Source organism: Streptomyces sp. NPDC034670 (assembly GCF_055574875.1).
The window spans coordinates 57,672-102,816 of sequence record NZ_JBVITR010000020.1 but is presented as its reverse complement, the minus strand read 5'-3'; the positions used below and the strand labels follow the sequence as shown (position 1 = coordinate 102,816).

Genomic DNA, 45,145 nt, shown 5'->3' with positions numbered 1-45,145 from the left:
GTTTTTGTTTTCTTTTGTGTTGGCGGGGGGAGCTTTTTTCCCCCCCCCCCCCCCCCCCCCTCCCCCCCCCTCCCTCCCCCCCCCCCCCCCCCCCCCCCCTCCGGCCCCCCGACCCGGTGCTGCCGGAGGCGGCGCGCGGCATCGGCATGTCCCCGCTGGCCGTGCTGATCCGGGTGGAGCTGCCGTCGGCGGTGCCGCCCGTCCTCGCCGGGATGCGCACGGCGCTCGTCGTGTGCGTGGGCACGGCGACGCTGGCGGCCTTCGGCGGGGGCGGCGGCCTGGGCGTGCTGATCGTCGCCGGGATCACCGGCCGGCAAACGCCGGTGCTGCTGCTGGGCTCGGTCCTCACCGTCGCGCTCGCCCTGCTGGTGGACTGGCTGGCCTCCCTGGCCGAACTGCTGCTGCGGCCGAGGGGCCCGGGGACGGGCGTACGGGGCGAGGATGCGGAGCCCCGGGGTTTCTCGTTCGGCTCGGGCCGGGCTCGCGGGGTCCGGCCCGAGCCCGACGGGAGGCGCTAGCAGCTCGGGACCTTGCCGGTGCCCTTCTCCAGGGAGACCAGGGCGTCGACCGCGCCCTCGAGCGTGGTGACCGGGACGAGGCGCAGCCCCGCGGGGAGCTCGGCCCGGGCGGCGGCGCACTCGGCCTCGGGGACCAGGAAGACGGTGGCGCCGTCCCGCCTGGCGGCCTGGGTCTTCAGGGGCACGCCGCCCACCGCGCCGACCCGGCCCCGCGCGTCGATCGTGCCGGTGCCGGCGACGATCCGGCCGCCGGTGAGGTCGCCGCCGCTGCCGTCGCCGTCCAGCTTGTCGACGATGCCGAGGGAGAACAGCAGGCCGGCGCTGGGGCCGCCGACGTCCGCGAGCCGCAGGGTGACGTCGATGCCCTCGTCCTCGAGGCCCAGGTGGTTCAGCGCGGCGGCGGTCGCCTCGTCCTGGGACTCCTCCATCTGCCGCCGGTTGTAGCGCTCGATCTCCTCGGTGCTGTCCCCGCTGGGGTAGACCACGTCGCGGGGCATGACCGCCCGGTCGGCGCCGAACCAGCCGTCGACGACGTCGGGCAGGCTCACGCGGGTGTCCGGCGAGGTCGCCTCGATGGTCGTCATCCGCAGCTGCCCGGTGGTCTCCCGGGTCGGCGCACCGGAGATCGTGATCACCTCGGTGCCCTTGTTCTCGCCGAGCACGTCCGCCGTCATCCCCGGCTGCGCCACCGAGAACGGCAGCGGCGCGAACACCGCCGTGGCCAGCAGGGCGACGACGGGGGCGGCGCAGACGGCCAGGGCCTGGGAACGCGTGAGGCGAGAGAGCACGGGATCAATCTAACGCGACGGCGGAGTCCGGCCGGGCGGCGGTGGTCGGGAGGGGGTGCCGGCCCCCTGGGGACCGGGACCGGTGGGCAGAGCGGGGCTCCGGCCCCGCGGGGGCCGAGGGGCGGGACCGGGTCCGGCCCGCGCAGGCCGGGGCGGGTCCGGCCAGCGGGGGCAGGGGCGGGACCGGTCCGGCCGCGCCCGCGACGCCTCAGCGCAGCGCCTCCGCGACCTCCCGGGCCGCGTCCACGACCCGGGGGCCGACCCGTTCCGGGACGACGTCCGCCAGCATGACGACGCCGACGCTGCCCTCGACGCCCGTGATGCCCAGCAGCGGTGCCGCCGCCCCGCAGGCCCCGGTCTCCAGTTCACCGTGGGTGAGGGTGTAGCCGGGGTCGGCCGGCCGCTGCCGGCGGGCCGAGAGGATCGCCTTGCCGGCGGCTCCCCGGTCCAGCGGGTGCCGGAAACCCGCCCGGTACGCCACGTGGTAGTCCGTCCAGGACGGTTCCACCACGGCCACCGCCAGGGCCTCCGCCCCGTCCACCAGGGTCAGGTGCGCCGTCGCGCCGATGTCCTCCGCCAGCGACCGCAGGGCCGGCATCGCCGCCTCCCGCACCAGCGGGTGCACCTGCCGGCCCAGGCGCAGCACGCCGAGCCCGACGCGGGCCCGTCCGCCCAGGTCGCGGCGGACCAGGGCGTGCTGTTCCAGCGTGGCGAGCAACCGGTATATGACGGTCCGGTTCACGCCCAGTCGGTGGGAAAGCTCGGTGACGGTCAGCCCGTGGTCCGTGTCGGCGAGCAGCTTGAGGACCCGCAGTCCCCTGTCGAGCGTCTGAGAGGTCTCCGCGGTCACGACGCCCACTCCTTCAGTGGTGAGGTCGGCGGCCCCTCGCGGAAGACGCGTCACCGAGTCCCGTCGGTCACGCGCTTCAGAGGCCGCCGATCGGCCGGCGGCCCGGCCTGGTCCCGGGCACAGTCGCTTCACGGCTGCGCTCCGCGGCGGCGCTGCCACGGGGCGTGTGCGTAGCCGGACAGTAGCGAGCCGGTCCGCTCAGCGGAAGGCTCCGTCCAGAATCCGGTCACCTCTGCGGGAAAAGTGGTTCCTTTTGCCCGGGTGTGCCCTCTCGCCCCCGGGCGCCGGCGTCCGGTGCGCGGTGTCACCGCATGCGCGTGGCCCACTCCTGCACCTTGGCGATGCGCTGGCGCAGCTGCCCCGCCGTGGCCTCCGCCGCGGGCGGGCCCCCGCACACCCGGCGCAGCTCGGTGTGGATGACGCCGTGCGGCTTGCCGCTCTGGTGGACGTACGCGCCGACCATGGTGTTGAGCTTCCGGCGCAGCTCCATCATCTCCTTGTGGGAGACCACCGGCCGCCGCTCGGCGGGCACTTCGAGCAGGTCGGCCTCGGCGTCCGGCTTCCTGCGGCTGTGGGCGATCTGCCGGGCCTGCCGCTTCTGCAGCAGCAGCTGCACCTGGTCGGGTTCGAGGAGCCCGGGGATGCCGAGGTAGTCCTGCTCCTCCTCGCTGCCGGGGTGCGCCTGCATGCCGAACTCGGCGCCGTTGTACGTGACCCGGTCGAAGACGGCGTCGGACTCCAGCGCCTCGAAGGGCAGCATGTCCTGCTCGCCGGTGTCCTCGTCCTGCTCCCGGTTCGCCTCCTCCATCTCCTTCTCGGACTCGGCGTACGGGTCCTCCTCGCCGTCCTTCTTCGGCCGGTCGAGGACGTGGTCGCGCTCGCGCTCCATCTCGCCCGCGAACCCGAGCAGGTCGGGAACGGTCGGCAGGAACACGGACGCGGTCTCGCCGCGCCGCCGGGACCGCACGAAACGGCCGACGGCCTGGGCGAAGAACAGCGGCGTGGAGATGGTGGTGGCGTACACGCCGACCGCGAGGCGCGGCACGTCGACGCCCTCGGACACCATGCGCACGGCGACCATCCAGCGGTCGTCGCTGCCGCTGAACTCGTCGATCCGCTTCGACGCGCCGGTGTCGTCGGACAGCACCAGGGTGGCCTGGTGGCCGGTGATGTCGCGGATGAGCTTGGCGTAGGCCCGGGCGGAGTCCTGGTCGGAGGCGATGACCAGGGCGCCGGCGTCCGGGATGGCCTTCCTGACCTCGGTCAGGCGCTGGTCGGCGGCGCGCAGCACGGCCGGCATCCACTCGCCGCGCGGATCGAGGGCGGTGCGCCAGGCCTGGCTGATCGCGTCCTTGGTCATGGGTTCGCCGAGGCGGGCCTCGACCTCGTCGCCGGCCTTGGTGCGCCAGCGCATGTTGCCGCTGTAGGACAGGAAGATGACGGGACGCACGACACCGTCGGCGAGCGCGGAGCCGTACCCGTAGGTGTAGTCGGCGGCCGACCGCCGGATCCCGTCGTCGCCCTCCTCGTACCGGACGAAGGGGATGGGGTTGGTGTCGGACCGGAACGGCGTACCGGTCAGCGCGAGCCTGCGGGTGGCCGGCTCGAACGCCTCCAGGCAGGCCTCGCCCCAGGACTTGCTGTCACCGGCGTGGTGGATCTCGTCGAGGATGACGAGCGTCTTGCGCTGCTCGACGCGGTTGCGGTGCAGCATGGGGCGCACGCCCACACCGGCGTAGGTCACGGCGACCCCGTGGTACTCCTTGCCGAGCGGGCCCGCGCTGTACTCGGGGTCCAGCTTGATGCCTATCCGCGCGGCGGCCTCGGCCCACTGCTTCTTCAGGTGCTCGGTGGGCGCGACGACGGTCACCTGCTGCACGACGTGGTGGTGCAGCAGCCAGGAGGCCAGCGTCAGCGCGAAGGTCGTCTTACCGGCGCCGGGGGTGGCGACCGCCAGGAAGTCGCGCGGCTGCTCCTGGATGTACTTCTCCATCGCCCCCTGCTGCCAGGCGCGCAGCTTGCTGGCGGTGCCCCAGGGGGCGCGGCCGGGGAAGGCGGGCGACAGGTGGTGCGAGTGGGAGGCGGCGCTGGAACTGGCGGTGGTAGTCACGGTCTCCGTCGTGGGGGTCTGGCGGCTCGGATGCGTATGACGACCGGGCCACCCTACCCACGGGCCGATGCGGCCGAGACTCTGACCGTGCCGGGTCCCCCGGGGGTGGGACCGACGTCACATCGGCGGTTCGGACAGCTCCCGCAAGGTCTCGGAGATGGCCTTGACCTCGTCCACGGCGCCGGTGGCCACCGCGATCACCAGGCGCTCGGCGGCGTCGATGTCCGGGCGCAGCTGCACGTCGTTCATCGCCAGGAAGACGACGCAGGAGGTCCACGCCGTTCGCTTGTTCCCGTCAACGAAGGGGCGGTTGATCGCGAGGGACTGCAGGAGTGCCGCGGCCTTGTCGAACAGGTCCGGGTACGCCTCCTGGCCGAACATGGCGGCCGCCGGACGGTGGACGGCCGACTCCAGCAGGCCCGCGTCACGGACGACGACGTCCTGGTCGTCGACCGCGAGATCCGCGATGGCCAGGACGTCCTCGGCCGTCAGGTAGACATGGGTCACTTGAGCCTCTCCAGCAGCTCGGCCCACTTGGCGGTCTGTTCCTTGGCCGCCTTGCGCACGAGCGCCTCGTGAGCCGTCCGGGCCAGGTAGTCGTCCACGGCCCTGAGCAGTATCGCGTGCATACTGACCCCCTCCTCCTCGGCGCGCAGCTTCAGGGCTTCCGTCTGGTCGTCACGAAGACGCAGGTTCATGGCCATACCAAAACGGTACCACTGGGTGGGGCCAGACTGGTACCACTCAGGAGACGGCACGCAATCGCGTCGTCACCCACGCCCCCGCCAGCGCCACCGCCGCCATCGGCAGGAACACCGCGGCGAAGGCGGCCGGGTGGGAGCCGGTGCCGGCGGTCTCCACGGCCGCGTGGCCGGCCATGCCGCCACCGAGGGCGGCGAAGGCGGCGCCGCCCATGGCCAGGAGGAGGACGTTGGACAGGCCGTCGGAGATCTGGAGGGCGGCGGAGTTGGTGCCGGCCTCCTCGGGGGCGGAGAGCTGGAGCAGCAGCACGCTGGTGGAGGAGATCACCAGGCCCATCCCGAGGCAGCCGAAGGCCCAGGCGACGGCCGTCGTCCAGGCGGGCACCGCGGGGATCAGCACGCTCGGGGCCGCCGCGATGGCCCCCGCCACCAGCACCATCCCGAGGGTCATCAGCCGCTCCCGGTACGGCTCGAGCCGCGGCCGCGACTGGAGCCAGGAGCCCAGCGCCCAGGTCGCGCCGCCCGCCGCGAGCGAGAACCCGGCGAGCGTGGGGCTGAGCCCCCGCTGAGTGACCAGCATCAGCGGCACGAAGGACTCCGCGGCGATGAAGGACCCGGCGGCGACGCCGCGCAGCAGCACCACCGAGGGCAGTCCGCGGGCGGCCCGCCACGTGCCGTGCGGGAGCAGCCCCAGCACCGCGGGGACGAGCAGCACCACGCCCGCCGCGCCCGGCAGCAGGGAGAGCCAGCTCAGGTCCTGGGCGGCGTACTGGAGCAGGCCGGCGCCGAGGGAGATCGCCAGGGCGAGCCGGATGCGGCGGCGGTCGAAGGAGGCCGGCGCGCCCGCGCCGTCGCCCACCGGGCCGGACGCCAGGCGGCGTATCTGCGGCAGCGCGAGGGCCAGCGGGAACACCACCAGCGCCGGGATGCCGAGGAACACCCACCGCCAGCCGAGCTGCTCGGTCACCGTGCCGGAGGCCAGCGGGCCGACGATCGACGGCACCACCCAGCTCGCCGCGAACGCGGCCATGATCGCCGGTCGCAGCCGCTCCGGGTAGGCCCGCCCGACCACCACGTACAGCGCGACGATGACCAGCCCGCCGCCGAGCCCCTGCACGGCCCGCCCGAGGATGAACGGCCACATCGCGCCCGCCGTCCCGGAGAGCAGCAGACCGACGGCGAAGGAGGCGATGCCCCAGGTCAGCGGCGCGAGCGGACCGCGCCGGTCCGACCACTGACCGGAGAGCACCATGCCGAACAGGCTCGTCGTGAAGTACCCCGAGAACGCGAACGCGTACAGGGACACCCCGTCCAGCTCCCGCGCCGCCACCGGCATCGCCGTACCGACCGCGGTCGCCTCGAAGGCGATCAGCAGCACCACGGAGACGATCCCGATGCTCAGCGCCCGGTAGGGACGGCTCAGCACGGTCGCGTCGGGTGCGGGGGCGAGGGCCGGGGCGGGGCCGGTGGTCCCGGCGGGGTCGGCGGGCGGGGCGACACCGGTGTCGCGCGGGTTCGGGGTGGTCATGACCGCCAGAGTAAGGTCCACGGTCGGGTTTGACCCCTGTCGGGGGTCGGGACCGGACCGGGACCTGGGACCTACGTCCCCACCGCCCCCGTGTGAACGGCGCACGGCAGTCCCGTTGCGGCGCACGCCCTTCCCTTGAGCCCCGCTCCCGTTCATGACCTGCCGGACGTGGGTTTCCCGGACGAGAACGTCACGGCCGCCCGGGGTGGTGGGGCGCTTCCCCTGCCTGTCCCCCACCGCTCCTCGTCACTCGTCGCCCTTCACGAACGAGCCCTGACCCAGCACGGTGTAGAGACGGCCTTCCGAGCGCAGTGCGGCCACCGCCTTCTGGGCCGTGGACTGGCTCACGTCGAACTCGGCGGCGATGTCCACGGTGCCGGGGAACCTCTCCCCCGGCTTGTACTGCCCCGCGTCCAGCCGTCGTCGCAGTTCGTCCGCCACCTGGGGCCAGACGGGAACGGAGCGATCAAGGTCCATACCTTCCAGCCTGTGCGGTTACGCGGAATCCAGCTATCGCGCTTACGCGCTAGTGCGGTTTCGCGTTAGCGCGCTAGTGTGGCCTTCAGCGCAACGAAGAACCCCCGCGACAGGGCGAACTGTCCGGGGGCGTGGCCCGCACTACGAAGGAGTGCCGACATGCGAAGCCTACTGGCCGCGCTTCTCTCCTGGCTCCTGCCGTCCACCGGCAGGCGCCGACGCCTCGCCGCACACACGGCGTGCCCGCCGGCACGACGGCTGGTCATCACGCACTACGCGGTGGGTACGGGACGTCCCGCCCACCGCTCCCCCCGTCCCGCCGCGTTCATCGAGGCCGACGGCCTGCCGCTCGTACGGCCCTACCTCGTCGCCCACGAGCGGGAGCAGGAACGCCTGCGGCAGCGGGACACGCGCGTCCCCCTCACCCCCGCAGCCTTCGGCGTCCACTGCTTCCAGGGAGTGCCGGCATGACCCCCTCCCCCACCCACCTGCGTCTGCTGCCGTGGCGCAACGACGGCAAACCGGCCCTCCTGTCGACCGACGGCACCGCCACTGCCCTGTCCCTCCTCGCCGACCGGATCGAGGAGCAGCAGATCGAGACGGCCACCGTGGTGCTGGACCTGTCCAAGGCCCTTCTCGACTCCGAGACGCCCGCCACGGCCGACGAGTACCACTTCGTCACCCAGCGCCTGGCCGAGTGCCTGACCGACCTCCTGAACATCTGCGAGAGCCGGGGGCAGCGCATCCCGCCGTACGAGGACGACGAGTAGACACGTAGACACCCGGGGCGGGAGCCCCTTGCGGACGGGTGACCGAGGCGGGGGCGGGCTCGAGGGGCAGGCTCGGGGCACCCCGCCCGCCCCGTCCTGGAAGGGCTACGCCCGGCAGTGCCCGCGCGGGCCGGCCGTCGTGTCCGCCGGGTCGATCGACGCCAGGGCCTGGATCATCGTCATCACCAGCCGGTCGTACGCCTCGCCGGTCAGCGCGTGGCCGGACGCCTCGTCGAGGGAGCGCTCGCGGTGGAGCAGCCAGAGGGTGAAGGCGAGGACGGAGACGTCCGTGCCGAGGGGGCGGAGGACGGATTCCGGCCCGCTCCAGCTCAGCACCGCGCCGGTGGCCCCGTCGACGACCAGGCCGTGGCCCTCGACCAGGTCCCCGAGGCGTACGAGGCGGTCGGCGTGGGCCGGGAGGCGGCCGGGCGGGACCCCGCCCCCGCCGTCGGCGCGGTGCTCGGCGTGGTGCTCCGTGAGGGTCCGCGGCGGCAGGTCGGTGTCCGGCCGGAAGAGGAAGCCGTCCTCCGGCAGGCCCGTCCCGCGCAGGAAGCGGCGGGTCGGCTCGTGCGTGAGCGTGGCGGGGAGGTCGACCTCCTCGAAGCGGACCACGCCGCCGCGGCCGAACTCCTGCTCCAGCAGGCGCACCGGGAGGTCGAGGGCCAGTCCCGAGGCCGTGCCCGGGCCCGCCGTCAGGGCCAGGGGGCGGATCAGCGCCGCCATCCGCCGGAGCGGCGCCGGCCCGCCGTCCGCGCCCTCCTCGAACACCTCCAGCAGCCGCCGCGCCGCGTCCGCGACCGCCCGGGCGCCGCAGCGGCCCGCGCGGTCGGCGAACTGGGCGCGCAGTCCGGCCAGTTCGTCCACCGCCGCGGCGAACCGCACCAGGGTCGGCAGGGACGGGGCGAGCGGTCGGCGGTCCATCGGGTCCGGGCGGTCGTGGAAGAAGTACGCCGCCGGGAACTCGCCGGTCCCCCCGCCGCACAACGGCGCTAAGGCGAACGGGCCACCGTCCCCGGGCAGTCCGGGGCCGGCCGACCGGCCGCGCGCGGACGCGTGCGTGACGTACGGGCCGGGGTCCGCCCCGGTGCGTGTGATCGCCGCCGTGGCAGCGGTGCCGGTCGTGCACATGGTTCCCCCGCGATACGTCTGCTCGGTCCCGGGCCCGCGAACGTCCCGCCCGGGCGGGACGGACCGCGTCCGTCCGGACCCGGCGGCCGTCCCCCCACCGCTCGGCACCTTACGCACCGGCACTGACAACGCCCCCGGACCCGGAGGCCCGCACGGCGCCCCGTTCCCATAGACGTCCGAACGGCCCCCGCGCGTTGCCTCTCCGCCGGAAACCGCCCCCGGAACCTCCGGAATTCCCAAAACCCCGGAATCCCCGAAACCTCCGGAACCTCCCCCGCGGACGTCAGCCGCCGGTCACCACCGCGGCCTGCGGGCGGATCGGCAGGCGGTTCACCGGGCGGCCCGTGGCGGCCCGGACGGCGGAGGCGACGGCCGCCGGGGAGGCCACCACCGGCACCGCGCTGGCCGCCTTCGCGCCGAAGGGGGCGACCACGTCCCGCTCCTCGACCAGCTCCACGATCCGGATGTCCGGGGCGTCCAGGGCGGTCGGGAGGGCGTACCCGGTGAGGTCGGGGCGGCGGACCAGCCCGCGCGGGGTGCGCAGGTTCTCGGTGAGCGCGATGCCCACGCCCTGGGTCACGCCCGCCTCGATCCGGGCGGCCAGCTGGGCCGGGTTCAGCACCCGCCCCACGTCCTGGGCGACCGCCAGTTCGACGACCCGCACCGAACCGATCTCGATGTCGACGTCGACCACCGCGCGGATCGCGCAGAAGGCCAGGCCGACGAACGCGTCGCCCTGGCCGGTCCCGTCCAGGGGCTCGGTCGGGTGCGGGCGGCACTGGGCCGTGGCCCACAGCTCCTTGCCGGCCAGTTCCTCGGCCACGGTCGTGGACAGCACCCCGTCGTAGGAGGTGATCTTGCCGTCGGTGATCTGCAGCAGCTCGGTGGACATGCCGAACTTGTGGGCGAGGGGCTGCAGGAGCTGCGTGCGGACCATCTTGGCCGCGCGTTCCACCGCGCCGCCCGACACCCAGGTGTGCCGGCCCCGGCAGCCCGCGCCCGCCGGGGGCTGGTCGGTGTCCACCGGCGCCACGTGCACCTCGTCGACGCCGAGGACCTCCTGGACGATCTGCCGGGCCAGGGTGGCGAACCCCTGGCCGGTCTCCACGGCCGCGCACAGCACCGTGGCCACGCCGTCCTGGACCTTCACGGTGGCCGTGGACACCTCGTCGGCGCCCTCCGCGCCGAGCACGTGCACCATGCCGACGCCGTAGCCCACGCCCCGGCGCACCGCGCCCGGTTCGCCCGCGCCCTCGGGGCCGCCGGGCAGCAGCCACTCGTCCTCGGGGGTGTCCTTGGGCAGCGGCGGCAGCGGGAAGTCCTTGACCGCCCGGAGCAGTTCGGCGACCGGGGCCGGGCAGGTCACGGTCTGGCCGGTGGGCAGGACGTCGCCGGTGGCCATGACGTTGCGCAGTCGCAGTTCCGCCGGGTCGACGCCGAGCTTCTTGGCCAGCTTGTCCATCTGCGCCTCGTAGGCGGCGCACACCTGCATGGCGCCCTCGCCCCGTACGTGGCCGGAGGGCGGGTTGTTGGTGCGCACGGCCCAGCCCTCGATGAAGGCGTTCGGGACGACGTACGGGCCGCAGGCGAAGGCGACGGCGGCGGCCAGGGCGTCGGAGGAGGTGTCGGCGTAGGCGCCCGCGTCGAGCAGGATCTGCGCCTCGACCTTGACCAGTCTGCCCTCGGCGTCGGCGTGGTGGCGGTAGCGCAGCAGGGTGGGGTGGCGGTGGGCGTGGCCGAGGAAGGACTCCTCGCGGGTGGCGGCGAGTTTCACCGGGCAGCCGGTCCGCAGGGCCAGCAGGCCGAGCGGGAGCTGGAAGCTCCGGTCCTCGCGGTCGGCGGTGGCGCCGGGGACGCCGGTGACGACGACCTTCACCCGTTCGGGTTCCAGGCCGAAGGCGGCGGCGGCCGTGTCCCGGTCGCCGTGCGGGTCGGTGGAGGCCAGGTACAGCTCGACGCCGCCGTCCGGGCGGGGCACGGCGAGGCCGGCCTCGGCGCCGATGGGCGCGGGGTCCTGGCGGCCGATGCGGTACAGGCCCTCGACGACGACGTCGCCGGCCGCCCCGGGGTCGCCGTGGCGCAGCGGGATGTGCCGGATCAGGTTGCCGTCGGGGTGCAGCGGCTCGGCCTCGAACGCCTGCTCCGGGTCGGTCACCGGGTCGAGCACCTCGTACTCGACGATGACGGCCGCGGCGGCCATCCGCGCGGTGTCCGGGTGGTCGGCGGCGACGGCGGCGATGGGCTCGCCGTGGTGGCGCACGACCTCGGAGGCGAAGACCGGGCGGTCGGCCTTGCCGCGCCCGTGCAGCGGGGTGCCGGGGACGTCCTCGTGGGTGACGACCGCGCGGACGCCGGGCATCTCGCGCGCGTGGGTGGTGTCGATGGACACGATGCGCGCGTGCGGGTGCGGGGAGCGCAGCACGGCCGCCCACAGCAGGCCCTCGGCCCACAGGTCGGCGGCGTACGGGAAGGTGCCCTCGGTCTTGGCCCGGGCGTCGGCGGCCGGGAGCGAGGCGCCGAGCCCGTGCGGAACCGGTTCCGGCCCGGCCGCGGTCTCGGCCGCCCGTGCGGCCTGCGCGGTGGCTGCTTCGTTGCTCACGCCTGGCCTCCGTCCTGGCCGTGGGGCCGGTCATGCGGTCCGGACCCGAACACCGAGGGGTTGACGCCGCCGGCGCCGGGGCCCGCCTGGTGCGGGATGCGGGGCACGTCCGGGTCGGCGTCCGCGTCCGGATCGGACTCGGGGACCGCGGCGTGCGCCTCGCGTTCGGCGACGACCTCCTTGACGGCGTCCACGACGCCCCGGTAGCCGGAGCACCGGCACAGGTTGCCGCACAGGGCCTGGCGGGTCTCCAGCTCGGTGGGCGCCGGGTTGCCCTCCAGCAGGTCGTGCACGGTCATCGCCATGCCCGGGACGCAGAAGCCGCACTGGACCGCGCCGCACCGGGCGAGCGCCCGCTGCACGTCGGACGGCCGGCCGTCCTGGGCCAGGCCCTCGACGGTGCGGACCTCGCTGCCGGCCGCGGTGACGGCCGGGACCAGGCAGGAGGCGACGAGCCGCCCGTCCACCTGCACGTTGCAGGCCCCGCACTCGCCCTGCGAGCAGCCGTCCTTGGCGCCGGCCAGGCCGAGCCGCTCGCGCAGCACGTAGAGCAGCGACTCGCCGATCCAGGCGTCCGAGACCGGCCGGTCGGAGCCGTTGACGCGGAGCACGTAGGAGGCCAGGGGGTGGTCGTCGTGCGGGACGCCGGGCGGCGGATCGTGCGGCGGCGCCGAGCCGTCCGGCGCGGGGGGCGCCGCGGGGGCGGGGTCGGCCGGGGCCGCCGGGGCGTCCGCGGCGACCGAGGCGTCCGGAGCGCCCGCGGTGTCCGGGGAGCCGGTGGGGCCGGGAGCGTCCTGCGCGGGCGCGGCGGCCGGGGTCCCGGGGCCGTCGGCCGGCGCGTCCGCGGCGGAGGGCTCCGCCCGCTCCCGGTCGTCCCCGTGCGCGGCCTCCGGGGCCCCGTGCGCGGCCTCCGGGGCCTCGTGGGTCTCGTGGGTCCCGGGGGCTCCTTCGGTGCCGGGAGCGGGCCGTGCGTCGTCCCGGTCGGCGGGGCGCGGGGGCTCCCGGTCGGCGGCCGGGGCGCCGTCGGCGGCCTCCGCGCCGGGGCCGGGGTACGCCTCCGCGCCGGACGGCCACCGCGGCTCCGCGGATCCCGCGTACTCCTCGGTGGCGAACGGCTGGGGCACTCCGGACGACCGGGGCCCGGCGTGCCCGGGCGCGTGCCCCGCTCCGGGCTGTCCGGGCGCGTGCTCGCCGTCCGGCTGCCGGGGTGCGGGGCCGTCGGCCCGGTCCTCGGTCCCGGGGCCGGCGTCCGCCCGCCGCGGTTCCGGTCCGGGGTCACCGCCCTGCTGCTCCTGCGGGACCCCGGGGACGCCGGGTCCCCACGGCTGCCCGATGGCCTGGGTGGCCCAGGGGGCGGGGGCGCCGCCCGGGAGGGTGGCCGGAGGGGTGCCGCCCCACTGCTCGGCCAGGGCGGACGTGGTGAACTCGCCGGACTCGTCCGGGAGGTCGCCGCCGGCGACGGGGATCGACCACCGGCCGGTGACGTCCTGGCCCGGCGCGGGGTTCCCGGGGTCGGGCGCCTCCTCGTACCCCCACTGCCCGGCGGCCCCGGGGGCACCGGAGGGGTCGGCGGGGTACGTGAACCGGTCGTCCCGTCCCGTGTGCTGCGGGGCCGCGTCCGCCCCGTGCTCCTGCCCGGGGTGTCCGGCCTGCGCCTGCGCGGCCTGCGGGTCCTGCCACCGGGCCCCGTCGACGGGCGCGCCCGGTGCCGGCCAGGTGCCCGTGGCCGCGGGGTCGGTGCCCGCGGTGGTCGTGGGGGTGACCGTGATCTGCGGCGGCACGTAGCCGTGGCCGGGGGCGGCGAGCGGGCTCTCCATGGAGTCCAGCAGGGCGTCGACGCCCCCCTCGGGAAGCTTCACGAAGGCGGTGGCGCCGTCGTCGTAGTCGCCCTGGGGCAGCGGGTCCCAGCGTCCGCCGCTCCGGGGCGTGCCCTCTCCGTGCTGGTCGTCGGTCACGACAGCGCCCTCCCCAGTGCTCGTCGGGCCAGCGCGGCGACGGTGCGCCGCAGGTGCAGTACCGCGGGCGGAAGCGGTGGGACGGTGCCGTCCTCGCCGGGGGCCGCGTCGGGGATGCAGGCCGCGGCGACGTACTCCCCGAACGCGTGCAGCGCCTCCGGCACGATCGCCCGGTTGTTGTCCCAGTCGATGAGCTGCGCGACCCACTGCTCGGCCTCCAGGGGCCTGAGCGGCATCGGCGCGATGGCGCCCACCGCGCAGCGGACCCCGCGGCGGGCGGGATCGAGCACGAGGGCGACGGAGGCGACCGCGCGTCCGGGACCGGTGCGGCCGGTCGCCTTCAGGAAGACCTGGGGGGCGTGCAGCAGCGGCACGCGCACGTAGCCGATGAGTTCACCGGCGCGCAGCGCGTCCACCCCGGCCAGCAGGTGCGACACCGGGATCTCGCGGCGGGCGCCGCCCTGGCCCGCGATGATCAGCGTCGCCTCCAGCGCGGCCAGCACGGGCAGCGCGTCCCCGGTGGGGGCGGCGGAGGCGATGTTGCCGCCCAGGGTGCCGGCGTTGCGGATGTGCGGCGGTCCGGCGGCCCGCGCGGAGGCGGCGAGCGCCGGGATGAGGGCGGCGAAGTCGGGTCGGCCCATGCGCGCGTGGGTGAGGCCCGCGCCGAGCAGCGCGTGGCCGTCCAGGTACTGCCAGCCGCGGATCTCGCTGATCCGGCCGAGGCCGACCAGCGCGGCGGGCCTGAGCTGACCGGAGTTGACGGCGGTCATCAGGTCGGTGCCGCCCGCGACGGGCACGGCGGCGGGCACGGCGGCGAGCGCCGCCACGGCCTCGTCCAGGGTCGTGGGCAGCGTGACGGCCTGCGCCGCCTGCGGTGCGTGCGTGCTCAAAACCGGCTGCCCCTTCCCGCTGCCCCACCTGGTCCGACCCGTGTGGCCGTACGGTACGTGCTCACGGGGCGGACGTGGCAACTCTGGCACATCTTGGCGGGCGCCGAAGACGGGGGTCCGCTAGGAGCCATTCGCCCACTTCATCCAGGTCCTCGCTGTTTTCGGCACGGTCTCACCGGTGCGTTCCGATTGACACTCTTCGGTGATCCTCGCACCCGTTTCCCGCTGCCTGTTCGAGACACACGGGGGTGCGCGCGGGACCGGGGCGGGGCGGCCCGGGGCGGGCGGGGCGCGAGGGCCCGTCCGCGGCCGGACGGGCCCTCACCTGCCCCGGGGGGTCTACCGGTTCGGGGGCGGGCCGTCGATCGGGCGCCCCAGCACGCCCGGGCGCTTCTGCCAGGGCCGGGGACCGGCGGGCGGCCGGTAGGCGACGCCCAGGGCGTCGAGGCGCCGGTAGTGGGCGGCCATCCGCCGCTCGAAGCCGGCGACGTCGCGTTCGGCGGGGGCGGGCAGGGGGCTCCAGGCGACCTCGGCGAAGGCGGCGAGCCGGGGGAAAACCTGGTAGTCCACGCGTCCCTGGTCCTCCATCACCTCGGTCCACACGTTGGCCTGGGCGCCCAGCACCCGCCCGGCCTCCCCGGGCGTCAGCTCCGGGGGCACGGGCTCGAACCGGTAGACGTCCTCCAGGGTGCGCACGTACCCGATCGGCACCGGTTCGTCGGGGCCCGCGTCCTGCCGGTGGTCCAGGTACACCTGCTGCTCGGGGCACATGACCACGTCGTGTCCCGCGCGGGCGGCGGTGACGCCGCCCGCGTACCCGCGCCAGGAGGACACGGCGGCGCCCGGGGCGAGGCCGCCCTCGAGGATCTCGTCCCAGCCGATCAGCCGCCGGCCCCGGGCGGCGAGCCAGTCGGCGAAGTGCCCGACGAACCAGGCCTGGAGCGCGTCCTCGTCCTTCAGCCCGAGGTCGCGGATCCGCCGCTGCGCGGTGGCCGACGCCCGCCACTGGTCCTTGGGGCATTCGTCGCCGCCGATGTGGACGAACGATGAAAAGGGGGTGAAGGCGGGAGAGGAGGAGAATGCGGTGGACGCCCCGGCGTCCGCGGGAAAGAGTTCGAGGACTTCCTCGAGCACCCCCTCGTAGAAACGCAGGGTTTCGTCCGTGGGGGCGAGCACGTTCGGATTGATCCCCCAGGTGTCCCAGACGGTCAGGGAGGCGGTGTCGACGACATCGGTGTTGCCGAGTTCCGGATACGCGGCGATGGCGGCCTGCGAATGGCCGGGCACGTCGATTTCCGGGACGACGCTGATGTGCCGCTCGGCGGCGTAGGCGACGATCTCGCGGATGTCGTCCTGGGTGTAGTAACCGCCGTGCGGCTTGTCCTCCCACAGCGGTGACGCGCGGTGGCCGGTTTTCGTCCGGGCGCGCCAGGCGCCGACCTCCGTCAGCCTGGGATACCGCCGGATCTCGATGCGCCATCCCTGGTCGTCCGTCAGGTGGAGGTGCAGGACGTTGAGTTTGTGCGCCGCCATCAGGTCGAGGTAGCGCAGCACGCCCTCCTTGGGCATGAAGTGCCGGGCGACGTCCAGCATGAGCCCGCGCCAGCGGAAGCGGGGGGCGTCCTCGATCGTGACGTGCGGCACCGACCGGGCCCGGTCGCGGCCGAGCGGGGCCCTGCGGTACGCGTCGGGGCCGAGGAGCTGCCGCAGCGTCTGGGCGCCCCAGAAGACACCGGCCGGGCCGCCGCCCTCGACGAGGACGCCGCTCCAGTCGCTGACGAGGCGGTATTCCTCGGGGGCGAGTCCGGGGTCGATCACGAGGCCGATGCCGTCGCCCTCCGTGTCGCCGAGCTCCCGCCCCTCGTGCAGCGGCAGGCCGGTCGCCTGCCCGAGGACGGTGCGCAGCCACCGTCCGGCGCCCTCCGCCCCGGGAGCGGCGAAGAGCCGGGAGCGCTCCGTCAGCCGCACCTCGCCGGGGCCGGCGACGACGCTGCGGGGCGCTGGGATCAGTTCGGTCATGTCAGTCCTTTACCGCGCCGCCCAGTCCGGAGACCAGGCGCCGCTGTACGAGTACGAAGAAGACGAGCACCGGAATCGTCATCACCGTGGAGGCCGCCATGACCCCGCCCCAGTCCGGCTCGTCGGGTTTGTAGAAGACGAGCAGCGCCATCGGCAGGGTCGACCGGGAGATGTCGCTGATGATGAAGGACTTGGCGAACAGGAAGTCGTTCCAGGTGGAGATGAAGGAAAAGACACTCGTGGCCACCAGCCCCGGCAGGACGAGCGGGAAAAGGATCTGCCACAGAAAGCGGGTGCGGCTCGCCCCGTCGATGTACGCGGCCTCCTCCAGCGCCTCCGGAACGGCCTTCACGAATCCCCTGAGCATCCAGATCGCGAACGGCAGCGAGAACGCGATGTGCGGCAGGATCAGCGACCACAGCGTGTTCAGCTGACCGAGGTCCCGCATGAGGAAGAACAGCGGAATGGTCAGCGCCTCCACGGGCACCATCTGGGCCACCAGGAACATGATCAGCAGGGTGGTCCGCAGCCGGAACCGGAAACGCGTCACGGCGGTCGCCGCGAGAAAGGCGATCAGCGCCGAGGCGATCACCACCGCGACCGCGACGACGACGCTGTTGAGGAAGTACCGGCCGAATTCCTGCTGTCCGAAGACCCGTCGGAAGGAGTCGAGCGTGGGCGCCAGCGTCCACGGCCGCGGCTCGGTCGACTCGATCTCCCCGGCCGGCTTGAAGGCGCTCAGCACCATCCAGTACAGCGGGAAGGCCACCACGGCGGCGATCAGCAGCGCCGCCGCCTCGGCCGCCGACCGACCCGGCCGCCGGAGGATGCGGCGCGCGGGCTTCACCCGGTGTTCCCGGTCCCGGCTCACGAGTGTCACAGTTCCTCCCCCTGACGGCGCAGCAGCCGCAGGTACACCAGCGTCACGGCGAGCAGGACCAGCAGCATCACCACGCCGATCGCCGCGCCGAGGCTGTACCGCGAGGACGCGAACGCCTGTTGGTAGGCGTAGACGTTGAGGACCAGGTTCTGGCCCGCGATGCCGCCGCCGTTCGTCATGACGTAGATCTGGGTGAAGACCTTGAAGTCCCAGATCACCGACTGGATCGTGACGACGACCAGGATCGGCCGGAGCATCGGCGCGAGCACCGAGCGCCAGATCCGCCACTGCGAGGCGCCGTCCAGGGCGGCGGCCTCCAGCACCTCGGACGGCACGGCGCGGATGCCGGCGTAGACCGTCACCATCACGAACGGGAAGGAGCACCACACCACTTCGAGCAGGACGAGGAAGAAGGCGCTCATCCGCTCGTACGTCCACGCGTGATCGCCGAGGCCGAGCACCCGGTTGACCGGGCCGAAGTCGGCGTCGAAGAGGAACAGCCAGACCGTGGAACCGGTGACGGCCGGGGTCGCCCAGGCGCCCAGGGCGGCCAGCATCAGCGCGAGCCGGGGCACGGCCCGCACCCGGGTGAGCAGCACGGCGAGCGCGCAGCCCGCGGCCAGGGTGCAGACCACACAGGCCGCCGCGAACAGCACGGTGTCCCGCAGCACCTGCCAGAACAGGTCGTCGGCGAACAGGTCGGCGTAGTTGCCCAGTCCCTCGAAGGTGGTGGGTTCGCCGCCGCTGACCTGGGCCTGGGTGTAGTGGAAGAGCGAGATCAGGCCGAGCTGGTAGATGGGGTAGGCGAGCAGCCCGCCGAGGACGACGAGCGCGGGGGCGAGGTAGAGCCAGGGGGTGGTGGATCCCGGCCGGCGGCCTCGCGGCGTGCGGGGGGCGGAACCCGTGGAATGTGCCGTGCGCGCCGTGCGCGCCCGGCGCCCGCTCTCCACGGTCGCCGTGTCCTGTGCGACCACGGGATCAGCCCACCGAGCCGAACGCCTCGTTCATCTTCTTCGCGGCGTCCGCCGAGGCGGTCGCCACGTCCTTCTTGCCGCTGACGACCTCCTGGAACATGGTCGGCAGCACCAGCGAGGAGTCGATCTGCGCCCAGGCGGGCGAGACCGGCACGAACTTGGTGCCGGCGGCGAGCGTCTCGACGAACGGCTTCACGAACGGCTCCTTCTCGGCCGCCCGCCGGCGCACGTCCGAGAAGGTCGGCAGGAAGCCCATCCCCTCGAACAGCCCGCTCTGGGCCTCCTTGGAGGCGAGCCGCTTCATCAGGTCGACGGCGAGGGTGCGGTGCGAGGTGGACTTCAGCACGCCGAGGTTGTTCCCGCCCGCGAACGCGGGGGCGATGGAGCCGGGCCGCACGCCCGGCAGCGGCACGACGGCGTACTTGCCCCTGACCTTCCCCGCCTCGACGGCCGCGTGGCTGAAGTCGCCGCCGATCGCCATGGCCGCCTTGCCCGAGGCGAAGGCGGTCACCGTGTCGTTGCCGCCCATCCCGGCGCACTTGGCCGCCGGGCAGTTGTCGTCGCCGAAGAGGGAGGTGTAGGCCTCGATGCCCCTGCGCGCGTCGGCGCCGTCGACGGCGGAGGCGTACGAACCGCCCCTGCCGGTGGCGAGTTCGCCGCCGTGGGCCCAGATGAAGGGCATCGCGCCGTAGGTGTAGGCGCCGCCGACGGCGATGCCGTACATCTCCGGTTTCGCGGCGCGGATCCTCTTGGCGGTGGAGATCAGCTCGGCCTGCGTCCTCGGCGCCTCCAGGCCGAGTTCCTCGAAGACGTCCGTGCGGTAGTACAGCGCGCGGACGCCGACGAAGTACGGGGCCCCGTAGACCTTTCCGTCGACGGTGACCGACTGCCGGGCGGTCGGGTCGGTGTCCTCGGCCTCGTCCCAGGCCCGGAACTCCTCGGTGACGTCGGCGAGTCCGCCGTCCTTCACGTAGCCCGCGGTGTCGGTGTTGCCGTACTCGATGAGGTCGGGCGCGGACTGCGGGTCGTTGAAGGCCGCCTTGATGCGCTGGGCGCGGGTCTCGACGGGGATGTACTCGACGGTGACCTCGGTGCCGTCGTGCGCCTTCTCGAACGCGGTGAGGACGGAGTCGACGACCTCCTCCTTGGGCTTGTTGTTGACCTCCTGGAAGAGCCAGACGCGCAGGGTCCCGGTCCTCTCGTCCCTGTCGGAGGAGGAGGTGCCGGAGGTCTGGGGCGCGCAGGCGGCGGTGGCGAGGACGGCCGCGAGGGCGATCATGCGGACGGACAGCTTCATGGAGCGCTCCTCCGATGTTGCGTTGCAACATGCGCAATGACGGTTTCGTCGTGCACAACAACACACCGGAGGCTAGAGACCGGGTGAACCACGCCACAAGAGGTCTCCACCACTCTGTGACCGGCCGGCGCACTCCGTGCAACGCGCGGACAGCACAAAGGCCCCCGGGGCGCGCAAAACGCGCTCCGGGGGCCTTCGGAGGAGACCGGCGGGAGGGGAGGGGTTACTTGTCGCCCTTGCCCTTGTCGTCACCGCCGGAGCCCATGGACTCGTAGATCTCCTTGCACATGGGGCACACCGGGTACTTCTTCGGGTCGCGGCCGGGCACCCAGACCTTGCCGCACAGCGCCACGACGGGAGTGCCGTCGAGCGCGCTCGCCATGATCTTGTCCTTCTGGACGTAGTGGGCGAAGCGCTCGTGGTCACCGTCGCCGTGGGAGGTCTGCGGCGTCGGCTCGACGAGGGTCCCCGTACCAGTCCCGCGCTCGGGCTCAAGAGTGCTCATAACAGCCAAGGGTACTGAAGCCCGCGCGCATCAGTTGAGCGACGGGTCGTCCGGATAGGTGGCGACCATCGCCAGCTCGCTGCGCTGGCGGCGCAGCACCTCGCGCCAGAGCCGCTCCGGGGCCGGGGAGGAGACGTCGCCGGGTTCCGACTCCACGACGTACCAGGCGCCGTCCACCAGCTCGTCCTCCAGCTGGCCGGGGCCCCAGCCGGCGTACCCGGCGAAGATGCGCAGGGAGCCGAGGGCGGAGGCGAGCAGTTCCGGCGGGGCCTCCAGATCGACCAGCCCGATCGCGCCGTGCACCTGGCGCCAGCCGAGCGGAGCCGCCTCCCCGGCCGCCCCGCCGGGGACGACGGCGACGCCGAGGGCCGAGTCCAGCGACACCGGGCCGCCCTGGAAGACGACGCCGGGCTCGCCGGCCAGATCGGCCCAGCCCTCCAGGATGTCGCCCACGTCCACCGGGGTCGGACGGTTGAGGACGACACCGAGTGAGCCCTCCTCGTCGTGGTCGAGGAGGAGCACCACCGCACGGTCGAAGTTCGGGTCCGCCAGGGCGGGCGTGGCCACGAGCAGCCGCCCTGTGAGCGAGGACACCTCGGTCATGCCAGACATGATCCCGCATCTTCCCCCCGCGTGGGGAGGCAACCGGCGTAGGGGAGTGAACGCAGCTCAGGGCGGCCGGGGGCGTCCCCGGCGCACGGCCGCGGCGGTGACCCCGCGTACCCGGTCCGGAACGGCCCGTGTTGTGACGGATCCATGACGCCGCCCGGCCCCCCGCGGGCTTACGGAAGAGGGGTGCGGGACGATTACTCTTTGCTTTCTGGCCCCTGCCCCACTCCCCACGGAACGCGAGATTCATGACCGTCAACGGCGCTGATGACGTACTGCTGGTCCACGGCGGAACCCCGCTGGAGGGCGAGATCCGTGTCCGCGGTGCGAAGAACCTCGTACCGAAGGCCATGGTCGCCGCGCTGCTGGGCAGCGCTCCGAGCCGCCTGCGCAACGTTCCGGACATCCGTGACGTCCGCGTCGTACGAGGCCTGCTGCAACTGCACGGTGTGACGGTCCGTCCGGGCGACGAGCCCGGTGAACTCGTCCTCGACCCCACGCACGTGGAGAGCGCCAACGTCGCCGACATCGACGCCCACGCGGGCTCCTCCCGGATCCCGATCCTGTTCTGCGGTCCGCTGCTGCACCGGCTCGGCCACGCGTTCATCCCCGGCCTGGGCGGCTGCGACATCGGCGGCCGGCCCATCGACTTCCACTTCGACGTGCTGCGCCAGTTCGGCGCGACGATCGAGAAGCGCGCGGACGGCCAGTACCTGGAGGCCCCGCAGCGGCTGCGGGGCACGAAGATCCGGCTGCCGTACCCGTCCGTCGGCGCGACCGAGCAGGTGCTGCTGACGGCGGTGCTCGCCGAGGGCGTCACCGAGCTGTCCAACGCGGCGGTGGAGCCGGAGATCGAGGACCTGATCTGCGTCCTGCAGAAGATGGGCGCCATCATCGCGATGGACACCGACCGGACCATCCGCATCACCGGTGTGGACACGCTCGGCGGCTACACCCACCGCGCCCTGCCCGACCGCCTGGAGGCCGCCTCCTGGGCGTCCGCCGCGCTGGCGACCGAGGGCAACATCTACGTCCACGGCGCCCAGCAGCGCTCGATGATGACGTTCCTGAACACCTACCGGAAGGTCGGCGGCGCCTTCGAGATCGACGACGAGGGCATCCGCTTCTGGCACCCCGGCGGACAGCTGAAGTCCATCGCGCTGGAGACGGACGTCCACCCCGGCTTCCAGACCGACTGGCAGCAGCCGCTGGTGGTCGCCCTGACCCAGGCGACCGGCCTGTCGATCATCCACGAGACGGTCTACGAGTCCCGCCTCGGCTTCACCTCCGCGCTCAACCAGATGGGCGCCCACATCCAGCTCTACCGCGAGTGCCTGGGCGGCTCGAACTGCCGCTTCGGCCAGCGCAACTTCCTGCACTCGGCGGTCGTCTCCGGCCCCACCCGGCTGCAGGGCGCCGACCTGGTCATCCCCGACCTGCGCGGCGGCTTCTCCTACCTCATCGCCGCGCTCGCCGCGCAGGGCACGTCCCGCGTCCACGGCATCGGCCTGATCAACCGCGGCTACGAGAACTTCATGGAGAAGCTGGCGGAGCTGGGCGCCAAGGCCGAGCTGCCGGGCAAGTCCCTCACCTGACCCCCCTCCCCGCCCCGGGGCCGGACACACCGCCCCGGCCGCGGGGGCCGGGGGGCCGCCCGCGGGCGGACACGGCGTGGAGAAGCCGGCGGAGCCGGGCGCCGGGGCCGAGCTGCCGGGCAAGGCCCGCACCCGCCCCCCCTCCCCGCCCCGGGCCCGGGAAGCACCGTTCCGGTCCGGGGTCCGGCCGGAGCGCGCACGCCGGGGCGCTCCCGCAGGCATCGAAAAAGGGCGGCCCTCACCGGGGCCGCCCTTCTCGGTGTCACCGTGCCTCGTACGCCGTCCCGGGACGCACGAGCGTCAGGCTCACTTGCCCTTGGCGGCTTCCTTCAGCTTGGAGCCCGCGGAGACCTTCACGCTGTAGCCGGCCGGAATCTGGATCGGCTCACCGGTCTGCGGGTTGCGCGCGGTACGAGCGGCACGGTGGGTGCGCTCGAAGGTCAGGAAGCCGGGGATGGTGACCTTCTCGTCGCCCTTGGAGACGATGTCGCCGACGACGTCGGCGAACGCGGCCAGCACGGCGTCGGCGTCCTTGCGGGTCACCTCGGCACGGTCGGCCAGCGCGGCCACCAGCTCACTGCGGTTCATGTTGTTACTCCCGTGTTCTTCTTGCCGTTGAGGCGTGCCACGCGGCGGAGCCGCATGTCGGGCACGGCGAAGCCGATGCTGCCAGGTTCCTCGGTGAGTCCCCGGACCCGGGTCCGTCGTCAGACCCTCGCGCCCAGAGACGCATCCTGCCTCTACCTGCGGCGGTAATGCCAATCCGGCACCCGCAGAAATCGTGAGAACACCCGAGGGAGTCACACGAAGAACGCCACGGCCCCCGATACGGTGACGTTCGGTCCGCTTCCGGCGACGGACCGCAGGGGCCTGCGCCCGGACCAGGCCGCCACCCTAGAGGGAAGCCAGGACCTACGGGTTCCCCGACGCGCCGGTGCGAAACCGGCCGTGGCGATCCTCACAGCCCCGGAACGGCCCCGGGACGGCCCCGGGACGGCCCCGGAGCGGCCCCGGGAACGGGTCGGCCGGCCCCGGGGCGGTCCGGAGGACGTCCGCGGTGCCTACGCCCCGGCCGCCCTGGCCGCGTCCCGCACCGCGCCGGCCACGGCGCCCGCGACCTTGTCGTTGAAGACGCTGGGGATGATGTAGTTCGGGTTCAGCTCGTCCTCGGTCACCACGTCGGCCAGGGCCTGCGCGGCGGCCAGCATCATCTCGGTGTTGACCGTGTGGGACTGGGCGTCCAGCAGACCGCGGAACACACCGGGGAACACCAGCACGTTGTTGATCTGGTTGGGGAAGTCGGAGCGTCCGGTGGCCACGACCGCCGCCGTCTGACGGGCGATCGCCGGGTCCACCTCGGGGTCGGGGTTCGCGAGCGCGAAGACGACCGCCCCCTCGGCCATCGCGGCCACGTCCGCGCCGTCGAGGACGTTCGGGGCGGAGACGCCGATGAAGACGTCCGCGCCGCGCACCGCGTCCTTCAGCGTGCCGGTGAGGTTCTCGGGGTTGGTGTGGTCGGCGATCCAGTGCAGGGCCGAGCCCGGGTCGACGTCGGCCAGGTCCTCGCGGCCCGCGTGGACGACTCCGTGGATGTCGGCCACCACCGCGTTCTTCACCCCCGCGGCGAGCAGCAGCTTCAGGATGGCCGTGCCGGCCGCGCCGGCGCCGGACATGACGACGCGGATGTTCTCGAGCTTCTTGCCGGTGACCCGCAGCGCGTTGGTGAGGGCCGCCAGGACCACGATCGCGGTGCCGTGCTGGTCGTCGTGGAAGACGGGGATGTCGAGCGCCTCGCGCAGCCGGGCCTCGATCTCGAAGCAGCGGGGGGCGGAGATGTCCTCCAGGTTGATGCCGGCGAAGCCCGGGGCGATGGCCTTGACGATCTCGACGATCGCGTCGGTGTCCTGGGTGTCCAGGCAGATCGGCCAGGCGTCGATGCCGGCGAACCGCTTGAACAGGGCCGCCTTGCCCTCCATGACCGGCAGCGCGGCCTTGGGGCCGATGTTCCCCAGGCCCAGCACGGCGGAGCCGTCGGTGACGACCGCGACGGAGTTGCGCTTGATGGTCAGGCGGCGGGCGTCCTCGGGGTTCTCGGCGATCGCCATGCAGACGCGGGCCACGCCCGGCGTGTAGACCATGGACAGGTCGTCGCGGTTGCGGATGGGGTGCTTCGACGCCATCTCGATCTTGCCGCCGAGGTGCATGAGGAACGTGCGGTCCGAGACCTTGCCCAGGGTGACGCCCTCGATGCCGCGCAGCTGCTCGACGATCTCCTCGGCGTGCGCGGTGGAGGTGGCGGCGATGGTGACGTCGATGCGGAGCTTCTCATGGCCGGACGCCGTGACGTCGAGGCCGGTCACCGAGCCTCCGTGGGACTCGACAGCCCCGGTGAGCTGGGACACCGCGGTTCCGCTCGCGGGCACCTCCAGCCGGATGGTCATCGAGTAGGAGACGCTGGGCGCCGTTGCCATGGCGGGCTTCCTCTGCTTTCACCGTGTAGCCGTGTCGTGCCGTCCGATCGTCGCACCTACCGCCGAGTACGCGGTAGCCGCTTCGAATTGCGAACGTTTTGTTCGTAACCGGAGCGAGCATAACCGGCACGTTTCGGAATCCCTGTTCCACCAGGGGGAACAGCGCGGGAACAACACGGGGACGCCACGGGGAGGGGCCCCGCTCCGGGGAGAGGTCCCCGGCCACGGAAGAGGCCCACGTCATCGGGATGACGTGGGCCTCTCGCACGCTTGATGACACCGACCCGCCATGCTCGCCTCGCGGCAAGTGGTCGCTCGAAGCGACTAAGGTTGGGCCCGGGGGCTTGGATCGGGCCGGTGCCACATCCAGGCTAACAAAGGATCCCGGTGAGCCATTCCGTACCGCGTGCGGTTTTTTCGCGCTCCCGGTCCGGACCCCCGCTCCCGGTCCGGTCCCTCCTCGTCCGGCTCAGTCCCGCAGCAGGTCCGGCACCCCGGCCGCGTCCGGCTCGTCGCGCTCCTGCGCGACCACCGTCAGCTGCTGGGTGGCCCGGGTGAGCGCGACGTACAGGACGCGCAGGCCGGCCGGGGACTCGTCGGCGATCTCGGCCGGGGAGACGACGACGGTGGCGTCGTACTCCAGCCCCTTGGCCTCCAGGCTGCCGAGCGCCACCACGCGGTCGCCCAGCCCGTCGAGCCAGCGCCGGGCCTCCTCGCGGCGCTGCATGGCGACGACCACGCCGACCGTGCCGTCGACCCGCTCCAGCAGCCGCGCCGCCTCCTCCCGCACCGCCTCGCCCAGCGCGTCGCGCGCGACGGCGAAGCGCGGCTCGACGCCGGTGGAGCGCACCGCCCTCGGCGGCTCGGAGCCGGGCAGGGCGAGGGCGAGCACCTTCGACGCCAGTTCGGCGATCTCCGCCGGGTTGCGGTAGTTCACGGTGAGCCGGAACCGGCGGCGCGGGCGGGTGCCGAGGGCCTCGTCACGGGCCCGGGCGGCCTCGTCGGGGTCGGACCAGGAGGACTGGGCCGGGTCGCCGACGACCGTCCAGGTGGCGTGCCGCCCGCGCCGGCCGACCATGCGCCACTGCATCGGGGTGAGGTCCTGGGCCTCGTCGACGATCACGTGGGCGTACTCGACCCGCTCCTGGGCGAGCCGCTCGGCCCGCTCGCGCTGCGACTCCTCGCGCACCGGCATCAGCTCCTCCAGGCCGGTGAGCTGGTCCAGCGGGTCGATCTCGCGCTTCTTGCGGGGCCGGGCCGGCGTGCCGAGGATCGCCTGGAGCTCGTCGAGGAGCGCGACGTCGTGGACAGAGCGCCCGGCCCGCTGCAGCGAGCGGGCGACCTTGCGGACCTCGCCGGGGTTGAGGACGCGGCGGGCCCAGCGGCCCAGGCGCTTCTCGTCCGCCATGGCGTCGAGCACGGCGGCCGGGGTCAGCTCCGGCCACCAGGCGTCGAGGAAGGCGGTGAAGTCGTCCTCGGAGGCGACGTCCTCGTCGAAGGAGGAGCGCAGCTCGGCGGCGAGCTCCGGGTCGGTGTGCCGGCCCGCCGCGCCGGAGCGCTCCCACAGCGCGTCGAGCAGCAGCTTGCGGGCGCGGGGGCGCAGCAGGTTGACCGGGGCGGTGCCGCCGAGGGCGGTGCGGCGGACGTCCGCCAGCTCCCCGGCCCCGAGCTCCAGCCGCCGGCCGAAGGCGACGACCCGCAGCCGCTCCGGGGAACCGTTCGGTTCCAGCGCTCCGCGCGCGGCCTTCCGCAGCACCTTGAGCATGCGGGACGAGCCCTTGACGCGGGCCGTCGACGGGGAGTCGTACAGCGTGGCCTCGACGCCCTCGACGAGCGAGCCGATGGCGCGGATCGCGACCTGGCCCTCCTCGCCGAGGGAGGGCAGCACGCCCTCGGTGTAGGCGACCAGCAGGGGCGTGGGCGAGACGATCAGGATGCCGCCCGCGTACCGGCGCCGGTCCTGGTAGAGCAGGTAGGCCGCCCGGTGCAGGGCGACGGCGGTCTTGCCGGTGCCGGGGCCGCCCTCGACGTGGGTCACGGAGGCGGCGGGGGCGCGGATCACCAGGTCCTGCTCGGCCTGGATGGAGGCCACGATGTCCCGCATGGTGTGGGTGCGGGCCTGCCCCAGCGCGGCCATCAGGGCGCCGTCGCCGATCACGGGCAGTTCGTGGCCGTCGAGGGACGCCTTCAGCTCGGGGCGCATCAGGTCGTCCTCGACGCCGAGGACGCGGCGGCCCTTGGAGCGGATCACCCGGCGGCGCACGACCCGGCCGGGGTCGACCGGGGTGGAGCGGTAGAAGGGCGCGGCGGCGGGCGCCCGCCAGTCGATCACCAGCGGGGCGTAGTCCTCGTCGAGGACGCCGATGCGGCCGATGTGCAGGGTCTCGGCGATGTCGGCGGTGTTGTCGGGGCGCACGGCGCCCTCGGCGGGCTCGACGGCGGTGTAGGCGCCGTCGGGGCCCTTCTTGCCGTCCTTGCCGGGCAGCAGGTCGATGCGGCCGAAGAGGAAGTCCTCGAACTCGTTGTTCAGCCGGTTGAGGTGGACCCCGGCCCGGAAGACCTGGGCGTCCCGCTCGGCGAGGGCGCCGGGGGTGCCGACCTGGCCGCGCCGGGCGGCGTCGCGCATGAGGAACTCGGCCTCGTGGATCTTCTCCTCGAGGCGCCGGTACACCCGGTCCAGGTGTTCCTGTTCGACGCGGATCTCCCGGTCGCGAACGGAGTCGTGAACCGGGTCGACCGCGGTTTCCTGTTGAGCCTGAGCGGCCACCGGGCCCCCTTCTGACGTGCTGGGCAGCCGTCAACCGTACGCGAAGGGGGCCCCGGCAGGCTACGGCCCCTCCGGCGGAAGCCGCCGCAGGGGCCGGATCCGCCGGACGGACCTACGCGTCCACCTCCGCCAGCACCTTGCCGTCGAAGTTGACCACCTGGAAGTGGTCGATCTCGTTCGGCTTGAAGGAGGCGCCGCCCTGGACGTACAGGGGCTTCCTGGCCTTCTCCGTCGTGGCGTCCGGCAGGCCGTAGCCCTCGGCGGGGACGGACCAGGAATTGACGGTCTCGCGCTCGCCGTTCTTGCCGACGGCGATCAGCGCGCACTTCTGCGAGCCCTCGATGTTCTTCAGCTCGGTGACGATCTCGGTGCCCCAGCGCTTCTCCGCCAGCGCCACGGTCGCGGTCACCTTGGTGCCGGGGTCGGTGGCCGAGACCTTGTCGGGAGTCCGTTCGAAGGCCTCCTCGGCCGGGTTCGCCGCGAGCGTCCGGTTGGTGCCGCCGCCCCCGCCGTCCCCGCCGCCCCCGGCGGTGGTCGCCACGGCCACGAACGGACCGCTGACGATCAGCGCGCCCGCCGCGGCCACCATGTAGAAGTTGCGGCGGCGCTTGCGCGCACGGCGCTCGGCGACCTCGTCGACGAGCTTCTCCACCACGCGCGGGGCGGGGCGGGCCGACAGCGACTCGCCGATCGCGGGGGTCCCGGTGCCGGGCAGGTCCGCCAGCGCGGCCAGCATCGGTTCCATGCCCGCGAGTTCGTCGAGCTGCTGGGCGCACCACTCGCAGGTCGCGAGGTGCGCCTCGAACGCGGTGGCCTCGGCATCGTCGAGGATGCCCAGGGCGTAGGCGCCGACGGTCTCGTGCTCGTTCGGCACCGGTGATCCCTGCATGGCTCCAGACATACCCACACCGCCCGTACCGAATCCCTGATTTCCCCCGTACCCGTTCATCACGCCGTCACCCCCCGCTCCTCCAGTGCCAGCTTCATCGAGCGCAGGGCGTAGAACACCCTGGAGCGGACGGTTCCGCTGGGTATGCCGAGCGTCTGCGCCGCCTCATTGACGGTACGCCCCTTGAAGTACGTCTCGACGAGCACCTCCCGGTGAGCAGGGGTCAGGTCGTCGAGTGCGTCCGACAGCGTCATCAGCCACAGCGCTTTGTCGATCTCGTCCTCCGCGGGGATGACCTCCAGCGGCGACGGATCGACCTCCTGCGGCCGGGCCTGCCGGCTGCGGTGGCCGTCGATGACGATGCGCCGGGCGACCGTCACCAGCCAGGGGCGTACCGAACCGGTCGCCCGATTGAGCTGACCGGCGTTCTTCCAGGCACGGATGAGCGTTTCCTGTACGACGTCCTCGGCTCGCTGCCGGTCTCCGGCGACCAGCCGCAGGACGTAGGCCAGCAAGGGTCCGGCGTGCTCCCGGTACAGCGCGCGCATCAGCTCCTCGTCGGGTTCCGAGGACTGGGGCATGCGATGTCGGGCCCTCGATGCACGTTCATTGGCCACGACGGAATCCTTGCGCACGCCCACCTCCGATGTCCGGGGGGATCCCCAGCCGGTCGCTCCCCCACCGGTACGGACGCGGGGGGCCGGGTGTTCAAAGGGAGGCGGTGGTTTTCTGCCGGGCGGCGTGACGACCGGGACATGAGGTCACATTCCCCGCACTTCCCCTTCACGTTTCCGACACTGCGCGGGAGCGGGCGCGCCTTCCGCGGAGCGGAGGCGTCGAACGGGTCGTGAGCGACGTCACTTCGGCGGTGCGGCGCGGGCGGCGCGCGGAAGTCGCCCGGCGGACGGACGCCTTGGGGTCCGGGCGGCCCGGGCGGGGCGGTGCGGCGGTGTTCCTCAGGTGCGGGCGAGGGCGGCGCGGCGGCGGTGGCGGGCCACGCGTTCGCGGTTCCCGCAGACCTCGCTGGAGCACCAGCGCCTCCTGCGGCCCCGGGAGGTGTCGAGGTAGACGATCGGGCAGTCGTCGCCCGCGCACTGCCGCAGGCCCGCGCGCGCGACGGGGTCGGTGAGCAGGTCCACGGCGTCCCGGGCCACCGCCGCGAGCAGCGCGGCGCGTTCGGGCGGGCCGTCCAGACGGCGCACCAGCAGGCCGTCGTCGCCGGGCACCGCGCACGGGGCCGGGGGCGCCGGACGGGCGAGGTCGTTGACCCGGGCGAGCGCGAGGCCGTAGGCGGGGGCGCCGGGGGCCGCGCCCGACGGCCGCCCCGCCCGGCCGCGCACCAACAGGGCGATCCACCCGCGCAGTTCGCGGAAGGCCGCCGGCCACGAGGGGCCGGCGTGGGCCAGCGGGGTGTCCGGCGGGACCAGTCCCGAGCCGGTGATCCAGGCCCGCAGCACCTCGACGGAGCCGAGCCGTTCCCCGGGGTGCGTGGTCGCGAGGAGATCCAGGCAGACCCGCCCGGTGTCGAACCGCAGCTCGTGGGGGGCCGTGGCCGTACCCAGTGCCATGTGCCTGTCACCGCCTAGGGTTTCACCCCGGTCGCGTGGGGGCCGGTGCGACGCGCGTGAGGGACCGGGACCTCCTCCCCCTACAGTGCCCGTCCGCTCCCGCGCCCGGAACCCCCCGCACGGCACCCCCGTCCGACGGGCCGGTCACCCCGTCCGGGCGTCCGCGTACTTCGGCTCCGTCCGCGGGTCCAGGGCGAGCCGGTAACCGCGCTTGACCACCGTCTGGATCAGTTCGGGGGCGCCGAGGGCGCCGCGCAGGCGGGCCACGGCGGTCTCCACCGCGTGCTCGTCGCGGCCCGCTCCCGGGAGGGCGCGCAGCAGCTCCGCGCGGGCGACGACCCAGCCGGGCCGCCGGGCCAGCGCCCGCAGCAGGGACATCCCGGCCGGCGGCACGGGCCTGAGCTCGTCGTCCACCAGGACCGCGTGCCCGCGGATCTCCATCCGGTGCCCGGCGACGGGCAACGTGCGGGCCCGGGCGGGCAGTTCCCGGCAGAGCAGCTGGACGAGGGGGCCGAGGCGGAAGCGCTCGGGCTGGACGGTGCCGACGCCGTGGCCCTGCAGCGGCAGCGCGGTGACCGGGCCGACACAGGCGGGCAGGACGTCGTGGCCGAGGGCGGCGACCAGGTCGTCGAGCAGGCCGCGCTCCCCGGCCCGGGACAGCAGGGACGCGGCGGCGGGCGCGCTGGTGAAGGTGACCGCGTCCAGGGACCGGGAGACGGCGGCGTCCAGCAGCCGGTCGAGGGGTCCGAGGTCCTCCGGCGGCAGCCACCGGTAGACCGGCACCCCCACCACCTCCGCTCCCCCGGCCCGCAGCGACTCCACGAACCCGGGCAGCGGCTCGCCGTGCAGCTGGACGGCGATGCGCAGGCCCTCGACGCCCTCCTCGAGGAGCCGGTCGAGCACCTCGGCCAGGGACTCCGACGCCGGCGACCACTCCTCGGTCAGCCCGGCGGCCCGGATCGCGCCCTTCACCTTGGGGCCGCGCGCCAGGATCCGCGCCCCGCTCAGCCGCGCCAGCAGGTCCTCGCCCAGCCCCCAGCCGTCGGCGGCCTCCACCCAGCCCCGGAAGCCGATGGCGGTGGTGGCGACCGCGATGTCCGGGGCCCGCCCGATGATCTCCTCGGTGGCGGCCAGCAGTTCGCCGTCGTCGGCCAGCGGCACGATCCGCAGGGCCGGCGCGTGCAGCACGGCGGCTCCGCGCCGCTCCAGCAGCGCGCCCAGCTCGTCGGCCCGGCGCGCCGCGGTCACCCCCACGGTGAAGCCCGCGAGGGGTCCGTGGTCCGGTCGCTGTCGTTCGTCGTCCATGGTTCCTGCCCCGCTCGGGTCGGCGTCCTGCGGGGAGTGCGGCTCCTCCCCTGCCGAGCGAGCCTGTCAACGATCCGTGACGGGCTCGGTTCGGCCTCGTGTCACCAGTGTTACGTCCCCTCCCGTCACACCCCGGCCCGGGCGGGCCGCGGCCCCTCCTCCGCCGCGGCGCCGGCGGCGGCCGGGCGGGCCGCCGGGCGGCGAAGGTATACGGCCCAGGTGACCACGGAGCAGACCGCGTAGCAGGCGAGGAAGACGGCGAACGCGCCGGTGCCGGAGCCGTGCGAGAGGAAGGACTGGCGGAAGGCCAGGTTGATGCCGACCCCGCCGAGCGCGCCCACCGCGCCGATCAGCCCCATGGCCGCCCCGGACAGCCGGCGCCCCCGCGCGGCGGCCTCCTCGCCGCGCAGCCCCCGGGCCAGGGCCCGGGCCTGGAAGATGCCGGGGATCATCTTGTACGTCGAGCCGTTGCCGACGCCGGTCAGCACGAACAGCACCATGAAGACCGCGGTGAACAGCGCCGGCGACTCCCGCAGGGAGGCGACGACCAGTACGGCGGTCGCCGCGCCCATGGCGACGAAGTTCCCCAGGGTGATCCGCGCGCCGCCGTACCGGTCGGCGAGCCGTCCGCCCACCGGGCGGACCAGGGAGCCCAGCAGCGGGCCGAGGAAGGTGACGTACGCGGCCTCCAGCGGGGTGCGGCCGAACTGGCTCTGGAGCACCTGCCCGAAGGCGAAGCCGTAGCCGATGAACGAGCCGAAGGTGCCGAGGTAGAGGAAGGCCATGAGCCAGGTGTGCGGGTCCCGCGCGGCCTCCCGCGCGGCCCCGGTGTCGCTCCGCACCGGGGCGAGGTTGTCCATGTACCGCGCGGCGAGCACGGCGGCGGCGACGATCAGCGGGACGTAGAGGCCGAGCAGCACCCGCGGCCCGCCGCCCGCCCCGATGACCGCGAGGGCGGCGAGCTGGACCACGGGCACGCCGATGTTGCCGCCGCCGGCGTTCAGGCCGAGCGCCCACCCCTTCTTCCTGAGCGGGAAGAAGGCGTTGATGTTGGTCATGGAGGAGGCGAAGTTGCCGCCGCCGGCGCCGGCCAGCAGGCCGACCAGCAGGAAGGTGGAGAAGGACGTCCCCGGCTCCATCACCGCGAACGCGGCGACGGTGGGCACGAGCAGCAGCCCGGCGCTGACCACCGTCCAGTTCCGTCCGCCGAAGACCGCGACCGCGAAGGTGTACGGGACCCGGACCACGGCGCCGACCAGCGTGACCGCGGACGTCAGCAGGAACTTGTCGGCCGGGGTGAGCCCGTACTCCGGGCCCATGAAGAGCACCAGCACGGACCACATCGCCCACACCGAGAAGCCGACGTGCTCGGACAGCACGGAGAACAGGAGGTTCCGGCGGGCGACCCTCTCCCCGGTCGCGTTCCAGAAGGCCTCGTCCTCCGGGTCCCAGTGCTGGATCCAGCGTCCGCCCCTGTTCGGGCTCGGGGGTGCGGGGGCCGGGCTCGGGGCTGTCATGACGCCTCCACTGTTCTCCGGGACGCGGACGGTGCCGCGCGGGGCCGGTCCCGAAGGTAGGGAGGGGGCGTTTCGGGTCTGTGGCAGCGGGTGACCGCCGGGGAACGTTGCTCTCACTCCCGGCGGGTGCGGGGTGAGAGGTGCCGGGCGCACCGGTCGGGCGCCGGTTCCCCGGGGGCTGCCGGTACGGGTTCCGCCGGGCCACCCGCTTTCACGGGCGGCGGACCGACGGCGCGGGCTGACGCCGTACCGGGCCCGGGGAGCCTCTCCACGGGCCGGCGGACGCAGCACGGGTCTCGGCTCCGGGGCCGGGGCCGTCGTGGTGCCGCGTCCGGCCGGGTACGTCGCCGGCGACGTCCGCCTCGGCAGCGGCTCGGTGCTCCGGATCACCGGTGGCCCCGCTTCACGGTTCGACGTCGAGCTCGAACCACACCACCTTGCCCGTGCTCAGCCGGGTCGCGCCCCACCGCCGGGCCAGCCGGTTCACCAGGTACAGCCCGCGCCCGCCCTCGTCGGTGGCCCGCGCCTGCCGCATCCGCGGCAGCTGCGGCACGTCGTCACCGACCTCGCAGCGCAGCACGTCGGTGCGCAGCAGCCGCAGCGTGACCGGCCGGGTGGCGTACCGCACGGCGTTGGTCACCACCTCGCTGACCAGCAGCTCCACCGGGTCGGTCAGCTCCTCCAGGCCCCAGCGGGACAGCGCCCGCCGGGCCAGGCGGCGGGCCCGGCCGGGGGCGGCGTCCTCCGGCTCCAGGAACCAGTACGCCACGTCGCTCGGCGCGATCCCGTCGAAGCGGGCGGCGAGCAGCGCGATGTCGTCGTCCCGGTCGCCCGGCCCGAGCATGTCCAGCACCTCGTCGCACAGCGCCTCCAGCGGCGGCGGATGGTCCGGGCCGGTCAGCTGCGCGGTCGCGGCGAGCTTCTCGCGCAGCTGCTCGATGCCGGTCCACACGTCCCGCAGCCGGGACTCCACCAGGCCGTCGGTGTACAGCAGCAGGGTCGCCCCGGCGGGCGCCTCCAGCTCCACCGCCTCGAAGTCCACCCCGCCGACGCCGATCGGGGCGCCCGCGGGCACCCGCAGCACCTCCGCCCGGCCGCCCAGGTGCAGCAGCACGGGCGGCGGGTGGCCGGCGTTGGCGACGGTGATGCGGTGCGCGACCGGGTCGTAGACCGCGTACAGGCAGGTCGCCATGCGGTCCACCCCGAGCCGCTGGGCCTGCTCGTCGAGGTGGTGCAGCACCTCCTGCGGCGGCAGGTCCAGGCCGGCCAGGGTCTGCGCGGTGGTGCGCAGCTGGCCCATGATCGCGGCCGACGTCATGGAGTGGCCCATGACGTCCCCGACGACCAGCGCGACCCGGCTGCCCGGCAGCGGGATCGCGTCGTACCAGTCGCCGCCGACCCGCGCGGTCTCCGCGGCCGGCAGGTAGCGGGACGCCAGCCGCACCCCGGTGCAGCGGGGCAGGTGCTCCGGCAGCATGGTGCGCTGCAGCTCGTCCGCGATGTACGCCTCGCGCCCGTACAGCACCGCCTTGTCGATGCCCAGCGCGCTGTGCGTGGCGAGCTGCGCGGCGACCAGCAGGTCGTCGGCCTCGAAGGGGATGCGCTCCGGACCGCGCAGGAACAGCGCGGCGCCGATCACCCGGCGCCGGCCGCGCAGCGGCGCGAGGATCGCCCGCTGTCCGTCCGGCACGGTCCCTGCCCCCTCCTCGCCGAGGAGTTCGGGCAGCGCGGCGCGGGCGGCCGGCGCGTCCGTGAACACCGGCCGCACCCCGCGCAGCACCTCCGCGAGCGCGCTGCCGGGCCGCACCGTGCACAGCTCCTCGCCGACCGAGTCCAGCTCGTTCGGCTCCGGCGGCGCGATCGGGGCGAACCCGCTCTCGGTGTCGCGGTCGGCGGGGATCCGGTCGCTGCGCCGCAGCCGCAGCACCAGCGGGCCGGTGGGCCGCTCGTCGCCCACCGGCAGCGGTTCGCGCAGGTAGACCAGGATCGCGTCGGAGAAGGTGGGCACGGTGGCCCGGCACAGCCCCATCACGATCTCGTCCAGGTCGATGCCGCGGGCGATCCGCCGGGTCGCCGCGCCGACGAACCGCAGCCGGTCCCCGTCCCGCCGCATCGGCGTGGGCCGTCCGGGCGGGGTGGCCTGCCCGGTGCGGCGCTCCCGGCCGTCCGGGCCCGGCACCGGTCCGCCTCCCTGGCCCGTGGCCGGCTGGGCCGGGATGCCCTCGGGCGCGGGCCGCGGCCGGTGCACGTCCGGCCCGGCACCGTGCTCGGCACCCGGCTGGGAGTGCTCGGAGGCGGGGCCGGCCGCCGTGTCCTGCCCGGCGCCGCCGGGGTCCGCCGCGCCCGGCGCCGTCTCCGGCGGCGCGGGGGACGAGGAGCCGGGCGCGGCGGGCTCACCGCCGGAGCGGGCCTGTGCCGGTAAGGCGGCTCCCGTGTCCGGCGTGCGGTCCGGTCCCTGGGCGCGCACGGACGCCCCGGGGGGATCCCCGGGGTCCGCGCCCGGCTGCGGGCGGTCGAAGGAGGTCGGCTGCTCCGTCACGCGCGTGAAGTCCATCCGTCCGGGGCCGCGCGCCGTGCGCGCAGTGCGTCCCGCCGAAACTCCGATACCCCGAACACGTGCCCGGGGAACGGGGTTCCCGCGTGGCCGGAGGCCGTGCCCGTGCCGCCGGGCGACCGTCCCCGGTCCGTGCCGGTGTTGCCGTACCCCTCGCTCACGTCCTGCCGCCCCTCGGTGACGATCGGTCAAGCCCAGCGTGTGTTCCGTCGGTTGGTGCCCCGCTCCTTGCGGAGGACGATCCTACGTTTCTTGCCCGGGGGCGTATCAAGGGTCTCATGGGGACGTGTGCGCGGGCGTGCGGTCCCAGTCCCGCGGCAGGGACGGCACCGCCCAGGACGGATCGGGGCGCCAGTGCTGCCAGCCCTCCGAGAAGGGCGGCCCCCAGGCCGCGATCGTCTCCACCGCGGCCCGCCCGGCCTCCCGCACCCTCCCGGCCAGCGCCTCGTCCACCAGGCCGTCGTGCCGCGCCTGCGCGAACTCGTCCTCGTCCCGCCAGTGCCAGCTGCGGTCCGGGTGCACCGAGATGTCCAGGAAGTGGTCCTCGGAGTCCACTCCGCCCGACCAGCGGGACAGCGGCTCCTCCAGGTTCACGTACCAGTTCTTGAACCGCCAGCCCGGGTCCCAGAACAGCCACACCGACCAGGGGTCACCGGGCCGGGCCAGCTTCAGCACACCGGTGCCGGACCAGCGGTCGCGCCGCACGGTGCGCGGCTTGGTGTACCGGGTGGCCAGCGGCTCCCGGTGCACGGGGGTGCCGTCGGCGAGCACCGGCTTCACGCACTCGGTACCGGGGGCCATCCACACGGCGAGCAGCTCCGGGCCGTCGCGGACGACCGTGACGGGGCGCGCGATGTGGAAGCGTGCGCCGCCGTTCTCCCGGTACCGCCACAGGATCTGCGTCCCGGGCGCCCAGAAACCCGTCGTACCGTCCGCGTCCCCGCGTCCGACGCCTCTCACCGCTCCGTCCTCCGTCATGCGCAGATATTAGGTGCCCCGGGCACACGACGCCGTGGCCCCCGCCGCGGTTCCCCCGGGCGGAGGGCTTCACGGGCGTGTCATCCGCAGGACGTCCAGCGCCTCGTCGAGCTGCTCCGCGGTGAGGTCCCCGCGCTCGACGTAGCCGCTCTCCAGGACCACCTGCCGGATGGTCTTCCGCTCGGCCAGCGCCTTCTTGGCGACCTTGGCGGCCTCCTCGTAGCCGATGTACCGGTTGAGCGGGGTGACGACGGAGGGCGAGGACTCGGCGTACTCCCGGGCGCGGTCGCGGTGCGCGACGATCCCGTCGACCGTGCGATCGGCGAGCAGCCGGGAGGCGTTCGCGAGCAGCCGGATCGACTCCAGCACGTTCTTCGCGATGACCGGCAGCATGACGTTGAGCTCGAAGTTGCCCGAGGCGCCGGCGGTGGCCACGGCCGCGTCGTTGCCGACGACCTGCGCGCAGACCATGAGCACGGCCTCCGGGACGACCGGGTTGACCTTGCCGGGCATGATCGAGGAGCCGGGCTGGAGGTCGGGGAGGCTGATCTCCGCCAGTCCGGTGCGGGGGCCGGACGCCATCCACCGCAGATCGTTGGTGATCTTCGTCAGGCCGACGGCGATGGTCCGCAGCTGGCCGCTGGTCTCCACGATCCCGTCCCGGGCGCCCTGCGCCTCGAAGTGGTCGCGCGCCTCGGTCAGCGGCAGCCCGGTGACGCGGGCGACCTCCTCGATGACGGCGGCGGAGAAGCCCGGCGGGGTGTTGATGCCGGTGCCGACGGCGGTCCCGCCGAGGGGCAGTTCGGCGAGGCGGGGCAGGGAGGCGTGCAGCCGCTCGACCCCGTACCGCACCTGGGCCGCGTAGCCGCCGAACTCCTGACCGAGCGTCACCGGCGTGGCGTCCATCAGGTGCGTCCGCCCGGACTTCACCACGTCGGCGAACTCCTCGGCCTTGCGCTCCAGGGAGGCCGCCAGGTGCTCCAGGGCCGGGACCAGGTCGCGGACGACGGCGGCGGTGGCGGCGATGTGGATCGAGGACGGGAAGACGTCGTTGGACGACTGCGAGGCGTTGACGTGGTCGTTGGGGTGCACGTCCCGGCCGAGCCGCTCGCTCGCGAGGGTGGCGACGACCTCGTTGGCGTTCATGTTGGACGAGGTCCCGGAACCGGTCTGGAACACGTCGACCGGGAAGTGCTCGTCCCACCGGCCCTCGGCGACCTCGGCGGCCGCCTCCTGGATCGCCCCGGCGAGGTCCTCGTCCAGCACCCCGAGCCGGGCGTTCACCTTCGCCGCGGCGCCCTTGATGCGGGCGAGGGCCTCGATGTGGGCGCGTTCGAGGCGCTGTCCGGAGAGGGGGAAGTTCTCCACGGCGCGCTGGGTCTGGGCGCGCCACTTGGCGTCGGCCGGGACCTTCACCTCCCCCATGGAGTCGTGCTCGGTGCGGTAGCGCCGGTCGTCGTCCGTGGTCGTCATCGTCGTACCTCCGAAGGTTCACAGCGGTGGTGCCGGCCGGGTGTATTCCTGCGACTCCCCGTGCCAGCATCCCCCGCGGGTACCCACCACGGGCTCCGCCCCGCCGCGCGGGGCGGCGGGGCGGACCCCGGTGGGGGGACGGGGAGGCGGTCAGTCGTCGCGCGGGGACGTGCCGCCGGCCGGGAGGGCCGTCTGCACGGCCTGCTGCCAGAGGGTGTGGGCGATGCCGTCGGCGGCGCGGTCCAGGCCGGTGGTGTTGACGTTGGAGAGGGTGTCGCAGGAGCGGTGGTAGCAGGGGTCGTAGGACGCGCCGGCCGTGCCGCCCCACTTGGAGGCCTGCGCGGAGGTCTTGCGGGCGCCGGCGCCCATCGCGTAGCCGGAGGTCGGGATGCCGGCCTGCTGGAAGGGGTAGTCGTCGCTGCGCCCGGCGCCCTCGGTGTTCTCCTCGGGCCGCAGGCCCAGCGAGTCCCAGTACGCCTTCAACGGCGCGGCGGCCGACGTGGTGATGCGGTTGATGAAGTAGCCGCCGTTGGTGGAGGCGACCATGTCGAAGTTGTAGTACGCCCGGATCCTGGAGCGCTGGGCCGAGGACAGCGAACGGACGTAGAACTCCGAACCGTTGAGGCCCTGCTCCTCGTCGGTCCACCAGGCGAAGCGGACCCGGTTGCGCATCGCGGGGTTCTGCTGGGCCAGCGCCAGGGCGTTCTCGAGGAGCGCGGCCGAGCCGGAGCCGTTGTCGTTCATGCCGGGGCCCGCCGCGACGCCGTCGAGGTGGGCGCCGAACATGTAGACGTTGTTCGCGTCGCCCTTCGGCCACTCGGCGATCAGGTTGGGGCCGGCCCCGCTGGTGCAGCCGGAGGTGCAGGGCTGTTCGGTGACGGTGTAACCGGCCGCCTGCAGCCTTCCCTTCACGTAGGCGACGGAGTCGCGGTAGCCCTGGGTGGTGGAGCGGCGGTTGCCGCCGTTGCGGCCGGCGATGGCGCTCAGTTCGCTCAGGTGCGCCCGCACCTTGGCCACGTCGATGTCGGGCGCGGCGCTGACGGCCGCGGAGGCGGAGGCGGAGGCGGTCGCCGGGCCGGCCGCGACGGCGGGGAGCGCCGCGGCGCCCAGCACGACGGCGAGGGAGAGGCCCGCTCCTGCAAGTCTTCGTGTCACCAGGTCTCCTCGGAGAGGTGGCGGTGGGGTGTCCGCAGGCGCTCCCGTGATGGCATGCACATGTCGGACTGGTGGGAAGAGTCGCAGCAGCGGTTGAAAGAGGCAACGGATCCGGGGCCCGCACGGACAGGTTGTCCGAAAACGGCGATCCGGGTCCGCTATGCGGACGCTCGCCCCCGGGCGTGCACCCGTCGGCGGGCGTTCACCCGGAGGGGTGACGGTCCGGGCCGAACGCACCGGGCCGGGACCCCCGGACCGGGAACGACGGCGGGCCGGGAACGACGGCGGGCCGGCCCGGGAGCACCCGGACCGGCCCTGGACGCGTCGGCGCGGGCGTTACGCCAGACCCGGACCCCGCACCGGGATCGACGTGAACGTCGGCTGCGGCGCCGGGTCCTGGAAGAAGTCGTTGCCCTTGTCGTCGACGACGACGAACGCCGGGAAGTCCTCGACCTCGATCTTCCAGACGGCCTCCATGCCCAGCTCCTCGTACTCGAGGACCTCGACCTTCTTGATGCAGTCCTGGGCCAGGCGTGCCGCCGGGCCGCCGATGGAGCCGAGGTAGAAGCCGCCGTGCGCCTTGCACGCGTCGGTGACCTGCTTGCTGCGGTTGCCCTTGGCGAGCATCACCTTGGAGCCGCCCGCCGCCTGGAACTGCTCGACGTAGGAGTCCATCCGGCCGGCCGTGGTCGGACCGAAGGAGCCGGAGGCGTAGCCCTCGGGGGTCTTGGCCGGACCGGCGTAGTACACCGGGTGGTCCTTGAGGTACTGCGGCATCTCCTCGCCCGCGTCCAGCCGCTCCTTGATCTTGGCGTGCGCGATGTCGCGGGCGACGACCAGCGGGCCGGTGAGCGAGAGCCGGGTCTTCACCGGGTACTTGGTGAGCTCGGCCAGGATGTCGTCCATCGGCTGGTTGAGGTCGATCCGCACGACCTCCCCCTCGTCGGCCAGCTGCTCGTCCGTCGTCTCCGGCAGGAAGCGCGCCGGGTCCTTCTCCAGCTGCTCCAGGAAGACGCCCTCGGCGGTGATCTTCGCGACGGCCTGGCGGTCGGCGGAGCAGGAGACGGCGAGGGCGACCGGGCAGGACGCGCCGTGCCGGGGCAGGCGGATCACGCGCACGTCGTGGCAGAAGTACTTGCCGCCGAACTGCGCGCCGATGCCGATCCGCTGCGTCAGCTCGAAGACCTTCTCCTCCAGTTCCTTGTCCCGGAAGCCGTGGCCGAGCGGGGAGCCCTCGGTCGGCATGTTGTCCAGGTAGTGCGCGGAGGCGTACTTGGCGGTCTTCAGCGCGTACTCGGCCGAGGTGCCGCCGACGACGATCGCCAGGTGGTACGGCGGGCAGGCGGCCGTACCGAGCGAGCGGATCTTCTCCTCCAGGAACTTCATCATGGAGGCCTCGTTCAGGACGGCCTTGGTCTCCTGGTACAGGAAGCTCTTGTTGGCCGAGCCGCCGCCCTTGGCCATGAACAGGAACTTGTAGGCGTCGCCGTCGGTCGCGTACAGCTCGATCTGGGCGGGGAGGTTGGTGCCGGTGTTCTTCTCCTCCCACATGGTGAGCGGGGCCATCTGCGAGTAGCGCAGGTTCAGGTTCCGGTACGCGTCGTAGATGCCCCGGGACAGGGCCTCCTCGTCGCGGCCGCCGGTCAGCACGTTCTGGCCGCGCTTGCCCATGACGATCGCGGTGCCGGTGTCCTGGCACATGGGGAGCACGCCGGCCGCCGCGATGTTGGCGTTCTTCAGCAGGTCCAGGGCGACGAACTTGTCGTTGGCGCTGGCCTCCGGGTCGTCGATGATGCGGCGCAGCTGGGCGAGGTGCGCGGGGCGCAGGTAGTGCTGGATGTCCTTGACGGCCTCCTCGGCGAGCTTGCGCAGCGCCTCCGGCTCCACCTTGAGGAAGGTCCGCCCGTCGGCCTCGAAGGTGGAGACACCCTCGGAGGTCACCAGCCGGTAGGGGGTGGTGTCCTCCCCCGTGGGGAGCAGATCGGCGTACTCGAACTCAGGCATCTCGCCCATTCCTCACTCGACAGACGACGGCCCGCCTCCGTCGGCGGGCGCTCACCAGCGTAGGACCTGCCGCCGGGGGCGGACCTGTGAGGTTGTCCTCAGTCGTTCCCGGCGGTCGTTCCCGGCGGTCGTTCCCGGTGGTCGTTCCCGAGTTGTTCCCGGCGGGGGCTGGTCGCGATCTATCGCGTCTGGGTACGCTGTGACCGTGGACCTTCAGAAGCACGCCCAGCAGCCGGACACGGCTCCGCGCCCCGCCGAACTGCGCGCCTCGGACGCCGACCGCGACCGCGTCGCCGACCTCCTGCGCGAGGCCCTCGCGGAGGGCCGCCTGACCGCCGAGGAGCACGCCGAGCGCGTCGAGGGTGTGCTGGCCGCCAAGACGACCGGGGAGCTCGAGGCCTTCATCCGGGACCTCCCGGGCGCCCACCAGCGGGGCGCGGTCCACGCCTCCGTGCCCAGCCGCCCCACCGCCGGCGCGGTACCGGCGGACCCCGACGACAACGTGGTCGCGGTCTTCGGCTCCGCGGTCCGCAAGGGCCGCCGGCGGGCGGGCCGCCGCATCCACGCGTACGCGGTCTTCGGCAACGTCGAGATCGACCTCAGCGAGGCCCTCTTCGACCACCAGCAGGTGGTGATCAAGGCGTTCTCGGTCTTCGGCAACGTCGAGGTCCGGGTCCCGGAGAACGTGTCGCTGCGCGGCATGGGCGGCGGCGTCCTCGGCAACTTCGAGGTGGACACGCTGGACGCGGCCGATCCGCAGGCCCCCGTGGTCTACGTGGACGGCTGGGCGGTGCTGGGCAACGTCGAGGCGCGGCCCAAGCGCGGCAAGCTCGTGGCGGACATCCTCGACAAGGTGCAGCGTTCGGTCGACCGGGGTTTGCGCAGGCACCTGGACCGTTGACACCCGTGAACCGGTCGGGGCCAAGGCGCCCCGTCCGTGAGCGGCGGGGCGGTCCGGCGGTGAAATCCGGTGCCGGGCACGGCGGTTGGGGACTCAGTGCATAGGCGCGCGCACAGCGGGTAAGCCTTGCTGCATCGTGTCTCGCTCGCGAAGCCGTCGTCAGGAGTAGACCGTGCTGCAACCGCCGCATTCGTCCCTGCAGGTAGCCGCTGTTCCGGCCCAGCGAGGGGCTCCGCGAGACAGGGACCAGGACGCTCCCTGGCACACCGAGGCGGTGTGCCGGCGCGACGAGGCCGGGTTGTTCTTCGCCCCCTCGAAGGAACCGACCGCCGCCCGGCTCTCCCGCGAGGAGGCCGCCAAGCAGGTCTGCGCACGCTGTCCGGTGATGGTGGAGTGCCGCGAGCACGCCCTGCTCCAGCCCGAGCCCTACGGTGTCTGGGGCGGGCTGACCGCCGCCGAGCGCCGCGTGGTGCTGGCCCGGCGCCGGCGGCGCGAGATGGAACTGAAGAAGACGGCGCGCACGACGGGACGCATAGCCGCGGCCGGCTAGCCGGCCGCCGGCCGGCCGCGGGTGCGCGGAGGCCGCGGGGAGGCGAAAGGGGCGCCCTCTCCGCACCGGGGGCGCCCCTTCCTCACGACCGGGGCCTCGCGGACCTCACTTGGCGCGGTCGAAGTCGATCGCGCTGTACGCCCGCAGCTTGCTCAGCCGGTGCTCGGAGTCGATCCGGCGGACCGTGCCCGACTTGGAGCGCATCACGATCGAGTCGGTCGTGGCGGTCTCGGAGCGGTAGCGCACCCCGCGCAGCAGCTCGCCGTCGGTGATGCCGGTGGCCACGAAGAAGACGTTCTCGCCGGAGACCAGGTCGTCCGTGGTCAGCACCCGGTCCAGGTCGTGCCCGGCGTCGACGGCCCGCTGCCGCTCCTCGTCGTCCTTGGGCCACAGCTTGCCCTGGATGGTGCCGCCCAGGCACTTCACGGCGCAGGCCGAGATGATGCCCTCGGGGGTGCCGCCGACGCCGAGCAGCATGTCGATGCCGGTGCCCTCGCGCAGCGCGAGGATCGAGCCGGCCACGTCGCCGTCGGAGATCAGCTTGATGCGGGCACCGGTCTCCCGGATCTCCTTGATGACGCCCTCGTGCCGCGGCCGGTCCAGGATCACCACGGTGACGTCCTCGGGGGTGACCCGCTTGGCCTTGGCGACCCGGCGGATGTTCACGCTCACCGGCGCGTCGATGTCGACGAAGTCGGCGGCCTCGGGGCCGGTGACCAGCTTGTCCATGTAGAACACGGCCGAGGGGTCGAACATCGAGCCGCGTTCGGCGGCGGCCAGCACCGCGATCGCGTTCGTCATGCCCTTGGCGGTCAGCGTGGTGCCGTCGATCGGGTCGACGGCGATGTCGCACTCCGGCCCGGTCCCGTCGCCCACGCGCTCCCCGTTGAAGAGCATCGGGGCCTCGTCCTTCTCGCCCTCGCCGATGACGACGACGCCGTTCATCGAGACGGTGGAGACGAGGGTCCGCATGGCGCGCACCGCGGCGCCGTCGGCGCCGTTCTTGTCCCCGCGTCCGACCCAGCGGCCGGCGGCCATCGCGGCGGCTTCGGTGACCCGTACGAGCTCCAGGGCGAGGTTGCGGTCGGGGGCCTCGGAGGGCACATCGAGCTCGGACGGCAAGTGATGGTGTTCGGTCATCGGAGCGCACCTTTCTGTACGACGACGGCCGGATGAGGGTGTGGGTCACGACTCTATCGCCGGACAGACAATATGAGCAGGGCCCCCCACGGATGAGCGCACCGGGCACCTGCGACGATAGGAGGCGTGGCAGGAAAGAACAGCATGCAGAAAACGGCCCGGGACATGATCCTGTCCCTGGGGCTCATCGGACTCGTGGCGGGCTTCGTCTGGCTGTTCATCCCGCATGACGACAGCGCGCCCGACCTCCAGCGGGTGGACTACCGGGTCGACCTGCTCACCGCCCGTCGCGCCGCCTCCTACCCGGTGGCCGCCCCCGAGGGCCTGCCCGAGGCGTGGAAGCCCACCTCCGTCCGCTTCCGCAGCGACGAGGGCGACCACTGGCACCTCGGCTACCGGACTCCCGAGGGGCAGTACGCGGCGCTCGAGCAGTCCACCCAGAAGCGGCCGCTCTTCATCGAGGACGCGACGCAGGGCGCGCGGGAGACCGGGACCACCCAGCGGATTGACGGCAGGACCTGGACCCGGTACGAGGGCGGCCGCTACGACGCCCTGGTGCTCGAGGGCGACGACGGCTCGACCACGGTGGTGGCGGGCACGGCGTCGTTCGGGGAGCTGACGGAGATGGCCGAGGCGCTGCGGACCGGGTGACGGTGCCCGCCGCACGACGGGGCCCCGGCGGATCGACCGATCCGCCGGGGCCCCGTCGCGCGGCGGGCACCGTTCCCGGGCTCAGACGGTGGTGACGACCTGCTCGTACTCCAGGCGCGGGCTGCGCGGGAACCAGGCGTCCGGGCCGGGGCGGCCGATGTTGACGACCATCAGCGGGGTGTGGTCGTCGTCCAGGAACTCCTTGCGCACGCCCTCGAAGTCGAGGCCGGTCATCGGGCCGGCCGCCAGGCCGGCGGCGCGCACGCCGATGATGAAGTAGGCGGCCTGGAGGGCGGCGTTCAGCGCGGCGGAGCCCTCGCGCGCCGGGCGCTCGGAGAAGAGGTCCTTGGCCTGCGGGAAGTGCGGGAAGAGCTGCGGCAGCTCCTCGTGGAACTCGTTGTCCGCCGAGAGGATCGCGACCAGCGGGGCGGCGGCCGTCTTGGCCCGGTTGCCCTCGGCCAGGTGGGCGACCAGGCGCTCGCGGGCCTCGGGGGAGCGGACCAGGGTGATGCGCAGCGGCGACTGGTTCATGGAGGTCGGGCCGTACTTGACCAGGTCGTAGATCGCCCGCACCTGCTCGTCGGTCACCGGCTCGTCGGTGAACGTGTTCGCGGTGCGCGCCTCGCGGAACAGCAGGTCCTGGGCGGCGGAGTCAAGAACGAGAGACATGTGTGAACTTTCTCGGAGGGACGTCGGTGCCGTGCGTCCGCGTGGGGACGCGGGACGTCCGTGCGGGGAGCACGGCACCGGCTGACACGGACGACCGTACGCGCAAGAAGTTCAACTTTCAACTTCACCCGGAGTCCGTGGTCCACCTCACCGGCGCCGCGGGGGCGGGAGCACCCGCGGGCGCCCTCCGCCCCCCCCGGCCCCGGGCCCGCGCGACCTACTCGGCCGCCTCGGCGTCCCCGGCGTCCTCCGTCCCGGACTCCTCCGCCAGCGCCGCGTCCAGCCGCGCCCGCGCACCGTCCAGCCAGCGCCGGCACACCCCGGCCAGCTCCTCGCCCCGCTCCCAGAGCGCGAGGGACT

General features: G+C 73.7%; 39 protein-coding genes and 1 pseudogene (1 of these 40 running past the window's edge). 7 read left to right on the top strand and 33 right to left on the bottom strand.

What is annotated here, in order from left to right; all coding sequences use genetic code 11:
* Positions 1–98 precede the first annotated feature (98 nt).
* Positions 99–518 (top strand): annotated as a pseudogene (locus ACZ56B_RS16345) (ABC transporter permease subunit); the annotation flags it as partial.
* Here ACZ56B_RS16345 and ACZ56B_RS16340 read toward each other — a convergent pair.
* The 7 genes from ACZ56B_RS16340 to ACZ56B_RS16310 form a co-directional block, all read right to left on the bottom strand.
* On the bottom strand, positions 515–1,306 hold the full coding sequence (locus ACZ56B_RS16340; RefSeq protein WP_468790359.1) for a S16 family serine protease: 792 nt from the start codon (positions 1,304–1,306) through the stop codon (positions 515–517). The pseudogene ACZ56B_RS16345 and the gene ACZ56B_RS16340 overlap by 4 nt on opposite strands.
* Positions 1,307–1,514: 208 nt before the next feature.
* On the bottom strand, positions 1,515–2,156 hold the full coding sequence (locus tag ACZ56B_RS16335; protein ID WP_468790357.1) for an IclR family transcriptional regulator: 642 nt from the start codon (positions 2,154–2,156) through the stop codon (positions 1,515–1,517).
* 304 nt (positions 2,157–2,460) lie between these two features.
* Entirely contained in the window at positions 2,461–4,266 is a 1,806-nt protein-coding gene (locus tag ACZ56B_RS16330; RefSeq protein ID WP_468790355.1) for a DEAD/DEAH box helicase, read from the bottom strand.
* A 117-nt stretch (positions 4,267–4,383) separates the two neighbouring features.
* Positions 4,384–4,773, bottom strand: coding sequence for a type II toxin-antitoxin system death-on-curing family toxin (locus tag ACZ56B_RS16325; protein WP_468790353.1), 390 nt, complete (start codon positions 4,771–4,773; stop codon positions 4,384–4,386).
* On the bottom strand, positions 4,770–4,970 hold the full coding sequence (locus tag ACZ56B_RS16320) for a ribbon-helix-helix protein, CopG family (RefSeq protein WP_016826066.1): 201 nt from the start codon (positions 4,968–4,970) through the stop codon (positions 4,770–4,772). The genes ACZ56B_RS16325 and ACZ56B_RS16320 overlap by 4 nt, the downstream gene beginning before the upstream one ends.
* Before the next feature lie 40 nt (positions 4,971–5,010).
* A complete protein-coding gene (locus ACZ56B_RS16315; protein ID WP_468790351.1) occupies positions 5,011–6,495 on the bottom strand; it encodes an MFS transporter in 1,485 nt (494 codons plus the stop codon).
* A 246-nt stretch (positions 6,496–6,741) separates the two neighbouring features.
* The gene (locus ACZ56B_RS16310; RefSeq protein WP_352233822.1) at positions 6,742–6,972 is read right to left on the bottom strand and encodes a winged helix-turn-helix domain-containing protein; all 231 of its coding nucleotides are present in this window, start codon (positions 6,970–6,972) and stop codon (positions 6,742–6,744) included.
* Positions 6,973–7,131: 159 nt separating this feature from the next.
* On the opposite strand from ACZ56B_RS16310, the gene ACZ56B_RS16305 reads away from it, so the two are divergent.
* Positions 7,132–7,443, top strand: a complete 312-nt coding sequence (locus ACZ56B_RS16305) for a hypothetical protein (protein ID WP_468790348.1) — start codon at positions 7,132–7,134, stop codon at positions 7,441–7,443.
* The gene (locus ACZ56B_RS16300) at positions 7,440–7,742 is read left to right on the top strand and encodes a hypothetical protein (RefSeq protein WP_468790346.1); all 303 of its coding nucleotides are present in this window, start codon (positions 7,440–7,442) and stop codon (positions 7,740–7,742) included. The genes ACZ56B_RS16305 and ACZ56B_RS16300 overlap by 4 nt, the downstream gene beginning before the upstream one ends.
* A 105-nt stretch (positions 7,743–7,847) precedes the next feature.
* On the opposite strand, the gene ACZ56B_RS16295 is transcribed toward ACZ56B_RS16300, so the two are convergent.
* The 10 genes from ACZ56B_RS16295 to ACZ56B_RS16250 form a co-directional block, all read right to left on the bottom strand.
* Complete coding sequence (locus ACZ56B_RS16295) at positions 7,848–8,870, bottom strand: SUKH-4 family immunity protein (RefSeq protein ID WP_468790344.1); 1,023 nt, start codon at positions 8,868–8,870, stop codon at positions 7,848–7,850.
* 283 nt (positions 8,871–9,153) lie between these two features.
* Positions 9,154–11,469, bottom strand: a complete 2,316-nt coding sequence (locus ACZ56B_RS16290) for a xanthine dehydrogenase family protein molybdopterin-binding subunit (protein ID WP_468790342.1) — start codon at positions 11,467–11,469, stop codon at positions 9,154–9,156.
* Positions 11,466–13,424, bottom strand: coding sequence for a (2Fe-2S)-binding protein (locus ACZ56B_RS16285; protein WP_468790340.1), 1,959 nt, complete (start codon positions 13,422–13,424; stop codon positions 11,466–11,468). The genes ACZ56B_RS16290 and ACZ56B_RS16285 overlap by 4 nt, the downstream gene beginning before the upstream one ends.
* On the bottom strand, positions 13,421–14,314 hold the full coding sequence (locus ACZ56B_RS16280; protein ID WP_468790338.1) for an FAD binding domain-containing protein: 894 nt from the start codon (positions 14,312–14,314) through the stop codon (positions 13,421–13,423). Before ACZ56B_RS16280 ends, ACZ56B_RS16285 begins: the two co-directional genes overlap by 4 nt.
* 339 nt (positions 14,315–14,653) lie before the next feature.
* Positions 14,654–16,333 carry a beta-N-acetylhexosaminidase gene (locus ACZ56B_RS16275; RefSeq protein ID WP_468790336.1) on the bottom strand — a complete coding sequence of 560 codons (1,680 nt, stop codon included), beginning with the start codon at positions 16,331–16,333 and terminating at the stop codon, positions 14,654–14,656.
* A gap of 1 nt (position 16,334) precedes the next feature.
* Positions 16,335–17,204 (bottom strand): carbohydrate ABC transporter permease, encoded by an 870-nt coding sequence (locus ACZ56B_RS16270; protein WP_468790372.1) that lies wholly within the window; start codon positions 17,202–17,204, stop codon positions 16,335–16,337.
* 5 nt (positions 17,205–17,209) lie between these two features.
* Positions 17,210–18,163 (bottom strand): carbohydrate ABC transporter permease, encoded by a 954-nt coding sequence (locus ACZ56B_RS16265; RefSeq protein WP_468790370.1) that lies wholly within the window; start codon positions 18,161–18,163, stop codon positions 17,210–17,212.
* 28 nt (positions 18,164–18,191) lie between these two features.
* Positions 18,192–19,484 (bottom strand): extracellular solute-binding protein, encoded by a 1,293-nt coding sequence (locus ACZ56B_RS16260; protein ID WP_468790334.1) that lies wholly within the window; start codon positions 19,482–19,484, stop codon positions 18,192–18,194.
* 223 nt (positions 19,485–19,707) lie between these two features.
* Positions 19,708–19,989 carry a DUF3039 domain-containing protein gene (locus ACZ56B_RS16255; protein WP_031113140.1) on the bottom strand — a complete coding sequence of 94 codons (282 nt, stop codon included), beginning with the start codon at positions 19,987–19,989 and terminating at the stop codon, positions 19,708–19,710.
* 30 nt (positions 19,990–20,019) lie between these two features.
* Positions 20,020–20,592 carry a YqgE/AlgH family protein gene (locus ACZ56B_RS16250; protein WP_468790332.1) on the bottom strand — a complete coding sequence of 191 codons (573 nt, stop codon included), beginning with the start codon at positions 20,590–20,592 and terminating at the stop codon, positions 20,020–20,022.
* 254 nt (positions 20,593–20,846) lie between these two features.
* On the opposite strand from ACZ56B_RS16250, the gene murA reads away from it, so the two are divergent.
* The gene (murA, locus tag ACZ56B_RS16245; RefSeq protein ID WP_468790330.1) at positions 20,847–22,193 is read left to right on the top strand and encodes a UDP-N-acetylglucosamine 1-carboxyvinyltransferase; all 1,347 of its coding nucleotides are present in this window, start codon (positions 20,847–20,849) and stop codon (positions 22,191–22,193) included.
* 306 nt (positions 22,194–22,499) lie between these two features.
* Here murA and ACZ56B_RS16240 read toward each other — a convergent pair whose 3' ends face one another.
* The 13 genes from ACZ56B_RS16240 to ACZ56B_RS16180 all read right to left on the bottom strand — a co-directional run bounded on the left by ACZ56B_RS16240 (position 22,500) and on the right by ACZ56B_RS16180 (position 40,883).
* On the bottom strand, positions 22,500–22,781 hold the full coding sequence (locus ACZ56B_RS16240; RefSeq protein ID WP_003990598.1) for an HU family DNA-binding protein: 282 nt from the start codon (positions 22,779–22,781) through the stop codon (positions 22,500–22,502).
* Between the two features lie 473 nt (positions 22,782–23,254).
* Complete coding sequence (locus ACZ56B_RS16235) at positions 23,255–24,664, bottom strand: NAD-dependent malic enzyme (RefSeq protein WP_468790327.1); 1,410 nt, start codon at positions 24,662–24,664, stop codon at positions 23,255–23,257.
* Between the two features lie 469 nt (positions 24,665–25,133).
* Positions 25,134–27,431, bottom strand: a complete 2,298-nt coding sequence (locus tag ACZ56B_RS16230) for a HelD family protein (RefSeq protein ID WP_468790325.1) — start codon at positions 27,429–27,431, stop codon at positions 25,134–25,136.
* A 112-nt stretch (positions 27,432–27,543) separates the two neighbouring features.
* Positions 27,544–28,305: an anti-sigma factor family protein gene (locus tag ACZ56B_RS16225; protein WP_468790323.1), complete on the bottom strand. Its 762-nt coding sequence runs from the start codon at positions 28,303–28,305 to the stop codon at positions 27,544–27,546.
* Positions 28,306–28,379: 74 nt separating this feature from the next.
* Positions 28,380–28,901: a sigma-70 family RNA polymerase sigma factor gene (locus ACZ56B_RS16220; RefSeq protein ID WP_468790321.1), complete on the bottom strand. Its 522-nt coding sequence runs from the start codon at positions 28,899–28,901 to the stop codon at positions 28,380–28,382.
* Between the two features lie 375 nt (positions 28,902–29,276).
* Entirely contained in the window at positions 29,277–29,888 is a 612-nt protein-coding gene (locus ACZ56B_RS16215; RefSeq protein WP_468790319.1) for a CGNR zinc finger domain-containing protein, read from the bottom strand.
* Positions 29,889–30,032: 144 nt separating this feature from the next.
* The gene (locus tag ACZ56B_RS16210; protein ID WP_468790317.1) at positions 30,033–31,193 is read right to left on the bottom strand and encodes a uroporphyrinogen-III synthase; all 1,161 of its coding nucleotides are present in this window, start codon (positions 31,191–31,193) and stop codon (positions 30,033–30,035) included.
* Positions 31,194–31,318: 125 nt separating this feature from the next.
* Entirely contained in the window at positions 31,319–32,710 is a 1,392-nt protein-coding gene (locus tag ACZ56B_RS16205) for a nitrate/nitrite transporter (RefSeq protein ID WP_468790315.1), read from the bottom strand.
* Positions 32,711–33,113: 403 nt separating this feature from the next.
* Positions 33,114–35,264, bottom strand: a complete 2,151-nt coding sequence (locus tag ACZ56B_RS16200; RefSeq protein ID WP_468790313.1) for a SpoIIE family protein phosphatase — start codon at positions 35,262–35,264, stop codon at positions 33,114–33,116.
* Between the two features lie 276 nt (positions 35,265–35,540).
* Positions 35,541–36,242 carry a cytidylyl-2-hydroxypropylphosphonate hydrolase gene (fomD, locus tag ACZ56B_RS16195; RefSeq protein ID WP_468790311.1) on the bottom strand — a complete coding sequence of 234 codons (702 nt, stop codon included), beginning with the start codon at positions 36,240–36,242 and terminating at the stop codon, positions 35,541–35,543.
* A 69-nt stretch (positions 36,243–36,311) separates the two neighbouring features.
* Entirely contained in the window at positions 36,312–37,715 is a 1,404-nt protein-coding gene (locus ACZ56B_RS16190) for a class II fumarate hydratase (protein ID WP_468790309.1), read from the bottom strand.
* Positions 37,716–37,865: 150 nt separating this feature from the next.
* Complete coding sequence (locus ACZ56B_RS16185; protein ID WP_468790307.1) at positions 37,866–38,870, bottom strand: M28 family metallopeptidase; 1,005 nt, start codon at positions 38,868–38,870, stop codon at positions 37,866–37,868.
* A gap of 336 nt (positions 38,871–39,206) precedes the next feature.
* Entirely contained in the window at positions 39,207–40,883 is a 1,677-nt protein-coding gene (locus tag ACZ56B_RS16180) for a fumarate hydratase (protein ID WP_468790305.1), read from the bottom strand.
* Positions 40,884–41,079: 196 nt separating this feature from the next.
* On the opposite strand from ACZ56B_RS16180, the gene ACZ56B_RS16175 reads away from it, so the two are divergent.
* Positions 41,080–41,775 (top strand): DUF1707 SHOCT-like domain-containing protein, encoded by a 696-nt coding sequence (locus ACZ56B_RS16175; protein WP_468790303.1) that lies wholly within the window; start codon positions 41,080–41,082, stop codon positions 41,773–41,775.
* A gap of 172 nt (positions 41,776–41,947) precedes the next feature.
* Positions 41,948–42,325, top strand: coding sequence for a WhiB family transcriptional regulator (locus ACZ56B_RS16170; protein ID WP_468790301.1), 378 nt, complete (start codon positions 41,948–41,950; stop codon positions 42,323–42,325).
* A 105-nt stretch (positions 42,326–42,430) separates the two neighbouring features.
* Here ACZ56B_RS16170 and glpX read toward each other — a convergent pair whose 3' ends face one another.
* Positions 42,431–43,465, bottom strand: a complete 1,035-nt coding sequence (gene glpX, locus ACZ56B_RS16165; protein ID WP_468790299.1) for a class II fructose-bisphosphatase — start codon at positions 43,463–43,465, stop codon at positions 42,431–42,433.
* A gap of 144 nt (positions 43,466–43,609) precedes the next feature.
* Here glpX and ACZ56B_RS16160 point away from each other — a divergent pair, with 144 nt between their 5' ends.
* Complete coding sequence (locus tag ACZ56B_RS16160; protein WP_468790297.1) at positions 43,610–44,116, top strand: DUF4245 domain-containing protein; 507 nt, start codon at positions 43,610–43,612, stop codon at positions 44,114–44,116.
* A gap of 81 nt (positions 44,117–44,197) precedes the next feature.
* Here ACZ56B_RS16160 and ACZ56B_RS16155 read toward each other — a convergent pair whose 3' ends face one another.
* Both ACZ56B_RS16155 and ACZ56B_RS16150 read right to left on the bottom strand, forming a co-directional pair.
* Positions 44,198–44,785, bottom strand: a complete 588-nt coding sequence (locus ACZ56B_RS16155) for a malonic semialdehyde reductase (protein ID WP_468790295.1) — start codon at positions 44,783–44,785, stop codon at positions 44,198–44,200.
* Between the two features lie 217 nt (positions 44,786–45,002).
* Positions 45,003–45,145, bottom strand: the 3' portion of a protein-coding gene (locus ACZ56B_RS16150) for an exodeoxyribonuclease VII small subunit (RefSeq protein ID WP_468790293.1). The gene runs 130 nt beyond the window's last position; 143 of the gene's 273 nt are visible here — the last part of the coding sequence; its start codon lies off the right edge, out of view; the stop codon is at positions 45,003–45,005.

Excerpts from the sequence above, each read along its gene's own strand:
- ACZ56B_RS16320 (WP_016826066.1), bottom strand. The coding sequence starts at position 4,970 with ATGGCCATGAACCTGCGTCTTCGTGACGACCAGACGGAAGCCCTGAAG.
- ACZ56B_RS16315 (WP_468790351.1), bottom strand. The coding sequence starts at position 6,495 with ATGACCACCCCGAACCCGCGCGACACCGGTGTCGCCCCGCCCGCCGAC.
- ACZ56B_RS16310 (WP_352233822.1), bottom strand. The coding sequence starts at position 6,972 with ATGGACCTTGATCGCTCCGTTCCCGTCTGGCCCCAGGTGGCGGACGAA.
- ACZ56B_RS16305 (WP_468790348.1), top strand. The coding sequence starts at position 7,132 with ATGCGAAGCCTACTGGCCGCGCTTCTCTCCTGGCTCCTGCCGTCCACC.
- ACZ56B_RS16300 (WP_468790346.1), top strand. The coding sequence starts at position 7,440 with ATGACCCCCTCCCCCACCCACCTGCGTCTGCTGCCGTGGCGCAACGAC.
- ACZ56B_RS16295 (WP_468790344.1), bottom strand. The coding sequence starts at position 8,870 with ATGTGCACGACCGGCACCGCTGCCACGGCGGCGATCACACGCACCGGG.
- ACZ56B_RS16275 (WP_468790336.1), bottom strand. The coding sequence starts at position 16,333 with ATGACCGAACTGATCCCAGCGCCCCGCAGCGTCGTCGCCGGCCCCGGC.
- ACZ56B_RS16260 (WP_468790334.1), bottom strand. The coding sequence starts at position 19,484 with ATGAAGCTGTCCGTCCGCATGATCGCCCTCGCGGCCGTCCTCGCCACC.
- ACZ56B_RS16255 (WP_031113140.1), bottom strand. The coding sequence starts at position 19,989 with ATGAGCACTCTTGAGCCCGAGCGCGGGACTGGTACGGGGACCCTCGTC.
- ACZ56B_RS16250 (WP_468790332.1), bottom strand. The coding sequence starts at position 20,592 with ATGACCGAGGTGTCCTCGCTCACAGGGCGGCTGCTCGTGGCCACGCCC.
- murA (WP_468790330.1), top strand. The coding sequence starts at position 20,847 with ATGACCGTCAACGGCGCTGATGACGTACTGCTGGTCCACGGCGGAACC.
- ACZ56B_RS16240 (WP_003990598.1), bottom strand. The coding sequence starts at position 22,781 with ATGAACCGCAGTGAGCTGGTGGCCGCGCTGGCCGACCGTGCCGAGGTG.
- ACZ56B_RS16235 (WP_468790327.1), bottom strand. The coding sequence starts at position 24,664 with ATGGCAACGGCGCCCAGCGTCTCCTACTCGATGACCATCCGGCTGGAG.
- ACZ56B_RS16220 (WP_468790321.1), bottom strand. The coding sequence starts at position 28,901 with ATGCCCCAGTCCTCGGAACCCGACGAGGAGCTGATGCGCGCGCTGTAC.
- ACZ56B_RS16215 (WP_468790319.1), bottom strand. The coding sequence starts at position 29,888 with ATGGCACTGGGTACGGCCACGGCCCCCCACGAGCTGCGGTTCGACACC.
- ACZ56B_RS16210 (WP_468790317.1), bottom strand. The coding sequence starts at position 31,193 with ATGGACGACGAACGACAGCGACCGGACCACGGACCCCTCGCGGGCTTC.
- ACZ56B_RS16205 (WP_468790315.1), bottom strand. The coding sequence starts at position 32,710 with ATGACAGCCCCGAGCCCGGCCCCCGCACCCCCGAGCCCGAACAGGGGC.
- ACZ56B_RS16200 (WP_468790313.1), bottom strand. The coding sequence starts at position 35,264 with ATGGACTTCACGCGCGTGACGGAGCAGCCGACCTCCTTCGACCGCCCG.
- fomD (WP_468790311.1), bottom strand. The coding sequence starts at position 36,242 with ATGACGGAGGACGGAGCGGTGAGAGGCGTCGGACGCGGGGACGCGGAC.
- ACZ56B_RS16190 (WP_468790309.1), bottom strand. The coding sequence starts at position 37,715 with ATGACGACCACGGACGACGACCGGCGCTACCGCACCGAGCACGACTCC.
- ACZ56B_RS16180 (WP_468790305.1), bottom strand. The coding sequence starts at position 40,883 with ATGGGCGAGATGCCTGAGTTCGAGTACGCCGATCTGCTCCCCACGGGG.
- glpX (WP_468790299.1), bottom strand. The coding sequence starts at position 43,465 with ATGACCGAACACCATCACTTGCCGTCCGAGCTCGATGTGCCCTCCGAG.
- ACZ56B_RS16160 (WP_468790297.1), top strand. The coding sequence starts at position 43,610 with ATGCAGAAAACGGCCCGGGACATGATCCTGTCCCTGGGGCTCATCGGA.
- ACZ56B_RS16155 (WP_468790295.1), bottom strand. The coding sequence starts at position 44,785 with ATGTCTCTCGTTCTTGACTCCGCCGCCCAGGACCTGCTGTTCCGCGAG.